The sequence below is a fragment of the Gynurincola endophyticus genome (assembly GCF_003991195.1).
GTDB classification, from domain to species: Bacteria; Bacteroidota; Bacteroidia; order Chitinophagales; family Chitinophagaceae; genus Gynurincola; species Gynurincola endophyticus.
This window is the reverse complement of sequence record NZ_RCWL01000006.1, coordinates 245,374-303,044: the sequence shown is the minus strand read 5'-3', so window position 1 is coordinate 303,044 and position 57,671 is coordinate 245,374. Positions and strand designations below refer to the sequence as shown.

General features: G+C 38.1%; 32 protein-coding genes and 1 tRNA gene (1 of these 33 running past the window's edge). 14 read left to right on the top strand and 19 right to left on the bottom strand.

The genetic code is table 11. The features are described 5' to 3' along the window. The 4 genes in view from D9O48_RS13045 to D9O48_RS13030 are tightly spaced (at most 22 nt apart) and all read right to left on the bottom strand, a layout consistent with a single transcriptional unit that may run on beyond the window. On the bottom strand, positions 1-5,801 hold the 5' portion of the coding sequence (locus tag D9O48_RS13045) for a hypothetical protein (RefSeq protein WP_126973418.1). It extends 811 nt beyond the left edge of the window; 5,801 of the gene's 6,612 nt are visible here — the first part of the coding sequence; it begins with the start codon at positions 5,799-5,801; its stop codon lies off the left edge, out of view. Between the two features lie 22 nt (positions 5,802-5,823). Continuing rightward, complete coding sequence (locus D9O48_RS13040; protein ID WP_126973417.1) at positions 5,824-6,258, bottom strand: hypothetical protein; 435 nt, start codon at positions 6,256-6,258, stop codon at positions 5,824-5,826. Beyond that, positions 6,248-7,300, bottom strand: a complete 1,053-nt coding sequence (locus tag D9O48_RS13035) for a hypothetical protein (protein WP_126973416.1) — start codon at positions 7,298-7,300, stop codon at positions 6,248-6,250. The genes D9O48_RS13040 and D9O48_RS13035 overlap by 11 nt, the downstream gene beginning before the upstream one ends. 3 nt (positions 7,301-7,303) lie before the next feature. Next, a complete protein-coding gene (locus D9O48_RS13030; protein ID WP_126973415.1) occupies positions 7,304-9,643 on the bottom strand; it encodes a hypothetical protein in 2,340 nt (779 codons plus the stop codon). A 506-nt stretch (positions 9,644-10,149) separates the two neighbouring features. Here D9O48_RS13030 and D9O48_RS13025 point away from each other — a divergent pair. The 5 genes from D9O48_RS13025 to D9O48_RS13005 all read left to right on the top strand — a co-directional run bounded on the left by D9O48_RS13025 (position 10,150) and on the right by D9O48_RS13005 (position 14,206). Continuing rightward, positions 10,150-10,401: a hypothetical protein gene (locus tag D9O48_RS13025; RefSeq protein WP_126973414.1), complete on the top strand. Its 252-nt coding sequence runs from the start codon at positions 10,150-10,152 to the stop codon at positions 10,399-10,401. Positions 10,402-10,509: 108 nt separating this feature from the next. Beyond that, positions 10,510-11,709, top strand: a complete 1,200-nt coding sequence (locus D9O48_RS13020) for a TlpA disulfide reductase family protein (protein WP_126973413.1) — start codon at positions 10,510-10,512, stop codon at positions 11,707-11,709. Between the two features lie 132 nt (positions 11,710-11,841). After that, positions 11,842-11,913 (top strand) — tRNA-Met (locus tag D9O48_RS13015). Between the two features lie 147 nt (positions 11,914-12,060). Next, positions 12,061-13,287, top strand: coding sequence for a sterol desaturase family protein (locus D9O48_RS13010; RefSeq protein ID WP_126973412.1), 1,227 nt, complete (start codon positions 12,061-12,063; stop codon positions 13,285-13,287). A 370-nt stretch (positions 13,288-13,657) separates the two neighbouring features. After that, a complete protein-coding gene (locus D9O48_RS13005; RefSeq protein WP_126973411.1) occupies positions 13,658-14,206 on the top strand; it encodes a GNAT family N-acetyltransferase in 549 nt (182 codons plus the stop codon). A 57-nt stretch (positions 14,207-14,263) separates the two neighbouring features. On the opposite strand, the gene D9O48_RS13000 is transcribed toward D9O48_RS13005, so the two are convergent. The 6 genes from D9O48_RS13000 to D9O48_RS12975 all read right to left on the bottom strand — a co-directional run bounded on the left by D9O48_RS13000 (position 14,264) and on the right by D9O48_RS12975 (position 37,165). Further along, on the bottom strand, positions 14,264-23,056 hold the full coding sequence (locus D9O48_RS13000) for a Tc toxin subunit A-related protein (RefSeq protein ID WP_126973410.1): 8,793 nt from the start codon (positions 23,054-23,056) through the stop codon (positions 14,264-14,266). Positions 23,057-23,218: 162 nt separating this feature from the next. Beyond that, complete coding sequence (locus D9O48_RS12995) at positions 23,219-31,312, bottom strand: SpvB/TcaC N-terminal domain-containing protein (RefSeq protein ID WP_126973409.1); 8,094 nt, start codon at positions 31,310-31,312, stop codon at positions 23,219-23,221. A 684-nt stretch (positions 31,313-31,996) separates the two neighbouring features. Continuing rightward, entirely contained in the window at positions 31,997-32,788 is a 792-nt protein-coding gene (locus D9O48_RS12990) for a hypothetical protein (protein ID WP_126973408.1), read from the bottom strand. 65 nt (positions 32,789-32,853) lie between these two features. After that, positions 32,854-33,330, bottom strand: coding sequence for a thioredoxin fold domain-containing protein (locus tag D9O48_RS12985; protein WP_158624894.1), 477 nt, complete (start codon positions 33,328-33,330; stop codon positions 32,854-32,856). Between the two features lie 10 nt (positions 33,331-33,340). Beyond that, positions 33,341-35,629, bottom strand: coding sequence for a TonB-dependent receptor (locus D9O48_RS12980; RefSeq protein WP_126973406.1), 2,289 nt, complete (start codon positions 35,627-35,629; stop codon positions 33,341-33,343). A 246-nt stretch (positions 35,630-35,875) separates the two neighbouring features. Then, positions 35,876-37,165 (bottom strand): hypothetical protein, encoded by a 1,290-nt coding sequence (locus tag D9O48_RS12975; RefSeq protein WP_126973405.1) that lies wholly within the window; start codon positions 37,163-37,165, stop codon positions 35,876-35,878. A 277-nt stretch (positions 37,166-37,442) separates the two neighbouring features. Here D9O48_RS12975 and D9O48_RS12970 point away from each other — a divergent pair, with 277 nt between their 5' ends. After that, a complete protein-coding gene (locus tag D9O48_RS12970) occupies positions 37,443-37,874 on the top strand; it encodes a DUF2141 domain-containing protein (RefSeq protein ID WP_199750573.1) in 432 nt (143 codons plus the stop codon). On the opposite strand, the gene D9O48_RS12965 is transcribed toward D9O48_RS12970, so the two are convergent. Genes D9O48_RS12965 through D9O48_RS12945 form a run of 5 tightly spaced genes read right to left on the bottom strand, consistent with a single transcriptional unit; the run spans position 37,871 to position 42,395 of the window. Further along, positions 37,871-39,046, bottom strand: a complete 1,176-nt coding sequence (locus tag D9O48_RS12965; protein ID WP_126973404.1) for a lycopene cyclase family protein — start codon at positions 39,044-39,046, stop codon at positions 37,871-37,873. The genes D9O48_RS12970 and D9O48_RS12965 overlap by 4 nt on opposite strands. Beyond that, on the bottom strand, positions 39,021-39,500 hold the full coding sequence (locus D9O48_RS12960) for a sterol desaturase family protein (RefSeq protein ID WP_126973403.1): 480 nt from the start codon (positions 39,498-39,500) through the stop codon (positions 39,021-39,023). The genes D9O48_RS12965 and D9O48_RS12960 overlap by 26 nt, the downstream gene beginning before the upstream one ends. 21 nt (positions 39,501-39,521) lie before the next feature. Further along, positions 39,522-40,040, bottom strand: a complete 519-nt coding sequence (gene idi, locus D9O48_RS12955; RefSeq protein ID WP_126973402.1) for an isopentenyl-diphosphate Delta-isomerase — start codon at positions 40,038-40,040, stop codon at positions 39,522-39,524. Positions 40,041-40,058: 18 nt separating this feature from the next. Further along, a complete protein-coding gene (locus tag D9O48_RS12950) occupies positions 40,059-40,904 on the bottom strand; it encodes a phytoene/squalene synthase family protein (RefSeq protein ID WP_126973401.1) in 846 nt (281 codons plus the stop codon). A 9-nt stretch (positions 40,905-40,913) separates the two neighbouring features. Beyond that, positions 40,914-42,395, bottom strand: coding sequence for a phytoene desaturase family protein (locus D9O48_RS12945; RefSeq protein WP_199750572.1), 1,482 nt, complete (start codon positions 42,393-42,395; stop codon positions 40,914-40,916). Positions 42,396-42,508: 113 nt separating this feature from the next. Here D9O48_RS12945 and D9O48_RS12940 point away from each other — a divergent pair, with 113 nt between their 5' ends. Then, positions 42,509-43,177 carry a helix-turn-helix domain-containing protein gene (locus D9O48_RS12940; protein ID WP_126973400.1) on the top strand — a complete coding sequence of 223 codons (669 nt, stop codon included), beginning with the start codon at positions 42,509-42,511 and terminating at the stop codon, positions 43,175-43,177. Positions 43,178-43,317: 140 nt separating this feature from the next. On the opposite strand, the gene D9O48_RS12935 is transcribed toward D9O48_RS12940, so the two are convergent. The 4 genes from D9O48_RS12935 to D9O48_RS12915 all read right to left on the bottom strand — a co-directional run bounded on the left by D9O48_RS12935 (position 43,318) and on the right by D9O48_RS12915 (position 47,895). Next, positions 43,318-43,770: a hypothetical protein gene (locus D9O48_RS12935; protein ID WP_126973399.1), complete on the bottom strand. Its 453-nt coding sequence runs from the start codon at positions 43,768-43,770 to the stop codon at positions 43,318-43,320. 1 nt (position 43,771) lies between these two features. After that, on the bottom strand, positions 43,772-44,116 hold the full coding sequence (locus tag D9O48_RS12930) for a hypothetical protein (RefSeq protein ID WP_158624893.1): 345 nt from the start codon (positions 44,114-44,116) through the stop codon (positions 43,772-43,774). A gap of 97 nt (positions 44,117-44,213) precedes the next feature. Further along, positions 44,214-44,714: a hypothetical protein gene (locus D9O48_RS12925; protein ID WP_126973397.1), complete on the bottom strand. Its 501-nt coding sequence runs from the start codon at positions 44,712-44,714 to the stop codon at positions 44,214-44,216. Positions 44,715-45,768: 1,054 nt separating this feature from the next. Then, positions 45,769-47,895: a T9SS type A sorting domain-containing protein gene (locus D9O48_RS12915; RefSeq protein ID WP_126973396.1), complete on the bottom strand. Its 2,127-nt coding sequence runs from the start codon at positions 47,893-47,895 to the stop codon at positions 45,769-45,771. Positions 47,896-48,480: 585 nt separating this feature from the next. Between D9O48_RS12915 and D9O48_RS12910 the strand changes: the two genes are divergently transcribed. From D9O48_RS12910 to D9O48_RS12880, 7 genes are all read left to right on the top strand, one after another. Then, the gene (locus D9O48_RS12910; protein ID WP_126973395.1) at positions 48,481-49,572 is read left to right on the top strand and encodes an ABC transporter substrate-binding protein; all 1,092 of its coding nucleotides are present in this window, start codon (positions 48,481-48,483) and stop codon (positions 49,570-49,572) included. Between the two features lie 111 nt (positions 49,573-49,683). After that, complete coding sequence (locus tag D9O48_RS12905) at positions 49,684-50,754, top strand: FecCD family ABC transporter permease (RefSeq protein WP_126973394.1); 1,071 nt, start codon at positions 49,684-49,686, stop codon at positions 50,752-50,754. A 1-nt stretch (position 50,755) separates the two neighbouring features. Continuing rightward, positions 50,756-51,541, top strand: coding sequence for an ABC transporter ATP-binding protein (locus tag D9O48_RS12900; RefSeq protein ID WP_126973393.1), 786 nt, complete (start codon positions 50,756-50,758; stop codon positions 51,539-51,541). A gap of 2 nt (positions 51,542-51,543) precedes the next feature. Further along, positions 51,544-53,736 carry a TonB-dependent receptor plug domain-containing protein gene (locus D9O48_RS12895; protein ID WP_126973392.1) on the top strand — a complete coding sequence of 731 codons (2,193 nt, stop codon included), beginning with the start codon at positions 51,544-51,546 and terminating at the stop codon, positions 53,734-53,736. Positions 53,737-53,741: 5 nt separating this feature from the next. Further along, positions 53,742-54,986, top strand: a complete 1,245-nt coding sequence (locus tag D9O48_RS12890; protein ID WP_126973391.1) for a hypothetical protein — start codon at positions 53,742-53,744, stop codon at positions 54,984-54,986. Between the two features lie 50 nt (positions 54,987-55,036). Continuing rightward, a complete protein-coding gene (locus D9O48_RS12885) occupies positions 55,037-56,215 on the top strand; it encodes an alpha/beta hydrolase (RefSeq protein ID WP_126973390.1) in 1,179 nt (392 codons plus the stop codon). A gap of 57 nt (positions 56,216-56,272) precedes the next feature. Beyond that, complete coding sequence (locus D9O48_RS12880) at positions 56,273-57,316, top strand: YncE family protein (protein WP_126973389.1); 1,044 nt, start codon at positions 56,273-56,275, stop codon at positions 57,314-57,316. Positions 57,317-57,671: the final 355 nt, after the last annotated feature.

The window sequence follows — 57,671 nt, the reverse complement described above, 5'->3', positions numbered from 1 at the left end:
TTTTTTTGATTCACTACCCACCTGTTATCGGACTCATTTTTCTTCCATTTGTTATTGTCAATGTAAAACAGGCTGGAGGCGGTTTTGAAATAGCCATCCTGTACTACGCTGAAATCTGACAATGCCGCCGCATTTAACTGATATTGCCGGTCAACATTGTACTGATAATTATTCACCGGTATGAAGCTGGAATATTCACCGCTTACATATGGGTTAAAGGCATTGGGCAGCGTGTCAATATCAATATTGAGGCAGAAGGTTCCTGCATCAGGATCAAAGCGGGCATCTTTTTTAGCTACCGTTGTAGTACCGATGGTACGGTACATCTGAAGTTTGGGAACATTCCATTCAATTTCCCTTCCGGTAGAAAACAATAAATTTTCCTGCTCTATACTGGTCATCGTCAATGCTTTGTTCAGCGGTGTATCGATGAGTTCCATGTACAGATAAGGCGAATCCGGAAAAGGATCCGTTTTTACATAAAAGCGGTGTTTTCCTTCGGTCATCGGCAGGTATCTTCCATTCGTATGCTCGTGAATATTCGTACTGAAATTATACGGGGTTCCCTGATCAATCACCACCTGCAAATTGGCTTTTGTTTTATATACCAGCAGGTAATTGCCATTGCGCGGAATGTCGAGGCAGATTTCGAACTCAACCGGCTCCTGCGACAAATGAAGTGAAGTATTTTTAGCAACGCCAACTCCGAGGTAATAAGGCCTTCCACCCATCACCGGGCCGGAAACATTCCATATATCCAAACTATCTGTCAGATAAAAAGCTTCATTCACATCTGTAATGGCGAGTTTACTGCTGGGGTTTAGCGGAATGGAACGCATGAGCCAATCGTCTTCAGTTTCTTCAAACGGTTTTACATGCGTAAATGAAAAATGATAATCTGTATTGAGCTGAATATTCCGGTAACAATACAATTTATCATTCGTTAAGGAATAGCCTTCCGGACAATTACAGTCTTCTACACCCAATCGTTTGTTTTCAAATTCCGTTGCCGAAACATTCAATACATTCAGGCCTGAAAGATCCTGTTCTACAAACTTTGCTTTATGCGTGGTGTAGTTGATGGGATTTTTAGACGATAAAACGGTGATTGCATTCTGTCCTAACTGGTTTTTCCGGTAAGGTGAAATCAATACGCATTTTTTAGAGGCATTGGACACTACATTTCCATAATCGTTGACTAATGAATAAGACGGTTGTCCGTTCACAAAATTTTTCACAATGTATAACCGCTGATCCGATTCAGTATCGTATAAAGCATCTCCGGGTTTGAGATAATTTAATACCTGCGTATTGGTTATTTTTCCCTTTAAAGTAGTATTGATCTGGAAACTCCAACTGAGGTAACTCATACTTTTAGCATCCATTTCATCGTATATCCAGCTGGCAGGAACAGAAGAAGAATAAACGAGGTTATCAAATTCATTCTGCTGGGCAGAAACGATTGGTGCAGCAGTTTCATTATTGAAAGCAATGTTTTTCATCTCCAGTTTTGCACCATCTACTGTTTTAATCACGCGGTCAATGATTCCTGAACGGGAAACGATTTTTATCAGGCTGGCGTAACGTACTCCTTTCTCCTGTTCGGTTACATATGGAAAAGAGGTCGGAATCGGTACCGGTACCGGGCCTATCGTTACTACATTCAGATTAAAGTTCGCTCCACCCCCCAGAGTATAATTTTTATTTTCATTCATCAGGGCAAAACTTTCCACATCAGTAGCGATGTCTACATCATAGTGAACATTTCCCTTCCGATCGATGGTCGTAACCCTGGTATCAGGAATTTTATCATTAAAACTATTAGTGGTAGTACTGTAAACATATTCTTCGGCACTGATAAGGTCGTTTTTACTGTTAAAAGCCTGTTTACTTTTTACTTTACCATGCATGTCATTGATCTCTACCAGAATTCCCTGCGATAAGGTTCTGAAGTCAATCAGTTTGGTTAATAATACCAACGGCAGATTCAGGTACCGGGTATTTGTTTTTATCTCTGATTTATAACTATAGGTCGGAAAATCTTTTGCAGTATAAAAATTAGTAACATTATAGCCCATTCGCTGCTGGCTGTCTTTTGTTCCTTCTACGGTAAGTTGATGCACCGTTACTTTACCATATCCTACGGAAGGTGAAGGAAACAGCATGTCGGCGATCGGTTCTTCCACAAAAAACAGAAGATCGAAAGATCCCACAATATTCCGTTGATATTTATGTGGTTGTTTCAACGTATTTTCATCCGCCCCGATAAAAGGTTCGTAAGATGCTACACCGCTGGATATGGTTCTGCCTCTTTCATCAACAGTAGTATAATCGTATTCAAACCCGGCATAGGAAGAAGTATAATCGTTTATACCTCCCACCATCTCCTTCCAATTATCATAAGTGCTTACTTTTTTTACCCTGGAGCCACCCCCCAGTTTAAAACCATCCGTTTTAACGATTCTGATCCACGATTTTTCCAGGTCGAACTGGCTGGCAAAATTTCTTTTCTTTGCACGTGCCACAAAGTTGATCAGTAGTTCTTCCAGCGAACTAAAGAATGAAGTAATACCCAATAATATCTTTTCGATGTCAGTACCAGTAACGCTATCGCTTAAACGCAAATCGTATCCTGGATAAGTCAGGTGGGGCAATTCCGTTCTCATTTTCTGTAATGCCGCATACAATATGGGGTTAACACTTTGTGCCGTTGAACTGGGTTTGAGTGATTCAAACTGTACATAAAATGTTTTACTATGACTGTCTACATTCACCGCTACCACTTTATTATAAGAAGTAACGTAGTCGAAATAGTTGAAAGTTCTGTTTGAAAGCCCCCTCAGGTTCACTGCAGTTTTGGTATAGAGGTATTCGGAACCGCCGAGAGTTTCATTACGGAACCAGGTCAGCAGTTGATCTTTCGTAAAGGAAGCGTTGTAGCCGAGCGAAGACAAACTCTCATTCACCGTAAAAGAAACGCCGGTGGTTTCCCAGAGGTTTGCAGCTACTGTTCCGGTTGAATCTTTAATAAACCGGAAGTCGGTCGTCATTACAGAAGCTTTTTTATTCTGAACATGGCTGTAGTCATCCGATTCATAATCGAAACGGATATCAGCACCCGAAGGCAATTCTACTTTAGAAAGTTTCCACACAGCGGCATTCTGATCGGCCATCGCTTTATCCTGCAGGGCATAAGGATAAATATTATTTTTCATCGAAGTGGGATCAACCGGTTTATAAGTACCCCATCTGTCGGTTAACAGGTATCCGTAATTTGCAGGATTTGTTAATTCGTTATTGTAATGAAAAATGTATGGATGATATTTTCCTTTATCAGAGTCTCTGTTAAAGAAAAATATTTTTTTAAGTGTCAGTTTACCATTCCCGTTTTTATTATTCGGCAAACCCTTTACCAGATCATAAGAATATTCGAATTGGATGGTTTTAACAGGAGTTTGCTGGTCATTTTTATTAAACAGGCGAATTTCTTTCAGTCTTTTTAAAGGTTTGGTGGTATCAATTCCGCCTTCTGCCGACTTCACCCCGTAAGCATCTTCCCTGTCTTCTAAAATGAAGTAGGCAATCATATTTTTGGTTTCAATACTATGGTTGTACCATTGCTCACGTTCTCCGTAGCTATAAGATGCCTTATCATCATATTCATGCGCAAAACCGCCGGGTAAAACCTGTGCCGTACCATTATCATCGAGGTTAAAGGGTGACTTCCATTTAAACAGGTAAGGTAGTTTGGTGTAATTGAATTTTACATAAGTACCTGCATCATCATCCGTTAAACCGTCGCCTGTAGCATCTACATAATCGGCTGATGCAATTGCGCCCAATAAAAATTGAGTGGCATATGCGGGCTTATCCACCTTACTATAGTACATCTCTGAATTGCCCTTATTTCCTACAATAGCGTTTCCGCCATTCTTCATCTTCACGAGGTGTTTGTCGTGCGATGTATGAGTACCATAGTATACTTCATCTCCCAGATCGTAGGTAACATCTGTTTCGATAACATTATACACCGGAATATCATAAATGTAGCGGCTCCCGTCACCGGTGACTACATTAAATTCAGAAAAGTGATGAGATTTTCTATGCGAATCCACTCTGTTAATGTTTGTTTTTGATTCGCCCGACAAAAACAACTGCTGATTGCTTACTACGCCGTTGTTTATTGCATAAGAAGAAATACTCTTATTAATGCCCCATTTAGAAGCCTCGTCTGCATTCAGTGAATAGATATAAGTAGAACGATATACTTTGTTGGACCTGCCTAACTTTCTGGCATTGATACCATTTTTTTGCTGATCACTACCATGTACGGTATAACTGTTTTGAGCTTTGTGAGAATTGATATCAATAGATAACAACGACTCACCCAGGATGAGGTGTTTAAATTCATCTTTTAAATTACTGTTCTCTCCTATTAATTTAAAATACTTATTATCTGCATGGAGTTGATTTTCTTTAAAATCGATCGAATCTGCAATAAAATTGCCGTCCATCCATTTACCAAACGAACCACCTCCTACCAGCACACTCGCATTGGCTCCGACGTGCATCGGTGAACCGGGGCCAATTTCTACGCCGATCGAAATATTTTCAATTTTATCGGTAGAAGCCGGTGAGTAATAAATACCGCCACCGTCATTGTGCAATTTAAACTGTCCTGACCCCAGCTGATTGGTAAAAGAATAAATATCGGGGGTTGGAATAGCGTAAGGTATCAATGGGGTATTATCCGTTAAAATTGTGTTCTGCCCCTGTTGAAAATCATGAATCGCCAGCGGATCATTTTTTCCTCTTTCGGCATAATAACTACCATACAACGGATTTACCAGAATATCCGCTTCAGGTTTCGTAGCCGAATAATATCCGTTCACACCAACGGCCCAGAATGTTCCTGCAGTAGCTCCTACATTGAAAGCACCTGAATAGTATTGTTGTTTATACGAGCGGTTCATAAAGAATGAAGCCGGCATGTCATTAAAACGATGTGAGTAAGAATGACTTCCTGCTATTCTTGTGCCAAGCATTAAAGTCATTTCATTTAATCCTGAACGAGAATTATATGCGAAAGAAACACCAGAAACCGCTTTTATAAAGCTTATATATGAATTCATCGGTAAGGATATAGACGGCTTAATATCCACCCCATCTACCGAGTTTGACTGAAGTCCTAAACTACCGGTCAGGTAAGTAGTGTTTTCTTTCAATAAATCAAATCCTACCGAAAGTCCACGTTCAAAACCCAGACCCGTATAGGAATCGTTAAACACCCCGAGGCTTATTTTACCGGTTAGTGTAGGCTTATGAATCGTTGTATCGTTATTGGTTTTTTTAGATTTTGTTTCTATATCCAAACCTAACAGTTCAACAGCACCTGTTACGGAACCACCCACTCTTTTTTTCAGCTTCATACGTTCTTCGTTCACCAGCTGGTCGCCTTTTGAACCATCCATATCATCTGCCACTCCTCTTACATGCCGGTCGAGAGAACCAATATTCAGGTTCCAGCCCCATCCTACCCACGAAGCTTCATCATCCATTCTGAGATTTGAATTGTAACTGATATTTAAAGGATATCCGTCTACTTCCAGTAAAGGAATACTATAGTTCAGGTCACCCGAAAACGGATCTACCACCTGAGCGATATCAGCTGCCTGAAATCCAGAAAACTCGGGTTGCTTCGGCCCTGATGTAAGTGCAAAAACGTATACCGGTGAAAATAATTGAACACTATATATAATCAGAAAAAATAACGCAAATGATTTTCTCGATCTATGTTGCATTTTCATATACTATAAACTAAAATTATTTAATAAGTATCCTGGCATCTACCTGATGATACACTGTATCTTCCAGTACAAAATGATAAGGTTTTTTCAAAGAGTTGATATCATCAAAGTATACCACGTATCTGTATTTTTTATTTTGAATGCCGGATTCATATATCAGGTCACCTGGCATTAATCTTCGGGAACCATCGTCTAAGAAAACAGCATCCGACATTTTGTATTGAAAAAACAAATGGCTAAAAACCTGTTTGCCGGATACATCTACTTCCAATATATACCGTACGGAAGCAGGGCCGCTATTATTTTTTACTTCTTTTGGGGTGGATACAAGGTATACGATACTATCATGTTTATATTCATACATACTATCAGCAGCTTTATCACTACCGCTACATGCATTCAATAAGATCCATCCCGTTACCAACAACAGTAACCAAAAATTATTTTTCATATTTATATACAAATCGTAATGTTTTTTTATCACCGTTTACCATATGAATTGTTAGTATATACTGGCTATCAAACTTCATATTCTTTACGTTTCTCAAATCGATGCTTACCTTATTATCACCTTTACTGATTTTCACTTTCGGTAAATTTTTCAAGGGTTTACCGGCGTTGATAGGAGAAATCGTATAGTTCAGATCAGTATCGGAATAATAATTCTTTAAATAAAAATTCACAAAACCATTTGATACATAAAAATCTCCTTTAGACAAATCTTCAATGTCCTTAAAAACAAAATTGAAACGTTCTTCCTCTTCTTTACATCCGCAGGTGAAAGTCCATATATCAGACCTGATCACTACTGTTTCAGCCGTCATCAGACTAACGCGCCAGGCATATTTCTTGCCTTCTTCCAGCGATTTCACACTGGCAGGAAAGATGAGCATATTTGTATTAATATATTTCTGATGAATTACCGGCAGATTGTAAGCAAAAGCTTCCTGCGGGGCCTGCCCGGGTTTTACTTCAACCAGTACCAGGCTGTAAGTAGCATTATTCACTGCCGGAAAAACAGGGTTCCATTGAAAATCGGGCCTTAATTCACAAATATTCTGGTTCTGAAAAGGTTCAGCCAGTTGTAGCGGAAATAACACTGCCGCATCAAAAGAGTAACATTCATTTGACGAAATGCTGTGATAAGAATTAAATGAATAACACACTTCATATTCCCCTTCTGAAAACCTTCCGGTTTGCCGAACAATGCGGGCAACCTGATTATCATAAAAAGAAATAGACATTTGTCCGTTTCTGAGTGCTGTATTCATACCTGAAACCAGTCTGAAGTTCTTATTGATAATTCTTACTACAGGAATGCCTTTCTGTTTTACATCAATCTGTAAATCGCCAAGATCTGTACCACCGGCATTCATTACTTTAATATTCATCAAAGCATCTACAGATCTTGAGTTTATTTCAGGAATAAAAACAAAATTCACCTGAGCCTGTAATTTACCCGCTAAAAGAAGCAGTAAAACAATTAAACGCATTTCCTAAAATTTATAACTGATTGAAATGTTTCCTCTAAAATTCGGATACAAGTATTTGTTGAGATTTTCGATGAGATCATGCTTATAATCTACAGAAACATCAAAAGATATTTTCCTGTTATTTAAAAACGAAAGTGTTTGACGTATGCCGAACTGTTTTACAATGCCAATATCATTATTGTAATTCAGTGATGAACCGGCGGTGAACCTTTTTTTGACCGTATACTGGTAGGACAATTCAGCAATAAAAAGATTATTGATATAGATCCTATCACCCAGTTCTTTATTATAAGAAATAAATAAAGAAGCATTATTGGAACCTACAGGTGCTGAAACATTATAGTTCAATAAAAGAAGGTTACTATTTACAGAATCGGTCAATCTGTCAAACCTGATATCCTGGTAATTAACATTGATATGCTGATTAACAAAAAAGTTTGAAAAATAGAGATTATTATTCATATTTACAGAATACCTGTTAATCTTATAAAGTGAAGATTTACCTTCTCTGAGTGTATTGATGGCTGATCTGTGATAACCTCCGCCCCATCGTATATTTTTACTATATCTGTATTGAAAATTTGAATTAAAAGATGAATTCATATAATCAAATCTAGAATCAGCGCTGGTATTATAATAGTTATTTCTATATTGAATATTGAAAAGACCTTTGCTTCTATTAAAATCTTTTCTGAAGCCCAGGTCATAAAAAACCGATCCGCGGGTATTATTGCCGGCAAGTGCATTATAATATCCCTGTCCGGTATAACCAACCTGCACTCTTGGTGCTAATTTATACTTAGGTGAATAATCAGAATAAGAAATTTTAGAAGACAAAGTGTTGAAAACATCTACCCCAATTTGTGAGAGAGCGATATTTTTCTGTGCATTGCCCGACAGGTGATCAGTTTCGTTAGCAAACTGGTTGGCAGAAGTTGACAATTCTACATTTATTATACCCGCTGTATTCACCGGAAAATTCTTTTCCAGCGTACCCACCATATTATTTCTTTTAGCAACTGCCGAATGATTGAATAACTGACTATAGGCATCTTTAATATTCGCATTCATGACTGTTACTGTAAAGCGGTTTCGCTCATCGTCGGCAAATTTAGAATAAGAAAAGAATTGCATATTTCCGGAAGGAAGGTGTTGATTGGCTGTTTCAGCAAGATTAGAAAGTCCATAACTATCATTCAATGCGCCTCCACCGAAAGAAAAATGATGATCAGACTTAGAAACAGAAAGATTAACGGCGTTTGAGAAAAATCCCTGAACAGTTCCAGTATAATCTTCTTCACTGATATCACCGGCTTTAAAATTATTCACCATCGTAAAAAAACGTTGAATACCATTCATTGGTAATAACTGTGCGGCTGCATTTTTAATATTTTCGGCCTGGTTCAGTGAACCGGAAAGGAAGTCAGCATATTTACTTTGTCCGGAAAATATTTTATTGATCGAAATACTTTTATCCAGTTGCTTTTTAGTTTCAACAGCAATAGTACTTAACCGTTTAATATCATTGATCTTATTTTCACTGATTGTAATTTCATTGAGCAGTGAATCAGACAAACTACTGTTTAAATCGCTTTGATGATCACTGAGGTACTTCTTCTTATTAATTACTTCATTTTGTATAACAGTTATATTTGCATTCTTTAAAATTCGATCGTTGATCTGCTGGTCATTAAAAGTCAGATACTCCTCAATAGAAAAAGAATGATTAATCAGCTGATCTGCATTTTCCAGGGCATCAAAACTGATAGATTTAATTTTTTTTGACAAAGTATGCTGATAATATTCCTTTACATATGTAAACAGTTCATTTCTGCTTTTCAGATGATTTAAAAGGCTTTTATTACCGGTCAGGTTTGACTTCAGGCGACGTATGTAATCTTCCCTGTCAAACTGAAAATTTTTCAATACACTATTCTTATTTTTTTCGAATACGTTGGAGAACTGAAAAACATTCAGTGAAAAAGGAATATTCCATAAATACAAATGACCGTCTATATTATGTGCAAGTGACGAAAAACCGTCCGGACTAAACTGTAAGTAACCGGCGGAAACTTCATTCAATCTTACATCAACAACATTTTTGTAAAGAGAGGTATAACTATCCTTACCTGTGATTCTCTTTACTTCAAAAATCGCATCTTTCAGCTCATGATCGAAGTTCATCACCGGGCTCATTACTGAAAGTATAGAATTGGCCATTCTTCTTGCTGAGTCTGCACCATATTTCTCCTGAATGAAAGCAAAAAAATCATTGTACTGCGTGGATATTTCTTTATTAGAAATAGCGGGAATGGTATCATTCAGCTTATCAGCATATGACATGATACCGGTTAATAACAACAAAATAGTTGAGAAAAAAAACTTATATAATTTCACAGCTCGTAGGCATTAAGGGTGCTGTGAAATTCAATCTTATTGTTTAAATTAAGTTAAAAAGTACAAAAATTATATAAAAACTATACTTTTCACCTACAATAAATAAGTACAAATACCTATACATTTATAAAAAATATATTCAACGTATACCTAACTGTTAGCTATCATATTATTTTTTTCCAAATACCTCTTATGCATTCCGGCTCATTATTATTCAAGTAGAAGTGAAATAGTTTAAACAATCTATGCTCCTTTTTAATCTGACTGCCTGGAAAATAAATTCAGAAAAAATAGTCTACAAATTTGGTAGACTTATAAAATACTCCTAGTTTTGTTTCATGTTTAACAACAAGGTACAGCCAGGCGAATAAGCGTATACTGCTGTATCTATATTACTTATATCTGTCAATCAGGTATAGAAACCCTATTGTTTATTCATTAAATTATTCGCAATGCCAACTTACACAGCGAACATCCGGTTGCAGGATGCACTGGAACAGGATTATGTACTTTTAAACAGAGAATTGAAGCAGAGGTCGTTCAGACTTTTCTCCATAATTCATGAGGAGCCGGATCGCCCGGAAACCTTATATTTCAGACGAGAGAACACCTTTATTCATGAGGTGGCATCAGACCTGGTTATTGCTGCTAAAAAAACCGGAAAACCTTTCTCGTTTACTATCGAAAAAGAAAAAGAAAACTGAATTATGTTTACCTATAAAACATTCAGAAAAATTGACCTGATCGAATTAATGAGTATTTGCGCAGCCTAAGCGCATCAACTGATCATTTAACCTACTAAAAATACAATAATGACTGCCCGAAATTTTTTATCCCGTGGGATAAGCGTAATCGTATTGTCTGCACTGTTCATTAACCAGTTAACTGCAGAAGAGATTACTAAAGATAAAGACAAAAACAATCTCACTATAGAAATTGATTTATCGAAGCTCAGCTATGAAGGTGAAAAGATATTCTTTACCTATTATAATTCTCTTACAAAAGAAAGGCACACCGACAGTGCTGATTTTCAAAAAAAAGTGGTTTTTAAAGCGGTAGTTGCCGAACCAATTCTGGCACAACTGACGCTGAAACCTAAAGTAACACCGTCAGCAGATGGTCAAAGAAGAGTCAATGCTACTGATAATTTCAGTATTTACATTGAAAAAGGAACGATCAAAGTAAAGGCTATTGATTCACTTAAGAAAAGCGAAGTAAAAGGATCATCCACTCATAAAGATTACAAAGTACTGCAAGCTGCACTTTTACCTTATCAGGAGCAACTGAATACCTTATATGCTAAAAGTTCGGTTTACAGAAAAGAGGAGAATGAAGCAGGGCTAAACCAGGTACGTACAGATATTACTACTGTTAACAATGCTATTAAAGAAGAAGTGTACAAAGGTTATATTACCGGAAAAGGTAAAAATTCTCCTGTAGCTATTTATGCTCTATCCCAATATGCCGGATATGCCATTGATGCTGATAAAGTAGAACCCTTATACCTTCAGATAAGTCCATCCATCAGGGAATTACCCTCTGGTAAACTATATGAATCTAAAATAGCCACCGCACGCCAACTGGAAATAGGAAAATCTGCGATTGATTTTACGCAAAATGATACGGCTGATATTCCGGTGAGTTTATCTTCTTTTAAAGGGCAATATGTATTGGTTGATTTTTGGGCAAGCTGGTGCGGGCCCTGCAGAGCAGAAAACCCCAATGTAGTAAAAGCATTTCAAAAATATAAAGATAATGATTTTACCGTTCTGGGTATTTCATTAGACCGTCCGGGACAAAAAGATAAATGGATTCAGGCTATTCATGACGATCAGTTAACCTGGACACATATTTCAGATTTAAAATTCTGGAACAATGAAATTGCTCTGCTGTATGATATCAAAGCAATTCCTCAAAATCTGTTACTCGATAAAGAAGGAAAAATTATTGCTAAAAATATTCGTGGAGAAGATTTAGAACAAACCTTATCACAGATTTTTGATAAAGAATAAAATATTGTGCTAACCCATTTTTAAATAGCTCAGTCGTGTTGCAGTGTCAGTCTCAATAAAGGTGTCTTTGAAGAACGGCTTTATCCTGATAGCGTAAAGCCGTTCAATTTTAAGCTGGCAGAATATTACATAGGTGCTTTGGTCGAGAGGTTAGACGCAACCTTCATAAGGTCTGTTAGGCCGGTTCGAGTCCGGTAGGCACCGCAAAATGAATTAAGAATTAAGAGTTAAGAGTTAAGAGTTTTCGTTTCATCGATTCTTAATAATTGTACATATTTTTCAAAAAAACATGTTTGCCGTTTGAATCGTGTGCCGGACATATTTTATCAGTGAACGTATAATTTCTGAACAATGCAATTGAACTATTTAGCATTTGTATTGCCTGTTTTTTTCATTTTTTGTGCAATTGAATACTACTTTAGTATCAAAAAAAACAAACAAGTATTCAGTTTCAATGAGAGCATCAGCAACATGAATGTCGGGCTGTTTGAAAGAACCTGTGATTTATTTACCACATTGGTTTTTCACTATTTCTTTGTTTGGCTTTATAACAATTTTGCCATTTTTAACATTGAAGCCAACCTGCTGACCTGGTTACTGTTGTTTCTGGCCACCGATTTATTGTGGTATTGGTATCACCGGTTCGGCCACAAAGTGAACATTCTGTGGTCTGCTCATGTAGTGCACCATCAAAGCGATGATTTCAATTTTACGGTAGCAGCCCGGATCACCATATTTCAGGCATTTTTCCGGTCAATATTCTGGTCATTTATTCCGGTACTGGGATTTCCGCCGGAGATGATTACCACTATACTGCTGATACACGGGGCTTACCCGTTTTTCACGCATACCCAGCTGGTAGGAAAACTCGGCATAATAGAAAAATTTCTTGTTACGCCTTCTCATCACAGGGTTCACCATAGCAGCAACGAGCAATATCTTGATAAAAACTTTGGTGATGTATTGATTATATGGGACAAGTTTTTTGGAACTTATGTTGAAGAAGATGAAAAAGAAAAACCGGTTTACGGTATTACCAGTCCATTAAACAGTTATAGCTTTTTATGGCAGCATTTTCATTTTCTATTGGAGATAGCTGTTTCCTTTAAAAGAGCTAAGGGATGGAAGGCTAAAATGAATACTATTTTCGGTTTACCGGATGACCTGGATCCGTCTATTAGGGCAGAGCTGGAGAAAAAATTCTTAGACCAGTCTCCTAAAAAGGCGCTATCGTCTACGCTGATTCAATTCATCAGCTTCAATACCGTTATTACAGTATTGTTTGTATTCTTCTTTCTGTTATTCGGGTTTTATCAGGATGTGACGCAGATTATAACAGGAAGTTTATTTGTATTCGTCAGTGTAATTCATACCGGAGCAATGCTTGAACAAAGGAAATGGATTTTCCATATTGAATTTACCCGGTTGCTGATTCTGTTCATCTACCTTTCGATTACACTACCCTACCACTGGTATATTGCAGGTGTATGGTTATTATTATTACCGGTCGTTGTATTTTACAATACGGCCAATAAAAATTATTTAAAACTGCTCACCATTGATATAAAAAGAAACTAAAAACTTTCGTAACCAAAACAAACACCCTTCATTCGGGGAATCTGATATACTTCTCATAAAGCCTGCAGAAAAAGATTCCCCCGGATAAGGGCCTTTAAGTGTTTATCGCATAATGCTGCCTGAAATACTTCTCACGATCATCACCATTCGAATCTAGATAAGATTACAGCCCATACAGCATCTTCCACAACCGTTTGTATGAATACTTTTTCTATAAAAATTGTTATTTTACTAAAAAACTGATTTTCTGTCGGAAAAGCTATTTAATTTGAAACATTCAGCGATTTTTTTCGTCTTACGATCAAGGCAATGAAGATCTTTGTAAAAATCCTTGTAAATTTATTATTATATAATTGGAAGATAGTTAGACATGGAAACATTCCCCTCTATAAAAACATCCAGACTGATTTTAGACGAATTAACGTTAGCGGATGTACCGCTGATGGTAAAACATTTATCAAACCCGGCCATTGCTGCTGTAACCTTGAATATTCCCTACCCTTACAGTGAAAAAGATGCATTGTCGTGGATATATCATGCAGATCAGTGTTTTAAAGCTGAGAGTCATTTCATCTTTGCCATACGCCAAAAGAAAGATAAAGCGTTCATTGGATGTATCAGTTTAGCACTTGATAAAAGGCATCACCGAACTGAACTGAGTTACTGGCTGGCTGAACCTTTCTGGGGAAAAGGCCTTGTAACCGAAGCCGCAAAATCAATAATGTACTTTGCTTTCAATACGCTTCAGTTAAATAAAATAACCGCCAATCATATTGTTGAAAATCCTGCATCCGGCAAGGTAATGGTGAAATGCGGTATGTTGAAGGAAGGTTACCTTAAACAACATATTCATAAGAAAGACCGTTTTTATGATATTGTTATTTACGGACTTACCAAAGAAGAATATACAAAACTCTAAATAAATCAGCCCCTGATAAAATCAGGGGCTGATTTATTTTTGATCCATTACGGAATTTTACAAACCATATTCCAGGTATACCACCACATCATACAATTTATTTGTATCAATAGCAGTAGCGGGCCCCATTACCGGTGCTGCTGCTGCAAGCTCACCAGCATTAGTTATTTCGATCGTATGATTTTTTATGATGCCGGTATTAAACAATGTACCAAGATCTTTGGTATACAAATTACCGAGTTGCGAATCAGTATCAAATCCACTCTGATCAACATCATTCAGTCTTATACTTACATTGCCAACCGGCTGACCGGGAGCGGTGATCAATACCAGCTTAGCTTTTTTAATGCTGAGTGTTTTACCATTCAGAAAGAATGGAAAATGTTTATCCTGTATTTTAAAAGTCACCGGTGTATTAACCGGCTGTTCGGTTAAGCGGTGGAAGTCAGTGGAGAATTCCTGTCTCAGGCTTAGTGTTCGTGCCAGCGGATACTCAGTCAAAACATTGGTGAGTGTGCCTTCAATAACCGCACTTTGTTCTTCCACCTTATCTCTGAATAACTCATCATATTCCGCCGTATAACTTATATGAACAATTACATCATTCACCGTTTGATAATCAAATTGCCTGAAATTTTTGGGCAATGATAATTTCCATTTACTGATCACGCCTGCACCTTCAAAAGGCATGTATCTTTCATCTCTGAAGTTCACCTGAAATACACCTGCATCATTTTGTGCGGTACTGGTAGCAATAACAGTTGTTCTTGATTTCGGCACTTCTTTCAGTTCTGTTTGTCCCGGTTTCGCTTCCATTCTGATCTGGCTGCTCATCAGTGATAAAGTAGCACTGATATTGGTATAAGGTCCGGTTACAGAAGGAATAGTTAACCGAACAGATTGAATTCTCCTTCTATATTGACCGGGGTAGAACAAATCGAGGAATATTTCCGGAATTTCAAATTCGCAGGTACCTGTTTGTTTCAGATTTAACAAAGCCGAAGGACTGATCTGTGTTAAAGAGAAGGTTTGGTCTATTTCATTTTTACGGTGATTGGTTTCAATATATTTCCGCTCCATAGCCTGTAAAGCCATCATCAGTTTTTCTCCGGATAGAAGTCCTGCTTTTGAACTATCAAAATAAGATCCTTCAATAAAGAAGCCTGTGTGATCACGTTCATATTTGTAGGCTTGTTCTGCCATGCGGGCAATTGCCAGTGCATTATTGAGTGCTTCTTTATAAATTTGTTGCATGGTAGATGACAACCAGGTATACAAACCGATGTTAGTGAATTTTTCACCAAAGAAATCAAGTACTTCCTGGTTATGTTCAATTGATTTCAGGTGTAAAGAGCGACTTTCGTTTAATACATCTCTTCTGATTTCGGCTCCTAACAATGCTTTTTCAGCTTGTACTAATTCATGTTCCAATAACTTTTTCTGGTGTTTCCATCCATCCGATCGGCGTTGGAAACCGGCTTCCATAGCAGCCACTGAGCTGATATTATCTTGTATCTGAGCAAATGAACCTGAGGCTTTTGCAAAGTTTTCAATACTGCTGTGCAGCTCCGCACCTCCGTACTTCATTGCCATCGGCGATCCCACCTGAGGAATTAATGCTAATACGGCTGACAGTGTATTGCTGGCAGAAGCAGACAGATGAAACTGTGCAGCAATATGCTTAGAAACTGATTGAATTTTTTCATATGCATTTCTATTCTCAACAATCAGGCTCTGGTAATAGTTTAACTGATAGGTTAATGACTCAATACGGCTCTGAGCCGCTTTCACAGCTTCTTCGGCAGCGCGTATTTCCAGATCACGTGATTTAGTAGAGAGTTCCAGCATATTCTGTTGCTGGGTCATTCTGATCAGCGACAATTCTTCTACATTTTTCTTTTCAATGGCGCTTAATAAGGCAGACCCGAAGCTTTGCACCATTCCGGTAAAGGCTTTGGCTTTCTCAAGCAGATAAGTGAATCTGTAAGGCGGTAAGTTACCGGCCGAGCTATTCAGCAGATCTTCTAATGAAAGTCCGGCTGCTTTCGCACGTACGAGTACTTTAGGATCTATTTCAGGTGAGAACAGTGCCAACTGTCTTTTTTGTCCTAATATATTCATACAATTTCTCAGCTTAAACAACCTGTCATCTACCCGGTCATAATAATCGAGCAGGTCTTTGTTGCCTGGAATACAGAATACCGGTGATACCTGATGAACGAAACTCCATCCGAAAGATGCTGCTTTATCCTGTTTACCCAGTGGTGACTCCTTTTTCCATTCTTTACCCCGGGATACTCCTGGCGTAAAATCGCCCGGTTCATCAAAATCAACTGCTTTTGTACCAGACAATTCACCATTCTTTTCTTTCTGAGCGATTATTTCCTTATATTCTTTTATACTGTATCCATTCGTTAAAGCTTCATATTCTTCTTTACTTTGGAATTTTTTTTGATTAACAGCTTCCTGACCTGCACTTTTAATCATTGCCCCGCTTAATACGGTGTTTTTACCTTTAATATTATTTCTGGAGGAAGTAGCCTTAACCGTATAAGTTTCCAGCTCAGCCAAAAATTCAGCAGTAGGGCTGAGTAAAGGTTGAATGGTCTGATAATTTTTAGGAGAAACAGTACCTTCGCCGCAATCACCTATCTGAACCGGTTTATCACCCAGGATTTCTCTTGCTATAACATACAGCAAAGTAGCTTCATTTACCGACTCCATCGTATCCTGTGTAAAAAGATGATCCGCCCAATCAAGCAGATTATCAATATACTTCATAACAATTGTTTTCTGGTAGGCGCTTAAACGAAGCCGTGCAATGGCGTGCGGATTAAACGGATCTCTTTTATATGCCTCGATGGCTGTGCCGTTATTCAACTGATTACGTAATGATTCAATTCCTAACTTCCGGAATTCAAGGTATTGCCAGTTACGATCTAATGCTAATCTTTTCTTCTCATCAGGTGTAGCGGCAGCCGGGTAATTAATCACTTCAGTAGAACCGGGATTGAAAATATAATGATACCATTTTTGAGCATCGGCATATTTACCCTGGCTATTCAGGTAATTTGCGATTAAGAAAGGAATGTGAAAGAATATCTCTCTGTAATAAGTACCATAGGCACCTGACCAGTCTGTTCTGTTTGATACGACCTTATTAAATATCTGTGCAGAGTGACCTGAAGTGTACGGAAAAGTCTCCTTCATTTGGTTTTGTACCTGAATGCTGAGTGTAGTTTCAACTCCACTGGTAAACAAAATTCTGGTCAATTTTTCGCTCAGGGTGGTACCTAATCGTTTTAGAAAGAACCCATTTCCGTTTACAGGTGAACCTTGCAGGTACAACATTTCTTGCTGTACGCTAACAATATAGTCAGAATAACTGCCATTGACCAATTGTACGGAAGTATTGATTGGCATTGAAAGAAGTTTATTTTGTTTTACATTATCAAAAGAAGCTTCTAAAAGAGATTCTGACCAATAGCGCTGTAAAAGAAAATTATTTTTTTGTGCATTTAATAACAAAGTGCCGTAAGAAAAATTGTCAAACAATTGCAGAGAAGGAGACACAGCACGAAATAAATCGGTACCTTCTCTTTTTATTATTTTACCTGGTTTGCTTAGTGTTACCTTGGTAGCTATTTTAACTGCAGGATGATTGTAGTGCGCTGTATTAAAAACACTTGTAGGACGAAGTTTAAGGTCATAAAAGTCAATCGGTGCCAACAGTTGAAAACCTGCGCCGCTCAGGCAAACTTCTCCATTATTAATTGTTGGAAATACCTGATCCCAAAAAAATCCATTCAACGTATAATCTTCTATTGTTTCATAATGTGGATCAGCAGCATATCGTGGTGTTTTCATTTTCTTCATTGCTTCAGTGAGCGTATCCAGATTAAAATTGAAGAAAGGAAAGTTAGTCAACAATTCAAGTACAGATCCGCTAAATTCTTCTTGCTCATGTTGATCAATCAGAGGGTCTTTGATAACTCCATTCCCTTCAAATGGATGAACACCTCTTAAATCTAATTTCTGAGGACTGCTCCAGCTACCATCCAATTTTAAAGAGGTAAAATCAACAGACATCCGATGAGCATACCCGGTGAGTACGGTTTTGTTTGCTTCAAAGGCTGAATTTGCAATAGTGGTCACATGTACCCAGAATAGATATAATCGACCGTTGAAGACAAGAGGAGCAACTTTTCTAACCGGTATCTGTACATCAATTTTTTCCCATGGTTTCCATATCACTCCCCTGTCAGCTACTTTCTCAGAATAATAGATGTTTTCAACTTTCCGATAATAATAAACACATGGATCATCTGATGTAACACCAATCAGATGCAGCACATCTGTTTTATTTACATCATCTTTTTCATGATAGGTTCCGGCTATTTTCAGATGAGCCAGTTCATCAAAGCCACGCATGTATTTTGCATAGGCGTCCATCACTGTATCGGCATTAATTTCCTGTTGCAATAGTTCTTTTTCCAGTTCTTCAAACAGCGGTGTTTTATCATCCCTCAAATCCGGTTCAATGTAGTTTTCCGGATATAAGAATACTTTTCTGTTAGCCTCCCATACACGGTAGTTTTTTCGCCACTCCCACTCTTCTTTTGATCTGTCATCTAATTGTACATGTACCCTGTCTGCAGTTCCTGGTTCTTTTGCATCCTGCTCAAGGTTCATCAGAACACGATGTATATACAATTGCAAACTCATGGTTGCCGCAACCAACCGTGAAGTTCTTGCACATCCTTCCAGTTCTGTATCTACCAGAAAGTAGTTATATAAATCATTGGTATCTTCAAACTGCGGATAGCCGGAATGAATCAGCAAAGTAGTAAGAGCAGCCCGTTTTTTACCTCTTATAATGTCGTGATACTTTTCGATTTTCTCATTTCTCTCCTGTTCATCTCTGTATTTACTTCTGAATGCACCCAGTAAATCAAGACCAGCCTGATTCAGTTGATCATAATCCGTAGCAGCAATTTTTTCCAGCACTACAACATTCACCCCGATATACTGGCAACAAGTCGCTATCTCCTTATAAAAAGCTAATGCCTTGAGTGGGTTTGTAAAGGAGGTTGTTACAGTGTAGATACCGCTTACGGCTTCTGCAGAAGAATTCAGTATGCGGGCAATTTTTTTCTTATCTGCCAGTTGAAAAGCATTGTGAGCAATAAAATTATCCAGCACATCATTCAGGTCTGTAACACTGCTATTAAGTTTTTCTCCCATGATGAGAAAAGATGCGTATGTATGCAGTGTTTTTACATCCTTTAATGTTAACTGATTCAGATCCGAAATTTCAAATAACGACAGATGATCGATAAAATATGTTGCACTGGCTTCGTTGAATACGCCCGATTTCAACAGCACACTCAGAGGAATCAAGGCCTCAACCAGTTTTGGTAATTCAACCATAGCAGTGCCGCGATCCTGTATTTCAAGCAATAGTGCTCGATTATTAAGGTCAAAACCTGCACTTTCAAGTGCTTTAAGCAACCAGTTTTCTGAAAAATTAAATACTGATGATAGATGTGCCGGTATCAATGTACGTGAATGAAAAGCATACAATACGCTTCTGATTAAAGGCTCTGCCACCGTTATCCCTGACGGGATATTAATGGCTACAGAAGGGTTAAAAGCCGGTGTTAAACGATATAAAGTGCCATTTTCTGCCGGTTTGATAATAGTATCATTAGAAGCAATGATCATTCTTGACTCCAGTTCGGTAATTCCATCAATATAAGAGAAAACCGTATCTGAGAATAAAGTTTGTTTTTGCTGCGTTATTTTTTGTACAATTTCTTCACTGATTTCATCTACAGAAGGATATTTACTTCTATCAGCAACCTCCTTTTTCAGTATAATATGCAGATCTTCTAACGAATATGAAGTTTTTTTCCACCAGTTATGCCATTCAAGTAATGCAGACAAATGATCTTCATTCTGTATGTATCCATTAGGAATATCACTGATAAGCTTTATAAATCTGAAAAAGTCGTTGATGGGCATTTTTAGTTTGTAAGCCAACAGATAGTGCCGGTAAAGAACAGATAGATTATTCAAAGTCAGCAAAAAGCCTCTTCTATCCTCGTTTGGAGAATCTACTTCTGCCCCTAACCACTGAGCAAGTGGAGTAATTAATGATTTTAGTTCTGCATCAGTAATATTAAAAGCAGCCGTTAACCTTGAAGATGAAAACTCAGCATTGGGAGAAGTCTGGTCAATGATAAAATCCGGATGAATGAAACGAATGGCATTCTTAGGATAGGTACCTTCATAAAAAACAATGTCTTTGTGATTAAACATTCTTTCAAATAAAGAAGATTCTTTCGGTTTGAGTGACTGTTGTGGTATTTCATGAATCATTGCCACCAATTCTTCCAATGAAAATTCAAATTTATCTCCTATTGCTAACCATTTACCCATTAGGGTAACCGATGTTTCATTAATATCATTTATCCCCTTATCACTCAAAACACTCAGCAACAGATCAAATTCCTCAATTGTAAAACCTGTTTTACGTAAAAGTCTTACAAATCGGTGTAAACGGTCTAACGAAACATAACTAAGGTTATGAATACGTTCAACATCGTTCTGCAAACTATCCGCATTTTTCTTTTCACTTCTTATAGTGATAAATCCTCCTTCATTAATGAATCTGGTCGTAATCAAACGTTGCAGGCCGTTGCGATCTATATTCAAAGGTTTCAATATATCCTGTACATTAAAAGGTGTGATAACAGATCCCGATACTGCGAATGAGAGGCCGTATAATCTCTGCAAAAATGCCGGACTTAATTCAGATTTTACCACCAGCTCATATTCTCTGTCTGAAAGATTAAACCTGTTCTTTGAAATAACAGCCTGACTTTTCTGTAACAGAGCAGCTATCCCTTCACGGCTATATTCAAAATGACGGAGGTAAGTGGCAACAGTAGTCAGAGGCAGGTGAAACGGTTGTTGAAAAGAATAAATTTCATTTTTCCACGTAGATACACCTTCCAAAGAAACAATTCTTTTATAAACAAAACTCTCTACCAGTGGCCGGTTAGAAAAACTTCCGGAAAAAGATTTTCGTTGAGCAATAAAATTTTCTAAAATCTCATTAATGATATCCAGATAAGGAATAAGATCAGAGGTATTTTCACAACTCAACTCCAGTGTCCATAAATCAGTTCTTCTGTTTTTCAGATTCAGAACATGCGATGATTTTGATCCTGTAAAATTTTTTGAAGTAATATTTTTTTCAACAAACTGCATCAGGTCAACAAAATAAGCTGCGGGAGAGTAAATAGACTGACAATGAGAGCAATCACAAAAATCCATCTTTCCGAACAGGTCCTGATAACCCGGAATATCACGGAAGTAATTGCTGACATCTGTTCCGATATTACCTACGGCCAGGTTATCAAAGCCACCGGATATCACATCAATAATAGTTCCCATAATACCTCCAGCACGAATCACAGCCAGGTGTGCTTCACGGAAGAGTTTACTTCCGATAACAACATCCAGTCGGGTGTCTTTGACAAACTTTTCTTCGGTAACAGATGCGATGTGATACGATGAATGGTAACCTGCCGTCATAATCTTTTCAGTAAGATCTACATCCTGCGTGAAGGAAAAGATCCGCTGCTGCGCCTTAATATTTTTCAATACCATCGTTTTTTCGGTTTCAGAAAAACCACTGAAATTGAGCAAATTAAGATCTTCGCTATCGTGTTTATATTCGAGGTTGAGATAGTTGATTTCCTGATTCTGTAAACGGAACTTATTAATCAATTCTAACCTGTCCAATACATTTTTATTAATACCGGCAAGGTCAGATTTTTCATTATCTAAAATACGCCCCAGGTTTAAACCCGGATTTAATTTTACCAGTTTATCTAACTGTTCATATGCTTCTCTGACAACTTTTATTTCTTTTTCAGGTAAGTCAGGTAATTTAAACCCGTCAAATGAAATATCTCCAAATAATTTTTCATTCTCTTTCCTCAATACCTGCAGTATTTCTATATTCTTTTGAACAGGTATTTCAGCTATGCGTGAAAACTTACGTTGCAAAGTTTCTTCAGGAAAAAGATTCTCCACTTTTTTTGAAATAAAGCCGGCGTATTCATCAACAGATATATCATCAGAAAGCGTTACGTTAGATTTTTTTATCCATTCAATCCATGTACTTGTATCTACCTTTACCAAATCTGACAACCGGGTAAATTCTTTTTGTTGATAAATGATTTCGGTTAACTCGAAATTACCATCAACGAGCTGATGCATATTAGCAGCAACACCTAACCGGAGGGCTTCTTCTGCCGACAATGCTTTATCGTTAACCAGGTTGTTTAACTGTTCCTCATCAATACTGTTCAGATTCAGTTTTGCAGCAAACAATTTTTCAACCTTTTTTTCTTCTATACCAACAATATTGTTGAGACGATACATTTTTGCTTGCTGCAATTCTTTCTGAAACAAAGGATTCATAAAGACTGGCAGTTCGGGCAGTAAAATATCATTCACTGTTCCTAAAGCAGGAATTTTAACTATAGCTTCCTCGATTTCTTTTTTACGAAATTCAGTGAGGTTTTCTTTCAACACTTTTTCGGCAAGTGTTTTTCGAATATCAGTTTTGCTCAATTTCAGATTAGAAAAATCTATCTGGCTGATACTTTTTTTAATTTCTTCAGGTGCATCTTTCACCTGTTCTTCGAGTTTAGATTTCAGGGTCATTCCTGCTTTTGCAAGCATTGTATTGAACAGTTCGGGTTGTTGTTTTTCGAGGTCAGCCGGTTTAAGGCTTGCCATTTTTTCAAGTGCTAAAAGATCTTTCTTTTCCATTGTTATTGATTAATAAATTCTTTAAATAGACTTTTTGAATAGGTTCTTTCGAAGACAAACAGCATACTAAGAGAGGGATTAAAAGTTGATTGCCGGCATTCTGCTTTACCGGATACCAGGCTGTCTGCATCACGAGGCAGCCTGGTTATATTTTATTAAATACTAGGGGGTTTTTACTTTGCTACCGCCAAATGCTTCTACACGGAAACTGACACTTCCTCCACTCCATGCTTTTAATTGCGCAGGAGTAAATCCTGAATGAGGTCCAAACTTCGCCTCAACAATTATAATAAATCCATTTCTATCCATTACGGCAAGATCAGCTATTGTTCGGAACTCACCATTAACGATCACCTCTAATTCGCGTCCGATAAGTTGTTCCCCCCGAAAGAATGATTTTACTCTGGCCATCTCACGCCCCAGTAATCCTTTAATCTGATTACTGGTATATCTTCTTGGGTCGAGTCTGCTTAAAGCAGTTCTGGCAGTTTGCATAGCACTTCTGGCGGCAATACCACCGCGCCAAATGGCATATTTTATATGAGAGCCGCGAACACGATAACCTCTTGCCATACTGAATAGTCCGCTTCCATTGGTAGCTCCCATACCTGTATGTGTCAGCCGGAAACTCGGCCAACTGTTAGGGCCGGTATGTTTTGCCTGTTCAAAAAACTGCGATACAATTCTTGCTCCGGATCTTCCCAGGTTTGCAGCACCACGTATCATTGAAGGCACACCACGGGCAAACCCATGCGCACTTTTCCCCAACATGTAAAGATTCATACTTTCTGCGCCGAACTCGAAGTAATCGCCTCTTTCTGCTGCAGCCAGCAAACGGGAAGGTGTTTCAATAATATTACGCCCCATGCCCAATAAGATATCAGAAGTGGTTTGACCGGCTTCGGCAGCTTGCCCGATAGCACTTACAGATTCATGTTCATATTCGTACCAACCACTGGCGGTTCCCAGGCAAGCAACAGATAAACCAATGAGATCATATACCTGTTTTCCTGCTTCTATAAAAATGTTAGCCACCGTATAAAGTGCGCCGGCCATTGCCAGCAACATACCCTGCCACCAGGATGGTTCTTCATCAGAGCCGTTGGGATTTAAGCCTCCGGATGTATGCCTGCCTGTTCCTGTTGAATTTTCGCTACCTCTTCCTCCCGGTCCGAGTTGTCCCTCTATACCTCCACCTCCAACCGCAGCATCCGTATTACCATTTATAGAACCATTGGGCAAACCGGTTTCACCACCTTCTAACGCACCACTTCTGTTACCCTCTCCGGCTGCCGTTGGAGGAAGCCCCGGGTTCATATCTGTTGATGAAGGACTGCCGGACGGACCTCGCCTACGGCTGGCATTCGGATTTGTGCCATTACCAGGGGCTGAGCCTTTGTTTTCTATAGTATCGCCCGTAGTTGCAGTACCATTCGTACCGGTAGTGCTATTGTTCCTTTTAGCATCACTATCTGCTGAACCATTGTTTGTACCATTGCCTGAATTATTACGATCTGATCCGCCAGCTCCGCCATTATCCCCGTCTCCACCCGAAGACACTGTGTTATTACCACCATTTCCATGTACGTCTCCATCGTTTTCATCCATCGATTGTACATCAGAGGAGCGCATTTCATGCCATTGTAAAACAACATCTACAGAAAACTCTTCTTCCATTGCTGCTTCAATGTCTTGTACCAGATTACGGTATGCTAAGTAATTTTCATCAGATGGATCTGCCAGAAATGAAAAAAACTTTTGTGTGGAGTTAGTATCATAAACCTGGACTGTAGAACCATGCTCACGGGCATATGCAACCACCTCAGCAAATGTGTAATCATACCCTTCAGGCATTCCTTCCACAAAGAATACATGCCCTGAAGATGACATTCGAGAAACCAGTTCCTGAGGTAAGGATGCGGTGGAAGAAAGCATCCTTACATTTACTTCTGAAGATTGCAATCCGTTCGGATCAACAAGATTAACCGGGTTATTATGAACATACATGTATAAATTAACAGCATCTTCCGGTCCGATCGGATCCGGGCTCATCCAGCCTCCCAGCCAATGCGCATAATACCGGTATCCGAAATAGTATAACCCTGTAAAGTCATCACATTCTTTACCGGAATATCTATATTCTTTCAGCTCAATTTCTTTTCTGTTACTTCCTGCGATAAAAGAAGTTTCTCCAAAGGGAAAATATTCTTCATAGGTAATTACATTTCCATCGGTATCCAGTTCAAGTGCTGTGGATCCTAAGTGATTTTTCAGCTGATAATGTATTTTTTTATCTGTAACAATATCCGTTTCACGCTGGTGAACATCTGTTTTCCATGAATGAATCATACATATGTCACTGACTCCATCATTTATTCGTGTAGTTGTTCGTTTTAATATTTTTACACCTCCTCTTGTAATTTTTTTTACTTCGCAACCATCGAGGTAGGTTTTTTCAGACAATTCAACAATGCCATTATTGACATCCACCACTTTCCTGGTAATTTTGCGGATACGTTTTCCACTACCGTCGTATACATAATATTCCTCATCATTGGGTCTGTTATTATCAGAACGATCAATGAGCACCACTTTAGAAATGTTATTCCGGTAATTCCACTCTACGGAACGTGCATGAGGCATATAAAGGCAATTACCATTTGCATCAAACATTGATTCCGCATTTAAAAAAGAGGTGTCGCTGTATCCTCTCAGAGGAAGTGTACGATTAGAATTTACTAACGTTCGGAACTGGGCTGTCCAGTTCTGAGAAACACCCTGATGAATCATTCTTTTTTTATTACCGGCAATATCATATTCATAACGGCGGGTGTATCTTTCTATCGAAGCGGCATTATTCAGCGAAATATGTCTGGTTCCTTTTACCACACCGGTATCTTTACCGGTAAAATCTGTTTGCAACAGTGCCTGGTGTACTCTACCTTCCGCTTTGATTAACTGATAAAAAGCATCATATTCATATTGAGTGTGTGCAGAAACATTCAAACCTTCCAATACATTTACACCAGCTGATCCTGGCTGTTGAGCATCATCAGACATATATATCAGATTTCCTACAGGATCATAGCTATAACGAATGTTCTGATAAACTCTGCCATTGTTATTCCGGGCAGCTCTAAGACGCTGCATCAGGAAAGTATCTCTGTCATACTCATAATTCAATGAAACATCATTTCCCAGTAATACAGATTCCTTTAATCCTTTCGCATTATAAGTGGTTTGTTTAATAATTTCGGTACTATTAAACTGTTGATCAGCTGAGGAAAGACGTACTTTATTCAATTGCCCGCCTTTATCAAACTCATACATCCTTGTTGTTTCATCAGGTAACTGCTGCGCTATTACCCTTGCCAGTGCATCATAAGTAAAAACAGAGACATATACTTCGTTTTCTAAAGAAACCGATGAAAGGTTCGTCCAGTCAGGTTCATGAGTGAAGCTTGTCAACAATGTACGTTCTATTCTTATTGGCAGATTACCCGGAGCGGACAGTGCCAGTTGCTGCAGCCCCGCCTGATCGTACTGCATCACCAACTGCCCGCGCAGATTTCTTTCTTTCGCCCTCAGAACGGAAGGGTCTTCACCGTATATGCATCGCTCAGTAATGTGATCTGATCCATCTGAAGTCTGTACACGTACTGTCAACATTCTGTTTAGCGCATCATATTGAAAAAACTGACGTGTTTCTTTACTATTCCAGTTGTAAATAAGAAGTCCGTCTGAATTATATAAGTTCCATTTTTCTCCGGCATCTTTACTATTTTCATATAGCAGATTTCCAGACATATCATATTTGTATTCGAAAGCTGTTAATCCTCTGGGGTCAATAATCCGTTCTATATTACCACTTGCATCATACCATTTTTCAGTTCTTCTTTCAGAGCCGTCGGTATCCATATTAATACTAACAATTTCTCTTTCCAGCGGATCATACAGTACTGCTACGGGGGTATCATTGTGTAAAAGAGTCTGGGATAAAACCATTCGGTCAACAGAACCGGCAGGTTGCGTTTCTTTAAACAATTTATACATAGAACGTTCAACAGTATCATTCTGATCGAACATTTTCATCTGCCATGGTTCATAAACAATTTCAGAGAATGTTCCATTCGGAAAATCGGTTCTTATTAATCGATTGGCGGCGTCATACTGTAATAAAGTAGCCACTCCGAAAGTTTCAAGAATATTATCAGATTCAAACGTTGACGTTGTAGAATAAAACGGTTCATATTGTTGTATGGGTAATTGTTTTTTATTGTATACAATATGTCCACTCACCCACCAACGTTCATTGCTATGAGCCTGTATAACATTACCTGCGTCGTCTAACATCACTTCTCCGTTATTATTTTTCCGGATAGCCGAACCAGGATCCATTTTACGTTTCGATTGAATGCTACGACCAAAAGCATCCTGATAGTCAACTTCTACCTGAATTTCAGTTGGATGATTGATATTATCTTTTCCATCATACAGTAGAGATTCACGGGTTAACAGAATAGTACGAAGCGGCTGTTGTTCAAAATCATAAAAAAGAAATGCCGATGCGTTCTGCAGAAACAAATCAGCGTCGGTAATCACTTTATCAAAACTATCATCTGTTCTAACGGTGTATTCACTCAGCAATCCATTTCCATATTCTTTTATAGAATCCTGATGTAAAATGGTTCCCTGTTGTGAAGTAACAATTGCTATTCCAAGAGGATCGAACAGTACTTCTGATAAATTCTCATTTTCGTCAACCGAACGATATGGTTTCACAATATTATAATCAAGTATTGTTCTTCTGACATTACCTACCGCATCAACCGTTTCAATTACACTTAGATAATTACGGTCATAAGAATATCCTGTAGTTTCGCCTGTATACTTTACAACAGCATCAAGTGTATAAAACCTGTCACTATTATTATATCTGTTAACAGCATTATGCTGCCATCTATAATTATGTTCACTAATAAATCCTCCGTCGCCTGTAATGCCAAGATCTATACCCGAAATTTTAGTGGAAAAAGTATCCTGCATTAGCTGATTTGTAAATACAGCAGAAGCTTCATGGTGTAACAATACTACTTTGCCTTGTTCAGCAAATGGTAAAACGTCTGTTAATGAGTCATTCCAATAGTATAATTTAGTCCAGTTGATTAATCTTGCTTCGGTATTACCGTTTGTTGAAAGTTTTTCATGAAACGGCCTGGCACTATTCACCCACTGATCAATATTCGATTTTATATAGTTAAAACTCACTAATTCATTTACGGAACGGCTGATGTGATTAATCTCAAAGGTTTTAGTTTCGTACAGAATTCCGGACTGATATTTTTCAATTTCATTCGAGCTACCGTAAGTATTTATAACGCAAGCAATATAATCTTTAGCCTGCCGGGGGTGTATGGTAGCATTATCGCGCCGTGCATAGGCAATGGTTACCTGTTGGGTAATATGCCCGAAAGCATCAACATCAATGGTAAATTGATGAATCATAGAGGGGTCATCTGCAATCTGCTCGTAACTGACGGTTAACGATTCGGCCTGATAGGTATAAAAGCAAGAGGAACTTTCTTTATACTCAGGTTGTAATTTTCTGATAGCATATCTGTTCTGTGAAACAGAAAACGGATGTACAGACAATTCACCTGATTCATTCATTGTGTAGATTTCCTGACGAATAGGTTTTGCAGATAAACTTTTATATCCTAACAAAAAGTCTTCTGATGTAAGAAGATCTGTTTGTTCAAAAAATTGGGGAGCAATGTAAGCCTGCAGTGAATCCTGATTATAAAACTGATGGTGTTGCCGGCTATCCCAACCGAAAACCCCACTATGTAACCAGGTTTTTGTGCATTTTACGGGTTGATATTCTCCGGAGGCAGACAGACTATTATTTCTGATCAGTTCGCTATCCCACTCATCTACTCTTCCAAAGCAGGTAAAAATTCGTTCATTACCATTATAACACCCGTCAAAATATTTATATGAGACTGCGAGTTTGTTACCGGATATTTTATCGTGAATTTCTTTCTTATTTACCACTCTGAAGTGATGAGGAATTTTATTTACCCACGGTTCATTTTCTTTGGCAGACTGCAGATAATGAGAACCTGAATACCCGTATTCAATCATTGTTTCTAACCCCATTCCATTATCCGCTTTTATTAACAAACCGGGTTGCACACCGTTTGTTATTTCGAGATACTGAATTACAGTACCATTATGCTGAGGTGTAAGAGAAGACCAAACCAGGCAAGGAGTTCCATTTCCCAAAAAATCTATGATATCGGCACTACTTAACAAATCGATATAAGGTAATCCCGTAATAACACCTCCTTCTATAAAACGATTACCCATTGCATTATACCAGTAGCGGATTTCACCTCTGCCCAAATAAATAATATCCGTTGCACCTGACCCATCCAAATCATACAATCGTAATCTGCTGGCATCAAAAGATGATTCAAAGTCAAATACCGGGGAATTTTCCATAACAATGCATTCTCCGAATCGTCCGTTTCCGAGATTCGGATAATATTCGACTCTTCCATTACGAATACAAACCTGATCGGGCAGCCCGTCACCGGTCATGTCTGCCATAAAATAGTCTAATGAAAGATTATTACCCAATGCAGGTGCATAATTACCGTTATTAGAAAACTGTTTTGAAAACTCGAATGGTTTACCAAACCCTTCTTTTCCTTCAAACGGAAAACAAGTTATTTTGTCTTCTGTTTCTACCAATAAGTCAGCAAATCCATCAGCATTAATATCAATAAATTTTCCTTTCTGAACCTGAGGTATATTATTAAACGGGGTAAAACCAGACCAGCGCATTTGATCCCGGTCATATTCATAGTAACCTGCGTTTCTCCCTTCTATTGAAAACAGGTTTAAGTTTCCGTCGTGATCAAAATCTCCCAGTGAATAAATACCTTTCAGCTGTGACGGTTTATTAATAACAATTTGCTGTTGGTCAAAAAATCCTTGTCCTTTATTTGATTTATAATACCAATTATCAGCAGCTTCTGTTAAAATTCCTGGTAATCCTTCTCCTAACAAATCAACAAAACGTGTATTTAAAGGTTTGAGGCCTATGGGCGTGTTAACAATAGTTTCGTTTGGACCCGCTTTGAAAGTTTTACCCAATGAAGCTTTTGTATATTCAAACGAAACAGGGGGAAGTTCTTTTTCAGAATATGCATTTGTAAACAGGTCTCTTCTTACTCCTGTATAACTAATACTTTGCAGAATAGTTGCCAGCGGACTTTCGTCATAGTTCAGAGAAAGAATACCTGTTAGTGAGGGGGTTGCAGCTAGTTCAGAAATATTATGATAAGTTAAAATTCTTTTGCAAAGGCGGTAAGTTCTTATTTCAAATCCTGCTTTATATACAGAAAAGGGATCTTGTCTGACAGTCCATTTCCGAGAAGAAGATGACTGGTCATTTTCATATGGTCGGTGTTCGAATTCACCATAATCAAATATTACAGAAAACATCCACTGATTTGTGTCTGGAATATGCTGGCCCGGAAACAAAGAAATAGTATTTCCGTAAAGGATTTTAGCAGGGTATTTTTGTACCAATGCTGAAGCCCGAAAATTTCCACTTCCTTTTCTTTCAAATGAAGTATTGAGTGGCACATGATCAATATTTTCATTTTTGTATTCATATGAAATTACATTTCCAGATTGATCGTATTGCTTTTCAATCAGCCAGATGAAAATATTCTCCGGTTGTTCAGGATTGGCCAATACCGAACCCTCCATACCATAAACAGATAAAATATTTTCCGGGCTCAGCGTTCGCCAATGAACACGCTGGTTTATTTTATGTACCCACTTTTCAAACCGTACAAAGTCGGTTTCTGATTTTGAACGAAAATAGTAAATCCAGAAATCAGTATTTTCTGAAATACGTGGCAACCATTCTCCACTTAGTTTCGTAAGTTCAGGAATTAATGAAATACCGCCGTTAAACGCATAGGTATCAGAACCATCATATTTAGGCAACCCTTCTTTAGTATCAATAGATATAAAAGGTAAGCCGGTCAGTGACCAGCCTAAACCTGTAATTGATTTTTGTGGTGCTGCAGCATACTGTAAACTTAACTGAGGGCTGAAACCAGCGCGTCCTTCCGGTAATGGTATCTGAACTGCTACATTCAAATTTCCATTTGCTTTATTCACCATCAGCTCATGTGGTAACTGAAGGTCCGGGAGGCTTATCTTATCCATCTCCATGGCAAACAAATTTCTATAATTAGTAATAAATGTCTTATGAGCATAGCAATGCCATCAGCAATCAAATGATTACAGTTAAAACACAGATAATTCAATAATATTTGTTACGGCAGCAACAATATTCTTATTTGAAAATGTACCAATACTCTAAAACATGATCCTGCATAGTTCCGTTAACACTAACCTGAAATGTTCAGGATTTATTCATACCTGAGAAAAGTTCACTTCTCGGCAACATTTCATAAGGTTTGGGGTAAACATGTGAAATGTATAGAACTACTAGTCAATATGGGGGGAATCAATTCTTCACCTAAAGTATATACTTTTTTAATATCAACCATCAAAAAAAAATCTTCATGTAAAGATTTACCACAAAGTAGTAGCAACTAGAAAAATAGAAGAAAAGACTAGATAATTAAGAATCAATAAGAGGTTAAAATAAGAGCATTTCTTGTAACGCGTCAGTAGCAGATACTATAGGCTCATCTAAATAAGATACAAAAAAAAATTGAAATCACCAAATGTATTTTTCATTTGGAAGAAGGTATTTATACCTATTAAAAAGCATTCTGTGTCAATAAATTAAAAGTAAAATATTGCATAAAAAAAGGTAACAATTAACGCATACGCTTAACTGTCACCTGATGGTTTAATCATCTGGAATTAGATTTTTACTTTCTATTGTTAAAGCATTTTCATCCACAATTTAAAAGGGCTTCTATTCTTTTTTATCAGCACTTTACTACGTAGTTCTTTGTATTTATGAAGCGTTTGTTGTGCATTCAGATAAATAGTTGAATCCTGTTGTGAAGGAACAGCTCCTTTCGGAATCGCATAGGTAAAATATCCGGTTTCACCGGCTTGAACCGGAATGGCAAAAAAACTTCTTTCTACAAATTCAGTAGTAGTATCCTGTTGTTTACCAGCCTGTACAAAAAAATCAACCGCATGATCCGGATACCCAAAAAGATAGCCATAGCTCTGCCAACGCTCATACTTGTTTCCATATTCTGTGATAGCCAGCACTGTTGCAGGCAGCGCATCCGGATTAATTCCCAAAGGCAGGTAAAAGGCTTGTTGTTGAGTAATCATATTCTTTAACCGCGACTTTCTGAATACATACATTTCCATATTTTTATGTATAGTATCTGAATACTTGTAAGGATTAAAAACAAATTCAAAATCTGCCCGACTCAAAGCATTTGATACTTTCTGCAATTGATAAAATGTATTTATTTTATCATCAGTTTTATTACCAGCCAATGGCAGCTGATAAAAACGTACACTGCTCATCGGTTTCAGTGTATCTGCTAAAGTATATAATGCTTCATGATCGAGCGCATATAAAATAACAGAATCTGCCAATACTCTTTCTTCTTTGGATAAACGGGAATACGATTTCTTCAATTGTTGTTTAGGAGTAACGCAGGCTGTTAAAAAACATATTACTGATACAGATATTATCAAACGGTTCATTCTAAAAGGTTTATTTATTAAAGATACAATATCACCCATTACAAAATATACACTTTCAACCCGACTTAATATTTTAAATACTCGTAATGTTTTAACAGCTGCATCATTTCTGTCATCTCCCTGGAAGAAAGCACCCCTGCATGCCGGAATATAAAGTTATAGTTGTGATCCATTAACACCCATGACGGACAGCTGACTCCTTCATTAGAACCACTCAGAAAAATAGCAAACTCGTGTATACCCGTTTGTATTCCATTTGGTTTGTAGCTGTAATTTTTATTATTAAAATCAACCTGATTTTTACTTTCAATGTTAAACTCTACATAATAAAATTGTTTCGTGGGTGATTCAAAGAATTCTTTTAATTTTCTTTTCTGCAGATGGCAATATGAGCACCATTCTGCAGATAAAAGAAACAAAACCGGCTTCGGGTCATTTTTCATAGCGTCATTCAGCTGAGCCACCGATTTCAATTGAACCTGAGCCGTAGCGCTGTTGATCATCATCAAACAGATTGCTGTAATTTTGGCCGTGATATTCATAATGATTCCTTTAATGATAAGTATAACGAATACCGAAGAATCCTCTGATTCCCTGATTGGGGCCATAGGCGTAGGTAGGATCAAAGGTTAATCCATAAGGATTATCAGCCGTAACCATCGCATTACCGGAAGCATCAAACTGAACCTGACGATCAAAAGGATCATGTGACCTTGCTATGATAAAAGGAACACCCTTATTGATTGTCCAGTTTAAGATATTTTTAATACCTGCGTACACCTCCAGCTTATCTTTTATTTTTTTGGTAAGGTGAATATTTTGAACAGACCACCATGGCGAGTATTCTCTCCGGGGATCAGTATTGCTTAATAACGGCAATCTCATTGGACCATATATATTTCCTGTATAGTCAGCAGTTAATCCGATCGATCTGAAAGAATAAGAAATCGTCCATACTCCACTAAACTTTTCAGTAAACAATTGCCTGATGCGTAGATTATTTTCTTTACTATAAACATCCATAGCAGTGGCACCTAGCATTATTCTCAGGTTATTGAAAGTTATATCTGCATTTAAAGAAGCACCTTTTGAAACAGCGAAACCATCGAGATTATCATAAATAATTTTATTGGGGTCGGTGTCGTAATCTGCAATAATTTTATTGTGAAAATAAGTATAAAACAAAGTAGCATCAAGATTTATAACAGCAGAACCAGTATATAATTTCCGTACAAAATTGACATTAGTATTCCAGGAGGTTTCCGGGTGCAGGTCATTGATAAAAACAACCTGTCGTGCACCGGTTAATGCGGCATGATCTTCAGTAAAAACATTTGCCACCCGGTATCCGTTTCCGACACTTACCCTGAGGATATTTTTTTTATCTTTTGAATTCCATTTATAATTTATACGTGGAGTAAAAATATTACCGTGTAAAGAGTTGTAGTCGTACCTCACTCCTACCAAAAGCTTATTCTGTTGATTTAATGAAATTTCATCTTGTATAAATATACCAGGAAGAAGTGTTTTAGATGGATGGTTTTGCCGAGTATTGGTAATTTGTGCAGTAGCCACAGTATTATCATCATAATAAGTGTACCGTAAAGCGAGTCCGGTTAATAAGTCATGTTTTCCTGCGGTTTTATTCCAGGTTAACTGTGAAAACAGAATCTGCTGATCTGCTATAAAAGGCATATCACCGTATACGCTATTCTGTTGATGTCTGTTAACACTAAACATCCATAACAGATGTTCTTTAAATGGTAACTGATAAGTTCCGAACAACTCCCATCTCTTCGTATAAATACTTTCTCCGTACACAGCTGTTCCCCCTCTGTCATACTTTGTCCAGTTCATTTCTCCACCCCATCGATCTTCATAAACATATCTGGCGGCCAGCGCAAACAAACGATTGTGTTTCCGCTCAAAATTCCATTTATTAAAAACGGAGATGCGGTGTTGTAAAGTAAGGTCAGTAAAATTATCCTTATTATTATCAACCGGATTTTGATAGTTGAAATAATTAATTCCTGCTAGTGACTGTATTTTATCGGAAACTTTCAACTTCAAACCGATATCGGCATTTGTTTCTTTCCAGGTAGTACTGAACAAATCTACTGACAATAAGGGAGCATTAACCGGTTTTTTGGTGATGATATTAATCAAACCACCTACTGCTTCACTGCCATACAGGGTAGATGCCGGTCCTTTAACGATTTCGACTCTTTCGAGTAAAGACTGTGGTATGCCGTTTAAACCATAAACAGTAGACAAACCACTGACGATTGGCATTCCATCAATTAAAACCATTGTATAAGGCCCGTCGAGGCCGTTAATTCTGATATCACCGGTATTACAAACGTTGCAATTGATCTGAGGCCGTACACCATTAATTGTTTGCAGGGCATCAAAAATAGTAGGTGCGGGATTTGTTTTAAAAAAAGCAGCCGAATACACTTCAACCGGCACCGGGCTTTCAGCTCTCACCATTGGTTTCAAAGTGCCGGATACCACCACTTCCTGCAGTGAATGATTGGGTAATAGAACGATGTCTTTTTGAATAGAATCATTACTGATATTAATAGAAAAATGAAAATCACTGAAAGATTGTGCCGTTACCATCACGTTCCAGTTACCTGCGGGAAGAAAGTTCAGTTGATAGAGACCATTACTATCTGCTATAGAGAACTTATTCAGTTTACTGATCTGTACACTTGCTCCCTGAATAATTTCACCGGAAGGAGCTGTTATGCGTCCCAGAACTTTACCTGTTTGTGCCTGAACAGTGATGGATAGTAAAACCCAAAGTATAGTTGTTATAAGAAATTCAAATAATCGCATGTAAAATCAATAAGCAGTGAATAATAGAAACTCCAAAGCGGCTGAACCGCAATTAAAAAAGAATCCTGTTGAAAACTGCGCAAACGCAACAAAACAGTATTTGCAACAATATTGCAAATATATGAATTATCGCAACACTGTTGCATTTATTGAGATTAATTTTCTTCTCCCCTTGATAAATTCACGAAAAAAGCGGCTACCAGTGGCAGCCGCTTCATGGGCGAAAAATTTTATCGGGTGCTTTTATTATTGTTTCATTACGGCCACCGGAGCAGTTTTTCCGCTTCCACCTTCATAAATAATATAATAAGCACCGGCTGCCAGGCTTTGCATATTAATACGAATATTATTCTCTCCTTCGTTCAATTGAACGGGTTGACTTAAACGTACAGCTCCGGATTGATCAACCAGTCTGATTTGTCCCTGTTCTCGTTTAGCGGCCAGGATATGTACCTGAGCGACACCTCCTGTTACAGGATTCGTTTTTACTTTAATACTCATATTCGCCACATTCGGCCGTAAGGCAATTATATTTGAATAAGAGAATTGATCATCAATGTCAACTATTTTTAACCGCAATGAAACAGGCCCGGTTAAGTTGAGCGAGTATTGGTAAGAAGAGGGTTGGTTATTAGCCGCAACTTCAGCAACAGTAGTAAATTCTGATTGATTAACAGACTGCTGTATGTGGTAAACGGCAACATTCTCTTCCATTGAGGTTTTCCATTCTAATTGAACCTGATTGCCCGACATTTTTCCGCGAAAATATTCTAAGGTAACCGGAAGAATAGAAATACAGCTTCCACAGTTTTGTGTGAAAACTGCCGTACCTACTACTGCCGGTGCAGGTGCTGATGCTCCTGCAAGCTGACAGATCCGCAAACCGCTTGAAGCTGTTACCGGATTGTTTCCACCGAAAGTTCCGGAATAACTTACACAGGCAGAACCCGAACCTACACTCACAGCATTTGTCTGGTTATTGGTAAAGCTGGTCATATTAACGATCGATTGATTTCCTAAACAAACATTGGCACCACTATTCAGCAGTACATTCTGAACAATAGTGGTTCCATTATTAATAAAAAGTCCACCATTCAAAACAGCCATATTACCATTCACATTAATAGTAGCATTTTGTGCATTATACACGAAAGTACTATTGCCGGAAACTTGTACCGGCAGATTAAAAGTTACATTCCCATAATTATAAAACCAGTGGTTACCGCCTGAATTATAACTACCACTAAAAGTAACATCCGCGTTTTCTTTGATAATTAAAGTACCTGAGTTATAGTTAATACTATTAAAGGTTACAGTACCGCATAAAACCAATGTACCACCGTTCAGGTTTACGTTCTGGTAAGGACCACCACCGTTTGTATAAAATACCTGTCCGGAATTAATATTAGCCCCATCCGTTAATAAGGTACCTGTACCGCAATCAACTACCGGGGCTGCCTGCGGCGGCACACACTGTGCGTTCATGTGATTCCAACTAACTAAAGCAATAGACAAATAGATAAAGATTCGTTTCATATGTAGGATTATTAGAAGTGAAAAAACATTTCACAATGAGTTTGCTAAAAAAAACAATGCCATTTTATATGAAGAGAAAAAAAATTGCCTTTGATCAAAGAAGCAATTTTAAATACAATTTAAGCAGCGAAGAGAGGATTGAATATTTTAAGTAAGTTGTTATCTAATCAATAACATAATTTTACCTGACTTAACAAAAAAGATTGATACTACTCACTGAACATTTGAAATTTTATTTACCCTGACTATTGTTTATATTTGAATATAACCAATCGGCATGTACAAAATCTTTCTTACTTTTTTAACTACTATTATGCTGACGGCGAATGTATCGCAGAGAAGTATTGTTCCGGTGCAGGCAGTTATTGATCATATTGAAAATAAAAAAGGGAAAATATATCTGGGTGTTTATAGCAGTTCAGAAGATTATATGGATACGGAAAAGGCAATAGTGAAAAAGATTGTATCCGTAGAAAAACAGCAGTCGGTTACGATTGATCTCGGAGATTTGCCTCCCGGCAAATATGCGGTAGTAGTTTTTCTGGACACCAATAATAACGGCGTATTAGATACTAACGTATTCGGAATACCTAAAGAAAAATATGGCTTTTCCGGAACAATTAAGCCGATGTTCAGAGCACCTAATTTTGAAGAGGCCGCAGTGAGTATTTCTGAGACTAAAAAAACAATCGCAGTCAGGTTGAATTAAAACCTGAAAATTTCTTTCAGGGCTGCACGAAGAAAAAGCGGAACAGGTAGCGTGGTAAAAATTTTAATATCCTGCCGGAGTGTTGATTCATTATTCAAAAAATCTAAAACATCTTCTGTTCTATTTCTTTCAAACAAACGATAGAAAACCGATGCCCCTTTTTCAGGATACTTCTTTAGGATGTTTAACAAAACGCGGTCATAAAAGTGAAACTTTGCAGGAATTAACTCATAATACGGTTGGGGTGTTTTATGCTGTAGAAGATCTGCAACAATAGCTTTTGCATGTTTTTCTGCAAAATGAAACGTATACCCGGAAGAGGCTTTGGAACAACCGCCGGCTGTTCCTATGGGAATGATTCCGGGATGCCCGCTGTTGAACCGGTAATCTGTCATCGGAATAATTCCACGCTCAGCTGATATTGTTTCGAATTGTATGTTTCCGAAGAAATCAGTTAAATATTGATTTAATCCCTGATCAAGTTGTTTCCAGTCAGCAACAGCAGACGTAAACAATGTATACTCTATCAAAGCCGTATACCGGTTAACCGGTAATACATAACAAAAAGCTACTGCATTTGTCTGATCCATCCGAAAATCCATCAGGCGGATAGAAGTATCATCGAATACAGGTTTCTCAGCTTTCAAAAAATTTCCTTTGAACTGCTGATAAAGAATATTTCCTTTATAATTGTTGAGCAATTGCAGGTTAAACCTGCTATCAAACACATACTTTGCAGTAAATATTTTCTCTTTTGTATGAATGTTGAGTATAGCATCTCCGTCTACTTTCAGTACGGTAGCTTCCTTCAGTTCAATATTGGTTGAATCTTTTATAACACTGAAAGCATATTTTCTGAATTCATCAGCTTCAATCATTTTGTAGCTATATGGATACAGGGAAGCGTCCACTTCAGCTTGCTGATAGTGAATACTGGCTTGTTGCCATTTATGCCTGGCTAAGAAATCCCACGTTATACGGTTCTTTTCCCAGAAACACCAGGTTCGTGGGGCATAGTTGTTGAAAGAAGATTCGAATAGTATAATCTTTTTATTAGCTGTGTCAGGATTTTTAAGTATCTCTAATACCAATAATAATGCAGATAATCCACCACCAATAATAGCATAATCATATTGTTCAACAAGTTCAGTCTTTCTGTTGAAGTTGTTCATCTCTTTTAATTTTGTCTCTGTATTTTTTTTCTACAAACAAAAATCCGAATGATTCACCATTTTCAGCTTTGAGATGTTTATGATGCATTTTGTGCGCCCATCTTAATTGACGGATATAACGATTTTTTGAACGTGAGAACCATTTGACTCTTTGGTGTACAATTATATCATGCACGAGAAAATAAGCAATTCCATATAATAAAATGCCAGATCCTACACAATATAACCAGGGATTTCCATATTTGGCACCCAATGCAAAACAAAGGATACTCGGAATGGAAAAAATAACTGCAAACCAATCGTTTTTTTCCATTTTACCTTCATGTGGCTGATGATGATCTGCATGTAAAAACCACATAAAGCCATGCATTATATATTTGTGGGTTGCCCATGCCACCCATTCCATCGCACCAAACACAGCAATCGTAACCAGAAAATATAAAATGTATATCATGGAAAAAGTGTTTTAAAAAACTTACGAAGATAATAATGTATTTATTCTTTTCAGAATAATCAGGAACCAGGGAGTAAACCGTTGGGGATATTTATGCACTTCCTCATTCAAAACATCGAGTGATACAAAACGAAAATCGGCTACTTCATCTTTATCGGGTACAATTAATCCGTTATATTCTCCAATAAAAACATGATCGAGTTCATGCTCAACCAAACCGTTTTCCAATTTAACCTTATAAATAAAATGATGGTGATAAGTCAATTCACAATCAAACCCCATTTCTTCTTTCAATCGGCGATGGGCTGCCACAAAAGTATCTTCACCCGGAAAGGGATGACTACAACAGGAGTTGGTCCATAAACCACCGCAATGATACTTTTTATAAGCTCTTTTTTGCAGTAGCATCTTTCCTTCATTGTTAAAGATAACTACAGAAAATGCACGGTGCAACCAACCGTTTTGGTGCACTTCCAGTTTTTCACCGGTGCCAACTTGCTGATCGTGTTGATCCACTAATATAATATCATGTGTATTCATTGATCATTTGTTTTTATTTCATCCCAATTGAAACGGTCTTTCAAATCCTGCTTTCATCAACAACAATGCCTTCTGAAAGTTCGGAACCCTGATGCGTTTCTTAAACAAAGCTTCAGGAGGTAGGTTTTTGATTTTATGGAATAAACACAGGTAATATTTATAAGCAACCAGCACACCAAATCTGGCTTTTACGGGGAGGAGTATAATACCTTTGTAAGCATCAGAAAAATCCTTCAGAATATCTGCTTCAATAGCTTCCTTATCTTTTTGAGAAATATTCTTCAGGTCAACATATGGAAAATATTGTCTTTCGAGATGTGTCAGGTCATCGTTAAGGTCTCTCAAAAAATTTACTTTCTGAAAGGCTGCACCCAATGACATGGCAGCTGGCTTGAGCTCATCAGTTAATTGCTGATTACCTTCGCAGAATACTTTCAAACACATCAACCCTACTACTTCAGCAGATCCATAAATATATTTATTTAACTCGTCAGGGGTAGTCCATGACTTTTTATCGAGATCAACAAACATGCTATCAAAGAAAGCGTCTATTAATGCCGGCTCTATATTATACTTATTAACGGTTATCTGAAAACTTTGTAAAACGGGGTTCAGACTGATACGGTTATGAATGGCTTCATAAGTATCGTGTTTAAACTTTTCTAATAATTCTCTTTTATTATAGTCATGAAAAGTGTCAACAATTTCATCGGCCAAACGCACTAATCCGTAAATACCGTGAACCGGGTCACGCAGATCAGCATGTAACAAATTAATAGCAGACGAAAAGGAAGTGCTATAGCTTTGTGTTATATGCCGGCTGCATTTAAACCCGGCTTTAGTAAAAAGCGATATCGAATTCATGGTGTATGGTTATGCGTGAATGAGTTTTTTAGTTAAATATTTTGCAGCTGCCTCTGCAGCCATATTTCCTGATAAAAAAGCAGGCGGAACACCCGGCCCGGGAACAGTTAATTGTCCGCAAAAGAACAGATTTTCTACTTTTCTACTATTCAACCGGGGTTTTCCGAAAGCGGTTTGCATCAGCGTATTAGCCATACCATAAGCATTACCCCGATAAGCATGATAATCAGTAGAAAAATCTTTTATACCATAACTTTTTTTATAGATAATATGCGGTGCAACGTCTGTTTGAAGTTGTTCTTCTAATCGACGGATAACCTGATTAAAATAATCGTTCCTGCGGGTCTCGGTATCACCGTCCAGACCTGCGGCAACGGGTATCAGAATAAAAAGATTTTCTTTTCCTTCCGGTGCTACAGTGTTATCGGTTACAGAAGGTGCACAAACATAAAACAGCGGATTTTGGGGCCATTCCGGATTTTTATAAAGAGAACGGGCATGCTGATCAAAACCTGTATCAAAAAATAAAGTATGGTGATGAACAGGCAGTTTTTTATCTACTCCTACAAAAAATAATAAACAGGATGGAGCCATCTCCTTTTTACTCCAGTATTTTTCATCATATTGTCTGTACTTCACCGGTAGCAGTTGTTCTATATGGTGGTAATCTCCTGAAGCAATTACAGTATCTCCATCAAACCGGTTACCGGATGTTTTAACCGCACACACTTTTCCTTTATTGATCACCAACTCTTCTACATTCTCATTAAACTTAAACTCAACGCCAATGCCGGTTGCTATTTTGTGAATAGCATCAACAATTTTAAACATTCCTCCGATCGGGTACCATGTACCTAAACAAGAATCGGCATAGTTCATTAAGCTATACATGGCAGGAATACGGTCAGGCATCGCTCCAAGAAAAATAACCGGGAACTGCATGATTTTTCTGATAACCGGATTTTGAAAATATTTATTTACATGCTGCTCCATGTTTCTAAACGGTTGCAGCTTATTGACAACACTGAGAGCGTCTTTATTAATAAATTCGGTAATACTCAGTGCAGGCTTTTTTGCAAAGTCATTCATGCCCAGTTTATATTTCACCGAAGCATCTTCGAGATAAGCAGTGAGTTTAGCAGCACTACCGGGTTCAATTTCTTCAAACAAATCTGCCAGTTCTTTTGTACTCGCTGGAATATCTATTTTCCTGTCTTCAAAAACGACCGAATAAGAGGGTGATAATCTTTTTAACTCATAAAAATCACCTGAGTTGTATCCGAAATCGTGAAAAAAAGATTCAAAAACTTCTGGCATCCAGTACCAACTGGGTCCCATATCAAATGTAAACCCCTTGTCTTCAAACTTTCTTGCCCTACCTCCTGCCGAACTGTTTTTTTCCAGCACTGTTACTTGATGGCCCGCTTTTTTCAGGTAACAAGCGGCTACCATTCCTGAAATACCCGATCCTATTACAATAATTCTTGCCAAAGTCTAAGTTTTCAACAAATTAAGCAAAAATAATTCAAAAACATACTTTTAATGTACAAAAATATACTATTAAAATTTAATAAATTTGCCCCTCAATGATTAAATAATCATTTATGGTTGATTTTCAATTTATAAAAACCCTATTTCGGGATATCGAAAGCTACTCTTTATTAAACCCTGACCAGTCTATCAATAAATATGATTTTGCGAGATGGCTGTTAGAACAGGAAAAAGTAGAAAAGGATGTTTCTATAGAGTCTTTAAAGTTTCATGGAAAAGGAAAGGGTGGAAATCATAAAAACACGATTTCAAACCTGATCACTGCGCTGAACAGGTATAAGATGAATTACGTTAAGCTGGCACTGGAAGGAAGCTCCTTCGAAACTTACGATGAATTTGCGTTTGTATTGAGTTTGGTATATGTGGGTCCTTATACCCCTTCAAAACTCATTGAACGACATATACAGGCCAAACCTACCGGTACTGAAATTATAAGAAGATTACTGAGAAAAGAATTAATTGCTGAGTTTCCTTCGGAAGAAGACCGACGGAGTAAGTGGTTACAAGTTACAGAAGAGGGGCGTGATGAATTTTTCAGAACTTTGAAGAAAGTAACCAGGGTTACCGAAATGGTCATGGCACCACTTTCAGAAGCAGAAACCATTCAACTACTACAATTACTTCAGAAGCTGGATAATCCTCACAGGGATTTGTTTGTTAATCACCGGAAAGGCTCATTGGATGATCTTCTCTCCTATTTTGACATTTCACCTGTAGATTAAATTTCAAAAGATGATGAGTAAACTATTTAGATTAATTAATAATTAACGGCTGCGCTGTTTTTCCAATGAATATCATTTGTTGTGTTCACTATAAAGAGTCAATTCTTCATTCTCAATTTACAACGTCTTCCTTGTACCTATCAGCTTTTGAGTTTTAGTTTTTGAATAATTTTCAACAGTGTTTCCCGGTTTTTCGCTTCATGATAAAACTTAGGCAACTTTTCAAGTAATGTAAAATGTGTGCGGTCAGTATGTTCGCGTAAGCCGGCAGCAATGTAGCGTTCGAGGTATTCAAGGTGGGTTAAATTGTATGCCCAGAAAATATCATTTTTAAAAGGGTGTTGCAGCCATAAATCATTATCAAAATAACCATGAGCAGCCATTTTTACATTGGCTTTCATGCCCCTCATCACTTCAGCCTGTGTAGTAACTTTTTTATTATAACCACATGCGGTGCAAATGAGCTCAGCCTGCATTATTTCATAGTTGGCCCGTGCAATAGCCTTACTTTCACAAGCTGTGCACTTCACCCAAACTTCCTGTTGGTAATCACGTAAGGTTTTGTTTTCATCACGGAACCTGTGGTCGCTCATATTAATTGGTATTTGAAAGTTTTAGTTTTCTTTCAATTTCAAGAAAGTAGTACATTTTATCAATAAGAACCGGAATATTTTTATTCAGATAAATCACTTCGTTCCGGCTGTTTTCATTGTGCTCGTAGTTATTCTGTTTCAGGTCCATTTTCAACATTACCAGCGATTGCATAATAAAATGAAATGATTTTATCATTTCGGGATATTCTGTGTCTGATTGATGTTGCAATGATGCTAAAGAAGTCTTTAATTGTTCTTCGCGGGCTGTGCCTAAACGAATCAGGCTATCATACACACTCACTTTTATCTTATTTGTTTTTTCGTGGGTGTTGATATTATTTCGCATAAACTGCAAATAATTTTTAATCGATACTAAAGTATCCGGATGTTGTGCTTTCACTGCAGTATATAAAAAACAACATCCAAAAAGTATAAACATTCTTTTAATCATACCAACCGTTTTTTACAATAGTCAGATTTGCTTTTTTAAATGCTTTGATCAGTGCATCTGCCAGATATTCGTTTTGTTGTTCATAACAAAAATGCAGAAAAAAAAGATCAGTATAATGAACAACAGTGTCTTTAACATCTTTACTAATTTCCGGAGTACGGGTAATTTTTACTACTTTTCCTTCAGCTTCCATCAGCACATTAATATCTTTTAAAACGGAGTTCAGTAATTTCAAAGGCACTTCCTGTTTCTCTACAAAAAACGAATTATCATATAAATTCCTTTTTTTGATCGCTACACTCAATATACCTTCATGAATAGTATAAGGCTGAACTATTTCAAAGTGTTCACCTCTGTAATTTACAGAATCCTGCTGTTGAAAGCGGATTTCTTTTTCGAGCTGTTCGTTTAACAGTTTAAGGATTTGTTTTTCCTGGGAATAACTTACCAACCCAGGCAGCAAACCTGCTATGATAAAGAGGTATGATTTCATTTATGTTGAACTTATAGATAAAAGATAGGAGTTTCTATCTATAAACGGTAATATACCACTGTAATTGTTTCAAAAATGAGTCTGTCGGTTGTTTTCAGTTAGATCTTCTTTTTTTTAACAAGCGCAATCTGTGTATTTCTTTACTTCGTAAGTATAGTTATTACCACAGCATGCAGGTATAAAACCGGATCTGCCGGGCGCTTTTGTGCAAAGCACTTCCGACTGGGGATATTGTGATTGCTCGTAAAATATCGCTTTGAGGGGATGACATCGAGCTGAGCGATTCATAAATCTACAGTATAAAGGGTACTATATTTTTTATAACACTATAATGGCCGTGAAATTTGGTGTTATATCAATGATTAAAAGATTATCTATAAAAAAGAGAGGTTGTACGATATAAAAGACAGATTATAATTTGCCAATGCTTATTGTGCAAACAATTGACGTTTTTATAAGCTGAAGATATTCTGAGACTTAATTACGGTCTATATCATAGGTACAAAATTTGGTAAACTCAGGATTTTTTTGTATCTTTTAAGACAGACCATAAAGGTATTGACTTCATTTATACTGCTTTCATTCCCCTCAAACAAAACCCGTGGTATATAAATAATTATACCGCAGGTTATGTTAAAAAGTCAACCGGTTGTCTTATCCCTTCCTTCCGGTATAAAACACATAACCGTAATACTGGTTGTACTTACTGTACAAACCGGCTTCATACCTTTGTGAGATTATAAACTCCTCTACAGTTTTATTTCCAAAATGTATTTTTGCAAAAAGCTCATTTGTACGCTTTGTAGATTTTTTTGGTAGTATATCTGAATAGTTTCTATTGCGTGAGGGATAGCAGCGGTTACCCCGCTGCGAGGTACGAGCGAGGAGTAGAAGCGAATAGCCCGGCAGCGATTGCTGTTCAAGCCTTACTTATTACGATTAAAACAAATGCAATCGCTGACACGCCCCATTATTTAGTATCGTGCCAGCACTTTAATAAGAAAGCCGGTGCAAAAATTCGCACCGGCTTTTATTTTAATACAACCATAGTATTCTATCGGAAAATCAACTTGGTAATGCTGGCATTACCAGTGGCATCAGTGATTTTTACATAATACAAGCCTGCCTTTTCATTATTCCGTTGTAATGTAAACAACTGGTGCGAATGCGTTACATTCACTACATGTTGCTGAACGATTTGACCTGAAATATTAATCAGACTAACCGTATACCGCCCTACGGTACTTATACTGATGTTCGCAAACTGATCTGCCGGATTCGGGTAAACACCGTTGATTAAAACGGCAGTCGTGCGTAAGGATATTATTTTACTATACGTTAGTTTGTTATTTACATCCTTGTGTTTTAAGCGATAATAATTAACACCTGTTTCAGGTTGATTATCCTTGAACTGATAATCCTTTGTACTACTACCCTGTTCACTAAGGGTATTTACAAACCCGACAGTTGTCCAGTAAATACCATCATTACTTCTCTCCACATAATAACCCACGCTATTGATTTCCGCTGTGGCATTCCAATTGAGTGTTACGTTACTATTAACAAACATTCCTCTGAAATCTTTGATTTCTACAGGCAATATAATCGTACTGGCATTAAAGAAGATACCGGCCCAATTCGACCATACCTTGTTTGCAGGCTCCTGATAACGGTAATATAACGGTGTAGGACTTTCAACGTATCCGGCTTGTGGACTAAAAACAAATACTCCTGTGGATACTTCATAAGTCCATACACCTTCTCCCGGTACAGCAATCGGTGGAAGTCCCTGTGCAGTAGTTTGACGATAAACCGCCCCCTGATTCAATGGATGCACAACTTCTACAATAGTACCTGTATTGGAAGCCGGATTTCCATCGATTTTATCATTGGCAAAAATATCTGCTCTGTAAGCGGTATTAGTGACACTGGGATCTACGGCGTAAATATCATCTGCTGCTGAAGGGTTCACGAGAAAAGTATACAATACGCTGATCGTTGCCGGCGCTGATGTCATTTGTGTACTATTCTCTGTAATCGTATATTGAACTGGTTTAGGGTTCCCTAAAAATCCGGATACCGGTGTAAAGGTGACGGTTCCATTATTATTCAGTTTCCATCTGCCTTCACCCAATACAGTTACTTCATCTCTGTTTGAATTCAGCGAACCTCCTTCAGGTACAACAAATGAGAATTTAACAGTATTCGTAGTAGCTGGTTGTAAGTTGGCCAGATAGTCTCCCTGAATATAATTTACGGTAACGACTCCATTACCTGCATTACGGTTATTGCCCTGACTCATATCGTCATCAGCCACCGGAGGTACATCACAGGCTGTTTTTATAGTAGTTACGGAACCACCCGGATTTCCGGTTAACTCCACCAAACGTATATTATCCAGTGCAAAATCATTTCCATTATTAGCCATCCAATGATTCTGTAAGGTAATTACATAATCCTGATTTACACAAGCACTGGCGGGGAGTGAAAAATAAACCGTTTGTGTTTTCCATCGGCGGTCTGAACTCCAATGACCGCCATCCAGATATTCACCCAAACCAATTCTTGCGCCGGAGCTGTTCTGATATAAAAAATTTAGCCTTAACCAGGAAGGTGAATTTTCTATCCAGATATCATATGTGAGTTTATAAAACTTATCTCTTTGCAGTATTACACCACGGTCATACAAAACTCCGGGAGTAGTTCCCGCATTTACCACCATAGCGCCACCGTTTACATTACCATCCGCATCTTTACCGTGGTTGATGAGGCTCGTCCAGCTATTCCAGAACGGTGTATGTGAAGGTTCAACCAGACGAACACTATTCATGATGTCTTTTGGTGATACCACTGCATAGTGGTCATTCTGTAAGTCTTTCGCAGTTTTTTGCCATTCTGTAGCGTTGGAGGTCCATGCGCCGGTAGGAATCGGAGTAGGATAAAGCAACAATGGATTAGCAAAAATGTAAGAATTAGCGCCTGTTTGTAAGTAAGGACTCGTGTGTCGTGCGCCATCCGGAACATCGAAGCCTTCATAAAAAATAACTCTGCTCTCTGTTGAGTTGGGTGTAACAGCTTCTTTTCCGGGCCTGTTTAACTGAGCAGCTAAATTAGAGGAGAAAAGCAACGCAACAGCGGTGATCACGCCATACCGGTTGAATCGGCAGTTTTCTGTAAACATTTTGTGCAAATTATAAGTACTACTTTAACTATATTTTTAAACTAGTACTATAAGAACGCAAAAATTGTATTCTTAGTGAGTGAGCTTCGTGAAAAAAATCATAAATAAGCGTTTCTTTTTAAGCAATTACACTTTTTATTACCTCTACGATACTCTTATGAAGCACTAAGGGTTATTTTTTAAGATTGTCTGCCTTTGCTGATTCATCGTTTTTACACAGGTCAGATTTTCTGCTAGTTCTGTCGGCCCACTTACCAATTTTTTAGACTTCAGAACACATTATAATATTTCAACTATGTAAAAGAAGCATATTCAATCTTCACCGGTTTTGCTACATTTTTATCATACCCATTTACCTGATTCAAGAAACATTAATAACGCATTAAATCGTTCAAAATCAATATTATTTTCCCTTTTTCGAGCCAAAATTTCCGCATTTAATAAACACCTTACTCCTGTCACCGGGTAATTTGCCGGCTGATTGTGGAAGGAAGGTAGGTTTACGTGCTTTTTCTTCCTTCGCTTCCTTATCAGTGAAGCTGAAAAACGAACAACTATCCTAACTACAGTTTAAATATTTGAATTATGCGGTTTGTCTGGCTTAGTCTTATTTTCTGTTTAGCAATTACACCGGTATTTTCCCAGTCTGTTACTGTAAAAGACGTTTTGGGAAGAACAGTAAAATTATCCCGTCCTGCTAAAAAAGTGCTTTTAGGAGAAGGAAGGGATATTGTTACGCTCAATATTCTCGATGCCAATCCGGTGGCGCTGGTAGCTGCCTGGCAAGACGATTTCAAAAAAACATTAGAATATAAACACTACCTGAAGCAATTTCCGGCAATCGAGAAACTTCCTGTAACCGGCAGTAATGCCGCGAGTTTTTCGGTAGAGAAAGCCATTATTGCACGTCCTGATGTAGCTATTTTCAGTGCAAACGGTCATGGCCCCGGCCCCGCTGCAAAAGAACAAATTGCACAGCTGGAAGCAGCCGGCATTCCGGTTGTTTTTATCGACTTCAGAAACGACCCTTTTAAAAATACGGTGCCAAGTATAAGATTACTCGGCCAGCTTCTTCAGAGAGAAAACCGCGCAGAAGCATTCATCAAATTTTATGAAAGCCGTATCAAACTGATCGGTGACCGTATTGCTACTGCAAAACCGGCCAAACCGCTTGTTTTCATGGATATGAAAGCAGGAATGGCTGAAAGCGAATTCAACTCACCCGGTAAAACTAACCTCGGTAGTTTTATTGCCCTGGCAGGTGGACACAACATCGGAGCTGATATTCTTCCCGGTGCAGTGGGACAGTTAAGCCAGGAATTTGTGATCAGCAAACAACCACAGATCTACATTGCTACCGGTACGGATATTTTCCGTGGTAAAGGAGTCGTGTTAGGTGCTGATGTAGCCAAAGACGAAGTAATAGGTTCTATTAATAAAAGAATTCAAAACCCACTGGTAGCACAACTACCGGCGGTTCAAAAGAAAAGAGTCTATGGCCTGTGGCATTTATTCTATGCCTCTCCGTTCAACATTCTTGCTGCGGAGTGCATGGCAAAATGGATACACCCAACCCTTTTTAAAGATATTAATCCGGAAGCCTCTCTGAAAGAATTAAATGAAAAATTCTTATCCGTTCCGTTGAGCGGAACTTACTGGATCAGCCTTTATGAATAACAACTTTTATACTTTTCGTCCGATAGATATACGACTTTAATTATTCTTAGTGTTAAAATTCCAATATCCTTTTTTCTAAAATGACAGGCTGATTGCCGTAAGTATTACTGAATGACCGATCATATAACTATACAACATACAGCGAGACAACAGGCAGAAGAAGACTTTCACCGTTTACAGCATAAACGTAAATGGATCATCGGTGTTTTAGCACTCCTGTGTTTAACAGCTTTTTGCTTTGATATTGCTTTAGGTCCTTCTTCGCTGGCTATTAAAGACGTTCTGATTGGTCTTTTTAATAGCAGTGCAGTAGACGATGGTACCAAAGTAATCATCTGGCAGATCAGAATGCCTTATGCGATCATGGCTGTACTGGTTGGTATGGCATTATCACTGGCCGGGGCTGAAATGCAAACCATCTTAAACAACCCATTGGCAAGTCCTTTTACATTAGGCGTTTCTGCCAGTGCTACTTTAGGTGCAGCATTGGCGATTATTGCAGGAATCAGCATTCCGGGAGTACCGGATAACTGGATCATTTCAGTAAACGCATTTTTGTTTGCCTTTGCATCCGTGCTCTTATTGCAAGCTGTTTCGAAATGGTTACACGCGGGAGTAGGTATTCTTGTATTATTCGGCATTGCACTCGTTTTTACATTTAATGCACTGGTTGCATTGTTACATTATATAGCTACTCCTGAAGCCCTTCAACAGGTTATCTTCTGGAGTATGGGAAGTTTAGCCCGTTCTAACTGGGATAAAGTACAACTCTTAACCATCGTGCTGGTTGTTGTACTGCCATTTTCATTTAGCGCAGCATGGAAAATGACAGCCTTACGTTTAGGCGAAGACCGCGCAGCAGGATTTGGTATTAATGTTCAGCGATTGCGCTTCGCTTCTTTATTCCGGATCAGCTTACTGGCGGCTACAGCCGTTGCATTCGTTGGTACGATCGGTTTTATCGGATTAGTAGGGCCACATATTGCCCGGATGCTCATCGGAGAAGATCACCGTTACTGGTTTCCCGCGAGTTTACTCACCGGGGCTTTAATTATGTCATTGTCATCTATCGCCAGTAAAATGCTCATTCCCGGTGTATTGTTACCGATCGGCATCGTTACCGCCTTAGCCGGTGTTCCATTATTCATTTATCTCATCATTAAAAAAGGGAGGAGAATGTAAAATGGAACAGCTCATACTAAAAAATATCACAGCCGGTTATCCCGGTAAATCAAATATTATCAGCGGAATCAACGCCGGTCCGTTTAAACCCGGTGTAATAACCGCTTTAGTTGGCCCGAACGCAGCCGGTAAATCTACCCTGCTCAGAAGCATGGCCGGTTTATTAAAAGCACAAGGTGAAATGCAATGGAATCAGAAAAACATCCTGCATTTATCACTACGTGAAAAGGCTGCGCTCATCAGTTATATGCCTCAATATTTACCGCAAGATATTGAACTGAATGCCATTGAATCTTTAATCAGCGCCCTCAAAGCGTCCTCTTTCGATCAGATCAGTGTGCGTTTACCGGAAGCCAGAAAAAAAGCTTTTGATGTACTTGAACAAATGGATCTTGTTGAACTGGCAATGGAACCATTAAACCAGTTGTCTGGTGGCCAAAGACAAATGATCAGTCTGGCCCAGGCTATCATCAGAGAGCCGGCCATCCTTTTACTCGACGAACCTACCAGCGCGCTCGATCTACAACATCAGGTCGCCGTCATGCAACTCGTAAAAGAATATGCTGCTAAAGGTAAGATTGTAATGATGGTATTACACGATATCAACCTCGCTACCAGATGGTCAGATGAGTTACTGGTTTTACACAAAGGTAAAATAGCGGCGCACGGAAAACCCAACGAAATACTCAATGCATCCCTGCTTGCCAGTGTATATAACGTCAATGCAATTGTAGAAACCCTGCAAAGCGGGCAGATACAGGTTCACGTAGAAAGTTTAATCAAATAACAATGCAATATAAAATACTACATACTTTTTTATTACTTACAGGAGTTGTCGGCCTGAATGAAACAGTTCATGCCCAGAACAAAGACACTTCTAAAGTACAGGTATTGGAGAATGTAGTAATTGAAGCAAAATCGGCCTCGCAACGCACAGCAGAACAAAATGTAAAAATTTCAGTAGTTAATACACGCGAAGTACAGGAACAGGCTGCAACACTTACCGAATTAATCAACCGTTCTCCGGGTATCAGAATACGTCAATCGGGCGGATTGGGTTCGGGAACCGATATTTCTGTAAACGGTTTTCAGGGAAAAGCTATCCGTTATCTTAAAGACGGTATTCCGGTAGATTATTTAAGAGACGGATTTAATATTGCTTCTCTCCCGTTAAACACCCTGGAAAGAGTTGAAATTTATAAAGGAGTATTGCCCATCTCAATCGGAACCGATGCTTTGGGGGGAGCTGTAAATCTTGTTAGCCGCCGGTCAGCCAATCAACAATTAAGTACTTCTTACGAAATAGCTTCTTTTAATACACATCGCTATACCTTAAACGGATACTACACCGATGATGCAAAAAAATGGTTTGCGTCGGTAGATTTTTTCTATAATTATTCAGACAATGATTATAAAGCAAAAGTAAAAGTTACTGACCCTGTTACCAGTAATCAGCAATATGACCGCGTACGGTTGTTTCACAATGCATTCAACAATGTGTATGGTGAAGTAAGTGGCGGGGTCACCAATCGTAAGTGGGCCGATGAGTTAAAAATTTCCGTAACGGCTTTCAATCTCAACAGAGAACAAAACTATCCTGCCCTGATGACTGACCCTTACGGTGCAGTAAAAGGAAAACAGTCTTCAATTGTACCGACACTGAGATATAAGAAATCTTTTTTCAATAATAAATTGTTCATCGATCAGTTTCTTGTACATAATGTAGTGAATGTACAACGGATAGATACGCTTTCGGGAAGATATGACTGGTATGGCAACTTTTATCCCGTTCCGGGGCGAATCGGAGAAAGCCGTCAGGCCGCATTGTCTGATATTGACTATACCAACACTACCAGCCGTACCTTTATTAAATATCAGCTAAATGCAAATCACGTTATTGAAATCAATAATGTTTACACCGATTTACAACAGAAAGGTACTGATCCCTACGGACCAAAGTTAGATGGTACAGGAACTTCCATTATCAGCATCCCGGCCGGATATAAAAAACTGGTTACCGGCATCGGACTCTCTTCTAAATTTCTGGATGGAGCCTTCGAAACATTAGTGATGTTTAAGAATTATCACTATCAATCATCAGGTATTGAAGCCTGGCAATCGAGAATCATTACAGAAAACGATCAGGTAAAACAATCCGGTAACAATTTCGGAGTGGGTGGTGCTATCAAATATAATATTCATAAATATTCATTTGTCCGTTTCTCTGCCGAACTGGCCAACCGGCTACCTGATCAGGAAGAAATATTCGGTGATGCCTTATGGACTGTTCCCAACTTCTCTTTAAAACCTGAAAGAAGCTTAAATATAAACTTAGGATACCGTTTATCAAACGAAAAGAACAATTCCTTTGAAGTCAATGCATTTTATCGCCGAACCGAAGATCTTATTCTGTTAATTCCGATTCAGGCACCTTACGCACAATATCAGAATATAGAAAATGTAAAAGGTTTTGGAATGGAAGCTGACGGTGTATACCATTTCAGTAAAGTGCTTTCAGCGAATGCCAACTTCACCTGGCAGGATATACGTTTGTTTAACATCAATTCGTCTACTGATCAATGGCAGAATAATGCCCGCTTGCGAAACACTCCTTACTTCTTTGCAAATGCAGGATTAAACGCGAAATTCCAGCATCTTTTTAAACAAAATGATGCTTTAAAACTATATAGCTATTACAGCTTTGTAAGAGAATATTATCTGGAAACAATTCCTAAACGTTTAGAGCCCGGAGGTTTTCTGGGATTATTCGGAAAATCAACTGTAAATACAGAACTGATCATCCCCGACCAACATTTTTTATCTGCCGGTATCAATTACGCACCCCTGAGAAATTTACTCACCATGGGTTTTGAAGTAAAAAACATTTTGAACAAAGATTTATACGATAACTACAGAGTTCAAAAAGCTGGCAGAAGTTTTCATTTTAAAGTAGTGTACACAATTCAATCAAAAAATAAATAAATATCATGAGATCACCTTTATTAAAATCTATATTATGGTGCTTAACAGCACTGACTGTTTTCGTTAGCTGTAATAAAGATGACGATGAAAAACAAGAAACAAAAAACGAAGTATACGTGATAATGACGATGAGTCAGAACGTTTTAACCAAACCCGGTTATACTTCTGCTTTTACTACCAAACCAACCGGAACCATTTCTAATATCGGTGATGGAACTTTACAGGGCCAGGGAATGGGCGGATGGCGTCCTTACAATAACTGGTTGTTTAAAATGTTCAATACTTCTGCTAATGAAAAAGGAATTGAACGTTTAACCGTAAGCTCAACCGGTGTTGTTTCTTCAGGTGGTTTCATTAAAACGAATAACACGATCAATGGATCAGGAAACTTCGTGATTCAGAACGAAACTTCAGGCTTCTATTGGGATGCTGACAAACCATATATGATTCAACGATTCAACCCTACCACTTTATCACGTACCGGTGAGTGGAATTTTGAATCAAATATCAAAAAAACCGATGCCGGCATTAATAACCAATCCATTGGTCAACACTTCCTGGCAGTTAAAAACGGAAAATTATTCGCTGATATACATTATGGGAAAAACACAGCAGCACAAAGCGGCATGTTTGATGACTTCTTCAGCGGCATTTTTGTAGCAGTCATTGATATTGCAACAGGTAATTTCGAAAAAGTAATCGAATACGACGAAACAGGTGGTATCACTTACATTAACGACAATGAAATGTTTTCGTTTGATACCAATGGTGATTTATATATCGTAACACAAGGCCGCAGTGCAATCGGCGGTAAATCTAAATTACTCCGCATTAAAGCCAATGAAACAAATTTCGATAATTGGGAAATCAATATGGATGATATTATGACCGGCGGAAAATTCGTAAACGTGATGGTTGATAACGGTACTATTTACACCACTATTCCTACAGAGTCGCTCACCGGTGGCCCGACCGGTAATATCAACTTTTCTGAAATCTGGGACTTTTATACCATCAACCCTACCACTAAGGTTAGAACAAAAATCAACAATATTCCTTTGTCAACCAACTCAGGTGGCGCCTATGGTATTCAGAAATTAGACGGTAAGATTGTATTGCGCGTAAATGCACCGAGCAAAAACATCAACGGTTACTATGAATTAAACAGTGCCGGAACTTCCGCTACCCAACTATTCAACGTATCTGAAGGTGGTTCTGTGTCAGGTATTTATAAAATCACTATTCAATAAATCAGTTCAAAAAAAATAAGTTTTACGGTTGCGTAAAAGAACAGTTATCAATGAATCGGTTAGTATTATTTTTTGCAGTTATTATTTTCAGTTCAGTTGCAGCACAGGCACAACATACGGTATCGATTGATATTACCGTACTACCTGAGCAGCACCGGAATGAAACGATCTACGTTACCGGTATTTTTAACAGATGGGCACCGGGTGATAAAAACTATACGCTCACTTCTAAAGGAGAAGGAAAGTATACAGTACTTATTCAAAATGTTCCGAAGGGATTGTTTGAGTACAAGTTTACCCGCGGTGACTGGAATACACTGGAATCTACTGAAGATGGCAGACTGGTTGCACCCCGTAATGCGATCATTCAGAATGATACAACCATCTCTTGTGTAATTCCCGCATGGCGTGATGACTTTCCGGCATCAACGGCCTCCCCTCAGGTAACATTAATCGATACCGCTTTTTATCTGCCACAACTGGATGTTTACAGAAGAATCTGGGTATATCTGCCGAAAGGTTATGAACAGTCAAAGAAGAAATATCCGGTTTTATATATGCACGACGGACAGGATGTTTTTGATGAAGCTACTTCCAACGGTCGTCTGGGCCCTTTGGAATGGGGAGTAGATGAAGTAATGGACGCTGCTAAAAACCCTTGTATCGTAGTGGCAATAGAACACCATCACGACAAAGATGGCAGACAAAGAGAGTATTATATTCATCCGAATGCCGACTTTCCTGAGGTATATGGCAAACAATACCTGGAGTTTATCGTAAAAACCTTAAAACCTTTTATCGATAAAAAATACAGAACCTTACCTGGTAAACAAACTACCTGGATGGCCGGAGGTTCGATGGGTGGGCTTATTACTCTATACGCCGGTTTAAGATACCCGGATGTATTCGGAGGATTGGGCGTAATGTCTCCCTCTATCTGGCAGGATGAAGGAAATACATTGAAAGAAATCAGCCAGCTGAAAAACAAAAAAGCTATTCAAACACAGCATTACTATTTCTATGCCGGCGATAATGAAAACAGAATCAAACCCGACGGCAGCAGAGTACAAATGCACCACGATGTTAAACTGGCAGTTGAACAATTAAAACTCGTTGCCGGCCCCGACATCAAAACCACTATTTATCCTACCGGGCGACACGGAGCCTGGTATTGGAGACTGGCATTTCCATCGGTATATGAGTGGTTATCATCAATCGTTCAACAATAACAACAGCTTATAAAAGAGTTTTTTAACAATTATTATTCACTATATAACCAAAAAAACATGTTGAAAAGTACGTTAAGTTTGGCAGCCGTATTGGCCTTAGTTGCAGGAGCAAGCCAACAAGTATCAGCTCAAACAGTTGCGCAGAAAGTAAAACCTGGTAACGGTTTGTATGAAATCGTATACAGTGAGAAAGCAAATGCAGTATATGTTGCAGGAACAGGTGCCCGTGGCCAGCAAGGCGCAGGTAAAGTATATAAATTAGATCCTCAGACTTTAGCCGTTAAAGACAGCATCGACGTATCTGTTGCACCGGCATTCGGTTTAGGTTTAAGTGAAAAAACACAAACTTTATATACATCGAACACAAGAGGTAATTCGGTACATGCCATTGATCTGAAAACCGGTAAAATCATCGCTACGATCAAACACGGTAAAGATAAATCTCATACCCGCGAAATCGTAGTAGATGAAAACAACAGCAAAGTGTATGTTTCTGATGTAGGCGGCGGTATCTGGGTAATTGATGGTAAAACCAATACTTTCAGCCACGTTATTGAAAACGCCGGTTTGTCTATTACCGGATTAGCTCTTGATACCAGAAAAAACCGTTTGTATGCTATTAATATGCAAACTGATAAAGTAGTAAGCTACGATCTGAAAGAAAATAAAGTGATTGATAGCTTCCCGGCTGGAAGTAAAGGCGCTATTAACCTGGTGTTAGATGCTAAAACTGACAGATTATTTGTTACCAATCAGGGTAATGGAGATGTTACTGTATTAGATGCCAATAACGGTAAATTATTACAAACCATTGTTACCGGTAAAGGTGCTTTGGGAATTAACTTCAGCCCGGCTAAAAACTGGATTTATGTAGCAAATCGTGGCGACGGTACTGTAACAATTATCGATGCAGCTACCTACAAAATCGTTAAAACTTTAGAAACCGGTTCACATCCGAATACAATTGCATTAGACAAAAAAGGAAATGCATATGTAAGCAACAAAGCAAAAGCCGCTCCAAGACCGGCAGAAGGTGAAGCACCGAAACCTGCTCAACCTGATCCGAACGGTGATATTGTTACATTAATTTCGGTTAAATAATATGAAAGGGGTTGGTGGTTACATCAACCTCTTTTTTGTTTACCAATAATTTTCCCGCAGATAACGCGGACAAAATCCTTTCTAAAGACGTCCTATTCCACGCAGATTTTCACAGCTCATTATTTAAACACGAAGAAAATGAAGTAATGTAAGAGTAATAAGAGTAGCTTCGCTTCTTCATTCTCTTCATCACCTTTACTTTTCTTCATTTTTCAATGAAAATCAACCAAAAGCATTGTTCATTTACATTAGATAAATTCTACCAGGTTTGTGATCGATGTAAACACGAAGAAAATGAAGTAATGTAAGAGTAATAAGAGTAGCTTCGCTCCTTCATTCTCTTCATCACCTTTCT

Coding starts and splice junctions, on each gene's coding strand:
- D9O48_RS13040 (WP_126973417.1), bottom strand. CDS start 6,258: ATGAAAAATAATTTTTGGTTACTGTTGTTGGTAACGGGATGGATCTTA.
- D9O48_RS13035 (WP_126973416.1), bottom strand. CDS start 7,300: ATGCGTTTAATTGTTTTACTGCTTCTTTTAGCGGGTAAATTACAGGCT.
- D9O48_RS13030 (WP_126973415.1), bottom strand. CDS start 9,643: ATGTCATATGCTGATAAGCTGAATGATACCATTCCCGCTATTTCTAAT.
- D9O48_RS13025 (WP_126973414.1), top strand. CDS start 10,150: ATGCCAACTTACACAGCGAACATCCGGTTGCAGGATGCACTGGAACAG.
- D9O48_RS13020 (WP_126973413.1), top strand. CDS start 10,510: ATGACTGCCCGAAATTTTTTATCCCGTGGGATAAGCGTAATCGTATTG.
- D9O48_RS13010 (WP_126973412.1), top strand. CDS start 12,061: ATGCAATTGAACTATTTAGCATTTGTATTGCCTGTTTTTTTCATTTTT.
- D9O48_RS13005 (WP_126973411.1), top strand. CDS start 13,658: ATGGAAACATTCCCCTCTATAAAAACATCCAGACTGATTTTAGACGAA.
- D9O48_RS13000 (WP_126973410.1), bottom strand. CDS start 23,056: ATGGAAAAGAAAGATCTTTTAGCACTTGAAAAAATGGCAAGCCTTAAA.
- D9O48_RS12995 (WP_126973409.1), bottom strand. CDS start 31,312: ATGGAGATGGATAAGATAAGCCTCCCGGACCTTCAGTTACCACATGAG.
- D9O48_RS12990 (WP_126973408.1), bottom strand. CDS start 32,788: ATGAACCGTTTGATAATATCTGTATCAGTAATATGTTTTTTAACAGCC.
- D9O48_RS12985 (WP_158624894.1), bottom strand. CDS start 33,330: ATGAATATCACGGCCAAAATTACAGCAATCTGTTTGATGATGATCAAC.
- D9O48_RS12980 (WP_126973406.1), bottom strand. CDS start 35,629: ATGCGATTATTTGAATTTCTTATAACAACTATACTTTGGGTTTTACTA.
- D9O48_RS12975 (WP_126973405.1), bottom strand. CDS start 37,165: ATGAAACGAATCTTTATCTATTTGTCTATTGCTTTAGTTAGTTGGAAT.
- D9O48_RS12970 (WP_199750573.1), top strand. CDS start 37,443: ATGTACAAAATCTTTCTTACTTTTTTAACTACTATTATGCTGACGGCG.
- D9O48_RS12965 (WP_126973404.1), bottom strand. CDS start 39,046: ATGAACAACTTCAACAGAAAGACTGAACTTGTTGAACAATATGATTAT.
- D9O48_RS12960 (WP_126973403.1), bottom strand. CDS start 39,500: ATGATATACATTTTATATTTTCTGGTTACGATTGCTGTGTTTGGTGCG.
- idi (WP_126973402.1), bottom strand. CDS start 40,040: ATGAATACACATGATATTATATTAGTGGATCAACACGATCAGCAAGTT.
- D9O48_RS12950 (WP_126973401.1), bottom strand. CDS start 40,904: ATGAATTCGATATCGCTTTTTACTAAAGCCGGGTTTAAATGCAGCCGG.
- D9O48_RS12940 (WP_126973400.1), top strand. CDS start 42,509: ATGGTTGATTTTCAATTTATAAAAACCCTATTTCGGGATATCGAAAGC.
- D9O48_RS12935 (WP_126973399.1), bottom strand. CDS start 43,770: ATGAGCGACCACAGGTTCCGTGATGAAAACAAAACCTTACGTGATTAC.
- D9O48_RS12930 (WP_158624893.1), bottom strand. CDS start 44,116: ATGCGAAATAATATCAACACCCACGAAAAAACAAATAAGATAAAAGTG.
- D9O48_RS12925 (WP_126973397.1), bottom strand. CDS start 44,714: ATGAAATCATACCTCTTTATCATAGCAGGTTTGCTGCCTGGGTTGGTA.
- D9O48_RS12915 (WP_126973396.1), bottom strand. CDS start 47,895: ATGTTTACAGAAAACTGCCGATTCAACCGGTATGGCGTGATCACCGCT.
- D9O48_RS12910 (WP_126973395.1), top strand. CDS start 48,481: ATGCGGTTTGTCTGGCTTAGTCTTATTTTCTGTTTAGCAATTACACCG.
- D9O48_RS12905 (WP_126973394.1), top strand. CDS start 49,684: ATGACCGATCATATAACTATACAACATACAGCGAGACAACAGGCAGAA.
- D9O48_RS12900 (WP_126973393.1), top strand. CDS start 50,756: ATGGAACAGCTCATACTAAAAAATATCACAGCCGGTTATCCCGGTAAA.
- D9O48_RS12895 (WP_126973392.1), top strand. CDS start 51,544: ATGCAATATAAAATACTACATACTTTTTTATTACTTACAGGAGTTGTC.
- D9O48_RS12890 (WP_126973391.1), top strand. CDS start 53,742: ATGAGATCACCTTTATTAAAATCTATATTATGGTGCTTAACAGCACTG.
- D9O48_RS12885 (WP_126973390.1), top strand. CDS start 55,037: ATGAATCGGTTAGTATTATTTTTTGCAGTTATTATTTTCAGTTCAGTT.
- D9O48_RS12880 (WP_126973389.1), top strand. CDS start 56,273: ATGTTGAAAAGTACGTTAAGTTTGGCAGCCGTATTGGCCTTAGTTGCA.